The 57,306-nt window shown below is 61.3% G+C and carries 52 protein-coding genes and 3 tRNA genes (1 of these 55 only partly in view); 33 read left to right on the top strand and 22 right to left on the bottom strand.

Going from position 1 to position 57,306, the window contains the following annotated elements; translation table 11 throughout:
• Positions 1-721 carry the end of an ATP-dependent helicase HrpB gene (gene hrpB, locus BM364_RS00270; RefSeq protein WP_092419327.1) on the top strand. 1,724 nt of this gene lie to the left of the window's left edge, so the window shows 721 of its 2,445 coding nt (coding positions 1,725-2,445); its start codon lies beyond the left edge, outside the window; its stop codon occupies positions 719-721.
• A 204-nt stretch (positions 722-925) separates the two neighbouring features.
• Here the strand turns inward: hrpB and msrB are convergent, their stop codons facing one another.
• A complete protein-coding gene (gene msrB / locus BM364_RS00265) occupies positions 926-1,327 on the bottom strand; it encodes a peptide-methionine (R)-S-oxide reductase MsrB (RefSeq protein WP_092419324.1) in 402 nt (133 codons plus the stop codon).
• A gap of 114 nt (positions 1,328-1,441) precedes the next feature.
• On the opposite strand from msrB, the gene BM364_RS00260 reads away from it, so the two are divergent.
• The 3 genes from BM364_RS00260 (at position 1,442) to BM364_RS00250 (ending at position 4,724) form a co-directional block, all read left to right on the top strand.
• The gene (locus BM364_RS00260) at positions 1,442-2,062 is read left to right on the top strand and encodes a pyridoxamine 5'-phosphate oxidase family protein (protein ID WP_092419321.1); all 621 of its coding nucleotides are present in this window, start codon (positions 1,442-1,444) and stop codon (positions 2,060-2,062) included.
• Between the two features lie 78 nt (positions 2,063-2,140).
• Entirely contained in the window at positions 2,141-4,246 is a 2,106-nt protein-coding gene (locus BM364_RS00255) for a mechanosensitive ion channel family protein (RefSeq protein WP_139232438.1), read from the top strand.
• 88 nt (positions 4,247-4,334) lie between these two features.
• On the top strand, positions 4,335-4,724 hold the full coding sequence (locus BM364_RS00250) for a DUF2147 domain-containing protein (RefSeq protein ID WP_175528400.1): 390 nt from the start codon (positions 4,335-4,337) through the stop codon (positions 4,722-4,724).
• 126 nt (positions 4,725-4,850) lie between these two features.
• Here BM364_RS00250 and BM364_RS00245 read toward each other — a convergent pair whose 3' ends face one another.
• On the bottom strand, positions 4,851-5,252 hold the full coding sequence (locus tag BM364_RS00245) for a GtrA family protein (protein WP_175528399.1): 402 nt from the start codon (positions 5,250-5,252) through the stop codon (positions 4,851-4,853).
• Between the two features lie 78 nt (positions 5,253-5,330).
• Here BM364_RS00245 and BM364_RS00240 point away from each other — a divergent pair, with 78 nt between their 5' ends.
• Positions 5,331-6,302, top strand: a complete 972-nt coding sequence (locus tag BM364_RS00240; protein WP_244542723.1) for a glycosyltransferase — start codon at positions 5,331-5,333, stop codon at positions 6,300-6,302.
• A complete protein-coding gene (locus tag BM364_RS00235; RefSeq protein ID WP_092419306.1) occupies positions 6,299-8,344 on the top strand; it encodes a hypothetical protein in 2,046 nt (681 codons plus the stop codon). Before BM364_RS00240 ends, BM364_RS00235 begins: the two co-directional genes overlap by 4 nt.
• Positions 8,345-8,611: 267 nt before the next feature.
• Here BM364_RS00235 and BM364_RS00230 read toward each other — a convergent pair whose 3' ends face one another.
• Positions 8,612-8,812, bottom strand: coding sequence for a hypothetical protein (locus BM364_RS00230; RefSeq protein WP_092419303.1), 201 nt, complete (start codon positions 8,810-8,812; stop codon positions 8,612-8,614).
• A 258-nt stretch (positions 8,813-9,070) separates the two neighbouring features.
• On the opposite strand from BM364_RS00230, the gene BM364_RS18280 reads away from it, so the two are divergent.
• On the top strand, positions 9,071-9,226 hold the full coding sequence (locus tag BM364_RS18280) for a hypothetical protein (protein ID WP_175528398.1): 156 nt from the start codon (positions 9,071-9,073) through the stop codon (positions 9,224-9,226).
• A 56-nt stretch (positions 9,227-9,282) separates the two neighbouring features.
• Here the strand turns inward: BM364_RS18280 and BM364_RS00225 are convergent.
• The 3 genes from BM364_RS00225 to cpdR all read right to left on the bottom strand — a co-directional run bounded on the left by BM364_RS00225 (position 9,283) and on the right by cpdR (position 9,921).
• A tRNA-Val gene (locus BM364_RS00225) sits at positions 9,283-9,357 on the bottom strand.
• 25 nt (positions 9,358-9,382) lie between these two features.
• A tRNA-Val gene (locus BM364_RS00220) sits at positions 9,383-9,457 on the bottom strand.
• A 104-nt stretch (positions 9,458-9,561) separates the two neighbouring features.
• The gene (cpdR, locus tag BM364_RS00215; RefSeq protein ID WP_035086991.1) at positions 9,562-9,921 is read right to left on the bottom strand and encodes a cell cycle two-component system response regulator CpdR; all 360 of its coding nucleotides are present in this window, start codon (positions 9,919-9,921) and stop codon (positions 9,562-9,564) included.
• 196 nt (positions 9,922-10,117) lie between these two features.
• Between cpdR and BM364_RS00210 the strand changes: the two genes are divergently transcribed.
• Entirely contained in the window at positions 10,118-11,014 is an 897-nt protein-coding gene (locus BM364_RS00210; RefSeq protein WP_244542722.1) for an N-formylglutamate amidohydrolase, read from the top strand.
• Positions 11,015-11,279: 265 nt separating this feature from the next.
• The gene (gene hisN / locus BM364_RS00205; protein ID WP_092419297.1) at positions 11,280-12,077 is read left to right on the top strand and encodes a histidinol-phosphatase; all 798 of its coding nucleotides are present in this window, start codon (positions 11,280-11,282) and stop codon (positions 12,075-12,077) included.
• On the opposite strand, the gene BM364_RS00200 is transcribed toward hisN, so the two are convergent.
• The 4 genes from BM364_RS00200 to BM364_RS00185 all read right to left on the bottom strand — a co-directional run bounded on the left by BM364_RS00200 (position 12,078) and on the right by BM364_RS00185 (position 15,555).
• Positions 12,078-12,575 carry a TadE/TadG family type IV pilus assembly protein gene (locus tag BM364_RS00200; RefSeq protein WP_175528397.1) on the bottom strand — a complete coding sequence of 166 codons (498 nt, stop codon included), beginning with the start codon at positions 12,573-12,575 and terminating at the stop codon, positions 12,078-12,080.
• Between the two features lie 23 nt (positions 12,576-12,598).
• Positions 12,599-13,132 carry a TadE/TadG family type IV pilus assembly protein gene (locus BM364_RS00195; protein ID WP_092419291.1) on the bottom strand — a complete coding sequence of 178 codons (534 nt, stop codon included), beginning with the start codon at positions 13,130-13,132 and terminating at the stop codon, positions 12,599-12,601.
• The gene (locus BM364_RS00190; protein ID WP_139232437.1) at positions 13,129-14,484 is read right to left on the bottom strand and encodes a TadE/TadG family type IV pilus assembly protein; all 1,356 of its coding nucleotides are present in this window, start codon (positions 14,482-14,484) and stop codon (positions 13,129-13,131) included. Before BM364_RS00190 ends, BM364_RS00195 begins: the two co-directional genes overlap by 4 nt.
• Positions 14,485-14,580: 96 nt before the next feature.
• Positions 14,581-15,555, bottom strand: a complete 975-nt coding sequence (locus BM364_RS00185) for an alpha/beta fold hydrolase (RefSeq protein WP_092419285.1) — start codon at positions 15,553-15,555, stop codon at positions 14,581-14,583.
• 417 nt (positions 15,556-15,972) lie between these two features.
• On the opposite strand from BM364_RS00185, the gene BM364_RS00180 reads away from it, so the two are divergent.
• The 8 genes from BM364_RS00180 to BM364_RS00145 all read left to right on the top strand — a co-directional run bounded on the left by BM364_RS00180 (position 15,973) and on the right by BM364_RS00145 (position 27,767).
• A complete protein-coding gene (locus BM364_RS00180) occupies positions 15,973-16,431 on the top strand; it encodes an Hsp20 family protein (RefSeq protein ID WP_092419282.1) in 459 nt (152 codons plus the stop codon).
• A 171-nt stretch (positions 16,432-16,602) separates the two neighbouring features.
• A complete protein-coding gene (gene dps / locus BM364_RS00175; protein WP_092419279.1) occupies positions 16,603-17,076 on the top strand; it encodes a DNA starvation/stationary phase protection protein Dps in 474 nt (157 codons plus the stop codon).
• 503 nt (positions 17,077-17,579) lie between these two features.
• Positions 17,580-22,319: a glutamate synthase large subunit gene (gltB, locus tag BM364_RS00170; RefSeq protein WP_092419276.1), complete on the top strand. Its 4,740-nt coding sequence runs from the start codon at positions 17,580-17,582 to the stop codon at positions 22,317-22,319.
• A 12-nt stretch (positions 22,320-22,331) separates the two neighbouring features.
• A complete protein-coding gene (locus BM364_RS00165) occupies positions 22,332-23,759 on the top strand; it encodes a glutamate synthase subunit beta (RefSeq protein ID WP_092419273.1) in 1,428 nt (475 codons plus the stop codon).
• A 243-nt stretch (positions 23,760-24,002) separates the two neighbouring features.
• Positions 24,003-24,548 (top strand): hypoxanthine phosphoribosyltransferase, encoded by a 546-nt coding sequence (hpt, locus tag BM364_RS00160; protein ID WP_092419270.1) that lies wholly within the window; start codon positions 24,003-24,005, stop codon positions 24,546-24,548.
• Between the two features lie 235 nt (positions 24,549-24,783).
• Positions 24,784-25,803: an SPFH domain-containing protein gene (locus tag BM364_RS00155; RefSeq protein WP_092419267.1), complete on the top strand. Its 1,020-nt coding sequence runs from the start codon at positions 24,784-24,786 to the stop codon at positions 25,801-25,803.
• Between the two features lie 58 nt (positions 25,804-25,861).
• Entirely contained in the window at positions 25,862-26,311 is a 450-nt protein-coding gene (locus tag BM364_RS00150) for an NfeD family protein (protein WP_092419264.1), read from the top strand.
• 88 nt (positions 26,312-26,399) lie between these two features.
• Positions 26,400-27,767, top strand: coding sequence for an outer membrane beta-barrel protein (locus BM364_RS00145; protein WP_139232436.1), 1,368 nt, complete (start codon positions 26,400-26,402; stop codon positions 27,765-27,767).
• A gap of 2 nt (positions 27,768-27,769) precedes the next feature.
• Here BM364_RS00145 and galU read toward each other — a convergent pair whose 3' ends face one another.
• Positions 27,770-28,654 (bottom strand): UTP--glucose-1-phosphate uridylyltransferase GalU, encoded by an 885-nt coding sequence (gene galU / locus BM364_RS00140; RefSeq protein ID WP_425284859.1) that lies wholly within the window; start codon positions 28,652-28,654, stop codon positions 27,770-27,772.
• A 104-nt stretch (positions 28,655-28,758) separates the two neighbouring features.
• Here galU and galE point away from each other — a divergent pair, with 104 nt between their 5' ends.
• The 3 genes from galE to BM364_RS00125 all read left to right on the top strand — a co-directional run bounded on the left by galE (position 28,759) and on the right by BM364_RS00125 (position 32,196).
• Positions 28,759-29,745: a UDP-glucose 4-epimerase GalE gene (gene galE, locus BM364_RS00135; RefSeq protein WP_092419258.1), complete on the top strand. Its 987-nt coding sequence runs from the start codon at positions 28,759-28,761 to the stop codon at positions 29,743-29,745.
• Between the two features lie 12 nt (positions 29,746-29,757).
• Positions 29,758-30,942 (top strand): lytic murein transglycosylase, encoded by a 1,185-nt coding sequence (locus tag BM364_RS00130; protein WP_092419255.1) that lies wholly within the window; start codon positions 29,758-29,760, stop codon positions 30,940-30,942.
• A gap of 69 nt (positions 30,943-31,011) precedes the next feature.
• Complete coding sequence (locus BM364_RS00125; RefSeq protein WP_175528396.1) at positions 31,012-32,196, top strand: SGNH/GDSL hydrolase family protein; 1,185 nt, start codon at positions 31,012-31,014, stop codon at positions 32,194-32,196.
• Positions 32,197-32,357: 161 nt separating this feature from the next.
• Here the strand turns inward: BM364_RS00125 and BM364_RS00120 are convergent, their stop codons facing one another.
• Positions 32,358-33,908 carry a UxaA family hydrolase gene (locus BM364_RS00120; RefSeq protein ID WP_425284858.1) on the bottom strand — a complete coding sequence of 517 codons (1,551 nt, stop codon included), beginning with the start codon at positions 33,906-33,908 and terminating at the stop codon, positions 32,358-32,360.
• Positions 33,909-34,014: 106 nt separating this feature from the next.
• On the opposite strand from BM364_RS00120, the gene BM364_RS00115 reads away from it, so the two are divergent.
• Genes BM364_RS00115 through BM364_RS00105 form a run of 3 tightly spaced genes read left to right on the top strand, consistent with a single transcriptional unit; the run spans position 34,015 to position 36,124 of the window.
• Positions 34,015-34,764, top strand: coding sequence for a GntR family transcriptional regulator (locus BM364_RS00115; protein WP_092419249.1), 750 nt, complete (start codon positions 34,015-34,017; stop codon positions 34,762-34,764).
• Between the two features lie 16 nt (positions 34,765-34,780).
• Complete coding sequence (locus BM364_RS00110) at positions 34,781-35,215, top strand: RbsD/FucU family protein (RefSeq protein ID WP_092419247.1); 435 nt, start codon at positions 34,781-34,783, stop codon at positions 35,213-35,215.
• Between the two features lie 57 nt (positions 35,216-35,272).
• Entirely contained in the window at positions 35,273-36,124 is an 852-nt protein-coding gene (locus tag BM364_RS00105) for a fumarylacetoacetate hydrolase family protein (protein ID WP_092419244.1), read from the top strand.
• A gap of 191 nt (positions 36,125-36,315) precedes the next feature.
• Here BM364_RS00105 and BM364_RS00100 read toward each other — a convergent pair whose 3' ends face one another.
• Positions 36,316-37,191: a c-type cytochrome gene (locus BM364_RS00100; RefSeq protein ID WP_092419241.1), complete on the bottom strand. Its 876-nt coding sequence runs from the start codon at positions 37,189-37,191 to the stop codon at positions 36,316-36,318.
• Between the two features lie 66 nt (positions 37,192-37,257).
• Entirely contained in the window at positions 37,258-38,205 is a 948-nt protein-coding gene (locus tag BM364_RS00095; RefSeq protein WP_092419238.1) for a carbohydrate kinase family protein, read from the bottom strand.
• Between the two features lie 146 nt (positions 38,206-38,351).
• On the opposite strand from BM364_RS00095, the gene BM364_RS00090 reads away from it, so the two are divergent.
• Both BM364_RS00090 and BM364_RS00085 read left to right on the top strand, forming a co-directional pair.
• Complete coding sequence (locus BM364_RS00090) at positions 38,352-38,960, top strand: TRAP transporter small permease subunit (protein ID WP_244542721.1); 609 nt, start codon at positions 38,352-38,354, stop codon at positions 38,958-38,960.
• Complete coding sequence (locus tag BM364_RS00085; protein ID WP_092419235.1) at positions 38,960-40,348, top strand: TRAP transporter large permease; 1,389 nt, start codon at positions 38,960-38,962, stop codon at positions 40,346-40,348. The genes BM364_RS00090 and BM364_RS00085 overlap by 1 nt, the downstream gene beginning before the upstream one ends.
• 167 nt (positions 40,349-40,515) lie before the next feature.
• Here the strand turns inward: BM364_RS00085 and BM364_RS00080 are convergent, their stop codons facing one another.
• The 4 genes from BM364_RS00080 to BM364_RS00065 form a co-directional block, all read right to left on the bottom strand.
• The gene (locus BM364_RS00080) at positions 40,516-41,616 is read right to left on the bottom strand and encodes a TRAP transporter substrate-binding protein (protein ID WP_092419232.1); all 1,101 of its coding nucleotides are present in this window, start codon (positions 41,614-41,616) and stop codon (positions 40,516-40,518) included.
• 158 nt (positions 41,617-41,774) lie between these two features.
• The gene (locus BM364_RS00075; protein ID WP_092419230.1) at positions 41,775-43,064 is read right to left on the bottom strand and encodes a sugar transferase; all 1,290 of its coding nucleotides are present in this window, start codon (positions 43,062-43,064) and stop codon (positions 41,775-41,777) included.
• A 39-nt stretch (positions 43,065-43,103) separates the two neighbouring features.
• A complete protein-coding gene (locus BM364_RS00070; protein WP_210186365.1) occupies positions 43,104-44,285 on the bottom strand; it encodes an O-antigen ligase family protein in 1,182 nt (393 codons plus the stop codon).
• A gap of 305 nt (positions 44,286-44,590) precedes the next feature.
• Positions 44,591-44,667, bottom strand: a tRNA-Met gene (locus BM364_RS00065).
• Positions 44,668-44,909: 242 nt separating this feature from the next.
• Here BM364_RS00065 and BM364_RS00060 point away from each other — a divergent pair.
• From BM364_RS00060 to BM364_RS00040, 5 genes are all read left to right on the top strand, one after another.
• Positions 44,910-45,947, top strand: coding sequence for an aldo/keto reductase (locus BM364_RS00060; protein ID WP_092419224.1), 1,038 nt, complete (start codon positions 44,910-44,912; stop codon positions 45,945-45,947).
• A gap of 63 nt (positions 45,948-46,010) precedes the next feature.
• Complete coding sequence (locus tag BM364_RS00055; RefSeq protein ID WP_092419221.1) at positions 46,011-46,742, top strand: DUF599 domain-containing protein; 732 nt, start codon at positions 46,011-46,013, stop codon at positions 46,740-46,742.
• Positions 46,743-46,886: 144 nt separating this feature from the next.
• Complete coding sequence (locus BM364_RS00050; protein WP_175528395.1) at positions 46,887-49,112, top strand: mechanosensitive ion channel domain-containing protein; 2,226 nt, start codon at positions 46,887-46,889, stop codon at positions 49,110-49,112.
• Between the two features lie 171 nt (positions 49,113-49,283).
• Complete coding sequence (locus BM364_RS00045) at positions 49,284-50,492, top strand: lytic murein transglycosylase (RefSeq protein ID WP_244542720.1); 1,209 nt, start codon at positions 49,284-49,286, stop codon at positions 50,490-50,492.
• 156 nt (positions 50,493-50,648) lie between these two features.
• Positions 50,649-51,647: an alpha/beta hydrolase gene (locus BM364_RS00040; protein WP_244542719.1), complete on the top strand. Its 999-nt coding sequence runs from the start codon at positions 50,649-50,651 to the stop codon at positions 51,645-51,647.
• A 96-nt stretch (positions 51,648-51,743) separates the two neighbouring features.
• Here BM364_RS00040 and BM364_RS00035 read toward each other — a convergent pair whose 3' ends face one another.
• From BM364_RS00035 to BM364_RS00025, 3 genes are all read right to left on the bottom strand, one after another.
• Complete coding sequence (locus BM364_RS00035) at positions 51,744-52,157, bottom strand: VOC family protein (RefSeq protein ID WP_092419215.1); 414 nt, start codon at positions 52,155-52,157, stop codon at positions 51,744-51,746.
• A gap of 214 nt (positions 52,158-52,371) precedes the next feature.
• Positions 52,372-52,857 carry a bacterioferritin gene (bfr, locus tag BM364_RS00030; protein WP_092419211.1) on the bottom strand — a complete coding sequence of 162 codons (486 nt, stop codon included), beginning with the start codon at positions 52,855-52,857 and terminating at the stop codon, positions 52,372-52,374.
• Positions 52,823-53,113, bottom strand: coding sequence for a (2Fe-2S)-binding protein (locus tag BM364_RS00025; RefSeq protein ID WP_244542718.1), 291 nt, complete (start codon positions 53,111-53,113; stop codon positions 52,823-52,825). The genes bfr and BM364_RS00025 overlap by 35 nt, the downstream gene beginning before the upstream one ends.
• A gap of 243 nt (positions 53,114-53,356) precedes the next feature.
• Here BM364_RS00025 and BM364_RS00020 point away from each other — a divergent pair, with 243 nt between their 5' ends.
• Entirely contained in the window at positions 53,357-54,100 is a 744-nt protein-coding gene (locus BM364_RS00020; RefSeq protein WP_092419205.1) for an SDR family NAD(P)-dependent oxidoreductase, read from the top strand.
• Here BM364_RS00020 and BM364_RS00015 read toward each other — a convergent pair.
• Positions 54,051-54,674: a pseudouridine synthase gene (locus BM364_RS00015; RefSeq protein WP_092419202.1), complete on the bottom strand. Its 624-nt coding sequence runs from the start codon at positions 54,672-54,674 to the stop codon at positions 54,051-54,053. The two genes, BM364_RS00020 and BM364_RS00015, sit on opposite strands and share 50 nt — an antisense overlap.
• 76 nt (positions 54,675-54,750) lie before the next feature.
• Between BM364_RS00015 and BM364_RS00010 the strand changes: the two genes are divergently transcribed.
• The gene (locus BM364_RS00010) at positions 54,751-55,560 is read left to right on the top strand and encodes an alpha/beta hydrolase (RefSeq protein WP_092419199.1); all 810 of its coding nucleotides are present in this window, start codon (positions 54,751-54,753) and stop codon (positions 55,558-55,560) included.
• An 89-nt stretch (positions 55,561-55,649) separates the two neighbouring features.
• Positions 55,650-56,906, top strand: coding sequence for an SEL1-like repeat protein (locus BM364_RS00005; RefSeq protein WP_092419196.1), 1,257 nt, complete (start codon positions 55,650-55,652; stop codon positions 56,904-56,906).
• Positions 56,907-57,306: the final 400 nt, after the last annotated feature.

The raw sequence follows: 57,306 nt of genomic DNA, 5'->3' as shown, positions 1-57,306 counted from the left end.
GAGCGAAACGGTGATGAGCTTCGACGCTGCGTCCGGAGCCGTCCGCGCCCGCCGCCGGCGCAGGCTCGATGCATTGCGGCTTGCGGACGAGCCATCGCCTGTCACAGATTTCGAAGAGGCCGCCGCACTCCTTGCCGAGGCTGCTCTGAAGCGACCTGAAACGTTGCAGTGGAGCAAGGATCAAAAGGCGCTGCGCGCCCGTTCGAGCTTTTTGCACCAGAGCCTAGGCGCGGATTGGCCGGACCTCTCCGATGCGGCGCTGGCAAAGGACCCGGACTGGCTTGTGCCCCACATCTTGGGCGAAACCCGGCTTTCCGCCATCAGTGCCGATCATCTGGGCCAAGCGCTCGATGCACTTCTGCCCTGGGCCAAGCGGCAGGAAATCGAGAAACTGCTGCCCAGCCACTTTTCCGCGCCTTCGGGCAGCCACCTGCCCATCGACTATGGCGCGGAAAACGGCCCGGCCTTGGAAATCCGCGTTCAGGAACTCTTCGGCCTCGACCGGCATCCGAGTATCGCCAATGGCCGCGTGCCGCTTCTTCTGGTGCTGCTCTCCCCCGCCCGCCGTCCCATTCAGACGACGCGCGACCTGCCCGGCTTCTGGCGCGGCTCGTGGAAAGATGTCGTCAAGGACCTCAAGGGCCGATATCCACGCCACCCCTGGCCTGATGATCCCATCGTCGCCGCGGCGACGAACAGGGCCAAGCCGCGGGGGACCTAGGAGCCTGGCGCAAGAAGGCCCCCTCACCCGCCGCTCCGCGTCGACCTCTCCCCTAGAGGGAGAGGTGGGCGTCTGCCAATGTCGCGGAGCGACACCTCGCCCTCTGGGGGAGAGGTCGGCCCAATGGGCCGGGTGAGGGGGCCTTGCCGACGGGATTCTGGACTCTGAAAAGAAAACCCGCAGCTCACACCGCGGGTCCCATAATCACTTCGGCTGAAAATCCAGCGCCACGCCGTTGATGCAATAGCGCAGGCCCGTCGGCGGAGGACCATCGGGGAAGACGTGGCCGAGATGGCTGCCGCAGGTGGCGCAATGGACTTCCTCGCGCACCATGCCATGGCTGCGGTCGATGGTGGTTTCAACCGAACCCGGCAGGGGATCGTTGAAGCTGGGCCAGCCGGTGCCGCTTTCGAATTTCAGAGTCGAGCCGAAAAGCGGAGTGTCGCAGCCGGCGCAGGCAAATGTGCCTTCGCGCGTTTCGTGCAGCAGCGCGCAGCTACCGGGCCGCTCGGTGCCATGCTGGCGCATGATGTAATATTGCTCAGGCGTCAGCCGTTCGCGCCACTCGGCATCGGTCCTTGTTACGGGATAGGCATGAGCATCCATGGCATCAATCCTTTGTCGCACTGTCATTGGCTCATGATATAGGTTTACTTACCCCGATGCGCCAGCGCCTGTCCGATCACGCTGCGCTGACCTTTCCCAGAGCCCGCGTCACCTATGTCCGAATTCGTCGTCTCGACCATCGAAGCGCTTGAAGCGCTCTACCTGCCCGCGCCCGCTGCAGCCTCGACCGTCAAGGTCGCTCACGCCATGACCCCGCACTATCGCCGGCTGATCGAAGCGAGCCCCTTTGCCGCCCTTGCAACGGTGGGCCCCGAAGGCATCGATTGCTCGCCGCGGGGCGACAAGCCGGGCTTTGTCCGCATCGCCGGCGACAAGACGCTGATGATGCCGGACCGGCGCGGCAATAACCGCATCGATTCGCTGCGCAATATCGTGCGCGACCCGCGCTGCGCCTTTCTGTTTCTGCTGCCCGGCTCCGGCACGACCATGCGCGTCAACGGCCGGGCGCACCTGTCCGTCGATCCCGCCCTTCTCGAAAGCTTCGCAGTAGAGGAAAAGGCGCCCCGCACGGTGATCGTGCTCGAGATCGACGAACTCTATTTCCAGTGTGCCCGCGCCATCGTGCGCTCACAACTCTGGAATCCCGAGCAGCATATCGATCCGGCAAGCCTGCCCTCGCCCGGCGAAATCCTTGCCGCAATGAGCGAAAACACTGTAGGTGGCGAACCCTATGACAAGGCCTGGCCCGAGCGCGCCAAGGCCACCATGTGGTAAGCTCAAGCATTGTCCGCTAACCTTTAGGCTGCGACACGGCTTGGCTGCGTTGCGATCGTTGTGGTCAGGTGGAACCTCTTGCCTCTTCTCAGACTTGTCGGCCTCTTGCTCCTTGCAGCCCTCGCGACACCTGGTGTCTTTGCCCAGGATGCGGCGCCCCCTGCCGCAAGCCGCAGCGAGGTGGTCGATAGTCTTATCACCGTGCTCGAAAGCGAGAGCCTGCGCCAGCAATTGCTCGAGCAATTGCGCGCCCTCCCACCCGCATCCGCTGCCGAACAATCGGCCCTTCCGGGCAGTGCAGAAGAAACGCCCCCCGATGTGCAGCCCACCGAGCCGGGGCTTGTGGATGCCTTGTCGCTCTGGTCGGACGAGGTGCTCACCAGCCTGCCGACCACGACATTCGGCATGCGCATCGACCAGAAAGCGCAGCAGGCGGGCGCCCAGATAGCCAACCGCATCGAAGCAGGGCTCGATAGTGGCCGCTTGCTGGGTTTTGCCGTCTGGGCCGGCCCGTTCCTTCTTTTGCTCGTTCTCGGCAGTGTCCTCGTGCGCCGCGTAGGCCGACAGCTCGTGGCCCCGGTTCGTCCCGTGCGCAAGCGTCGCCTTGCCTTCGGGCTCGTGCTTCGCATTCTCGCGCATATCGCCCTTTTCATCCTTGTGGTGGCCCTTGTCGGAACCATCGCACCCGACGAGGCCGCCGCATCGATTTTCATTACTCTTGCCGTGGGGCTGATCCTGGCGCTGCTGACCACCGACTTCGTGATCTCAGGCCTTTCCTCCCTCGCTGCCTGGCGCGGCCGGCGCATCGTCTGGTATTGCCAGATCCGCTTCTATCCCTGGCTGCTCAGCGTCTTGCTGGCGGCGGTTTTTGCAGCGCTCGGCCGCGACCCCAGCCTGCGTCGTACCATCGGCTGGTCCGCCGCCGATCTTGCCGGCTTCGTGCTGAACCTGACTGCAGCCATTCTGGTCCTCGTCTTTGTTTATCGCCATAAGCGGGCGATCGGCCGGCTGATTTTCGGCCCCCGAGCCCGGGCCGCCGCTTCGGCCAACCCGTTTCATATTGCCATGATCAGGCTGTCGCGGCACTGGCACCTGCTTGCCTACGGTTTTCTCGTTCTTAGCATCGTAAGCATCTTCGCCGGACAACGCGACAATGACATCTTGACGCTGATGCTGTGGTCCTTTGGTGTGGTCTTGATCGCGCTGGTGCTGATTTCCGTCCTCAACCGTTTCTTTGCGCCGCGTCAGCACAGCTTTCGCGACAGCCAGCTGGCCGTGCGTCAGGTCATCACCAACGGGGTCTTCCGGGTCTTGCGCATCCTCTGCGACACGGTGATCAGCATTGCCGCGCTTTGCGTCATCGCCTGGATCTGGGGCTTCAACATCTGGCATTGGGCCATTACGGAGGGGCGTCCCATCACCGGGCCGCTCATGGCCGCAGGCGCCTGCATCGCCCTCGCCTGGCTGATCTGGGTAGCCCTTGACGCCTGGATCGCGAGCGTACTAACGCCACGCGACGGGCTTGGCTGGTCGCGCCGGCGCTCGAGCCGCGTACAGACCCTGCTGCCGCTCTTGCGCAATGGCGTCATGATCGTGCTGATCGTACTCGCCGCCATCGCGGTCCTCGCCAATATCGGGGTCGATGTAACGCCCCTGATCGCGGGCGCAGGCGTTTTCGGGCTCGCGCTCAGCTTCGGCTCCCAGCAACTGGTGCAGGATGTGATCACCGGCATCTTTATTCTTGCCGAAGACACGATCGCCATCGGCGATACGGTCAGCACCGGCGATCGCAGCGGGGTGGTGGAAAGCATTTCCCTGCGCACCATTCGCCTGCGCGATGCCGACGGAGCGCTTCATTCCATCCCTTTCTCAACCGTCAAGGCGCTCAAGAACAGCTCGCGCAATTTCGGCGTGCTGCGCCCGCGCTACACGGTGCCTGCCGCGGTTGATCCCGACATCTTCATGACGGAGATGCGCGAAACAGCCGCTACCCTGCGCACAGATACCCGTTTTGCCGGGGCGATCCTGAGCGAACTCACAGATCTTGGCATAGACGAGATCAATACCGGCGCCGTGGTCGTCAGCGGCGCCCTGCGCACGAGCCCGCCCCGGCAAACCGAGATCGCCCGAGCCTTCAACGGCCTGCTGCTGCACAAGCTGGGCGAGAAGGGGATTTCCCTCTAACTGCTGTAGCCTAATAAGGAAGGAGTGTTCACCGCACGTTCAGCCGCCTTCGAACAAGTTGGCCTGACACGAGAGAATGGAGGCCGCCATGCGCTGCTGGACACGGATCGCCTTGGGATTGACGATAACGGCGGCAAGTCTTGCGCCTGCCCTCGCCTCTCCTGCCGGCGTGTGGGAACTCGACACCCGGGACACCCGCTTCACGCTCGAAATGTGCGGCGACGGCACCCAGCTATGCGGAATGCTGACCTGGCTTTCCGACGCCAACTACAACGCTCAATATGAGCCCTATCTCAATCGCCCTATGGCGGACCGCATGACCCAGGATGCCCCTAACCGCTGGAAAGGCGCCATGCGCCTCATGGGCCATCGCCTCAGCGGCACCATCACCCAAAATAGCCCAAACCACCTAACCCTCTCCGGCTGCGCCTTCCTCGTGGTCTGCAAGACCTATCAGATGTACCGGATGGAAAAGTAGGGTGGCATCGCTCCTGCGGGCTCGATCATTATTCTGCTAGGCCACGTTAGGCGGGGCCGGAAGCTGCCGGACGCGCAACGAATGCTCATGAGCAGGAACACACACGCAAGCCTCCGAGCGATAACCTCAAGACGAGAATGCCACGTAACTTGCCATAACAAGATTGGTCAGCATGCCGGCCAAGCTGCCGACCGCAGTTGCGATGAGCAACTGCCAGTCTCCGGCCGGAACAAGCGCCAAGGCAAGTCCATAACCGATCCAGTTTGTGAACCCACCGGGTACCATGGCAACCATGTAGCGGAAAAACTCGACGTGCAAATCTTCTGATGCGGCTCTATCTGCGAAAGCCAGTCTGCGGTTGATCAACCAGGTAACCAGAACCGCGCAGCACCACGAGAGACCACGTCCGAAAATCGGGCCGAGCAAATCCACACTCATATAGAGAACTGACGCATCGACAATGAAACCGACAGCGCCCGCAAAAGCGAAAGGAAGAATGCGGCTAAGCGCCCGATAGTGCATCGACATCTGCCTCAGAGGGATTGCCGCCAGAGGACGCATCCTCTAATCCCGTTTCTGTTGTTTGTCATCAACAGGAAGTGTTTTGTGACGCACGTCTCTGTCGCCCATTCGCAATTGCCCGTCACTGAATACGCCTTTCGCGTAGCCGTGCTCTTGCCATGCTACAACGAAGCTGTAGCCATTGCCGATGTCATCAAAGATTTCAGGGACGTACTGCCTGCTGCCGACATCTATGTCTATGACAACAACTCGACAGACCAGACTGCCGAAATCGCGCGGAACTCCGGGGCGATCGTGCGCAGCGAGCGGAATCAGGGCAAAGGCAACGTGCTTAGGCGCATGTTTGCAGATATCGATGCTGACATCTACGTCTTGGCCGACGGCGATGGCACCTATGATGCTGCCTCAGCTCCGCGCCTCATTCATCGTCTAATCGAAGACCAGCTGGATTTTGTTAACGGAAGCCGGGTGAGCCAAGCTGAACTCGCCTATCGTCCCGGCCATCGGTTTGGCAATGTTCTTCTGACCGGACTAGTCCAACTGTTCTTTGGCCGGCAATTCCAAGATATCTTGTCTGGCTACAAGATCCTCACGCGGCGTTTTGCCAAGTCCTTTCCTGCTGTGTCGCGCGGTTTCGAAACCGAGACCGAACTGGCCGTACATGCTCTAGAGTTGCGCATGCCATGTGCCGAAGTCGAAACGGTTTACCGTGAACGCCCTCCCAACTCTGTAAGCAAGCTGCGCACATTCCGCGACGGCTTCCGAATTTTGACCATGATCGCTCTGCTGGTCAAAATGGAAAGGCCGCTGCAGTTCTTTGGGCTGCTTGGATTGGCACTGGTCCTCATCGGCACCGGTCTCGGCCTGCCGGTTGTCCTTGAATATCTCGAGACAGGGCTCGTGCCGCGCCTGCCAACAACCTTGCTGAGCATCGGCCTCATGCTGACGGGGGTCATATCCTTCTTCAGCGGCCTCATCCTGGACATGCTTACGCAAACGCGTCGCGAGATCAAAAGGCTGATCTACCTTGGCATCCCTGCCCTGAGCGCCCGATGAATCGCGAACCTATCTCTGCGCAACAGCCTCCTGGCATCCGGAGAGCCGATCTCCTTATTGCTTGCGTGTTCTGGCTCCTGGCAGCTGCAGGGCTAACTCTTTTCACCTGGCTGCGCGGTCAGGACATCAACTATGATCTGATGAACTATCATTGGTTCACAGTAGGCGCAGCGCTCGAGGCCGATCCCTTTCGCCACATCGCAGGCCTGCAGCAGTTCCTCAATCCCTACCTTTATCTGCCGCATCACCTTCTCCACTCCTGGCTTTCCCCCCTTCGGGCAGCCGCGGTCATCACGTGGATCCAGGCGCTTAATCTGCCTCTTATTTACCTGATCGGCTGCGTCGTGCTTCGTGAGGTGGCAATCGCCCCGTGGGTCAAGCGCCTGCTATCGTTGCTCGCCGGGCTAGTCGCTGCTGCCGGCCCGATGTTTCTGACGGAAACCGGAACATCTTTTGCCGACAGCCTGGCCTCTATACCAACCCTTGGTGGAGTGCTGCTCCTGCTTCTGGCAATCGGTGGCAAGCGAAGCTCTCCCGTTTTCGCTTTGATTGGTACGGCGGGATTTCTCTTCGGTATCTCGGTTGGCCTTAAGCTAACCAGCGCCTGTTTCGCCCTTGGAGCCGTGGCATCGCTCTTCGCCTTGCCCTCATGGAAATTCCGGCTCCGATCTTGGCTCGTGCTTGCATTCGGGGGGCTGGCCGGCGGTTTGCTGACAAACGGCTATTGGACCTTTCGCCTTTGGTCCGAATTCCGCAGCCCCATTTTCCCCTTCTACAATCGCATCTTCCAATCGCCCTACTTTCCCACCGAAAATGAGGTCGACCGCCGTTTCCTTCCGGAAAATCTTTTCGATGCCCTGACCTACCCTTTCCAATGGACAGTAGGGCTGCATCCATCGTCAGAGTTGCCGTTTCGCGACATCCGGTTCGCTATCCTAAGTGTCCTGTTGATCTTAACGATCATAGCTATTGTGGGCCAGTGGCGGTCGCACCGTTCTAGGGGAGGCGAGAACAAGGACTCCAAGGCTGTTCACCTCGGCCTCTTGCTCTTCTGCCTTTCAGGCTATGCGCTTTGGCTCTCGTTATTCGGCATCCAGCGCTATCTGACTCCCATCGAGCTTCTGGCTGGCCCCGCCATGCTGTCCATGCTCTCTCTCATGTCGTTGAAAACTCGTGCAATGACAGTAACAGCGGGCATCTTGATGCTCGCCACCATAGCGTCCACAAGGCCAAGTGATTTCGGTCACTCCAATTGGATGCCTGAAGTCGCGGAAACCCAGCTACCTGCTGATATCCTCGAGAGTAATGGGATATTTCTGCTCCTGGGCGATCCTATGACCTATATCATTCCCGATTTCGGGCCTGAAACGCAGTTCATCAACATCGGCATGGTTCCCGATCCGAGCAATGCCATGGGCGATAGAGTGCGGAAAATCCTGGCCCAGAGCGCAGCCCCAGTCTACTCCATCCAGGGCGACGCGATGTCCAGTCGCACTCTGGACTTCCTAAATGGCTTCGGCTTGCGTCAGGATGGTATTGACTGCCACCACTTTCAAACGCTCATTGGAGCTCGGGCCGTCGGCCTCGGTTTATGCGATGTCAGCATGAACCCCCGGGCAGAAAATACCACCGCCCCCACCTACCCCCTCGGTCGGGACATTCGTTTTGGTGGCGCTGAACGCAACGCCGTCTTCTTCGAAACCTCCGGATGGGGGGAAGAGACTCCGGACGGACGCGCATGGGACCCAAACGCTGATACTTTGCGGCTGCAATTTGAAATAGCAGAAGAGATTCCGCCGAACATGGAGGCGATCTTGACCTTCAGCGACGCAACAGACCTTTGTTCCATATCGGTGAAACTGAATGGCGCACCCATCCGCGCCATCGGAGATCCAACTCAATGCACAGGAGCACAGTTACGCCTCGATATAGCTGGGTCTCACATCCCCGCAAACGGCAGTTTCGACCTTCAGTTGCAGAACACGGCACAGGATCAACCTCAGCGCATCGTGGAGAGTTTTAGGCTCTCACCGCAGGGTTGACCGTATTTCGTCGAGTGCTCTGCGCGCGAATTGAGAGTTCCTCGCCTATCGCAAACTTAAGCGAATAAGAGCCGGACGGACGAGCTTCAAACAACAGAGGCTTCAACAACCACAGAAAACGGCGTACGCCCAGCATCGTAGGGTGTTAGCGCGCGTCCCCATCTCCGCTACATCCGAAAGCTGCTCGCCTTAACAAAAGGTCCGCCGAGGCGGACCCTTCATTGTTCCGAGGTGGGTACTCGGATTATTTGGGCTGAGCCAGGCCGATTACTGCACGAGTGCAGCGCCTGTGGCGGCGCCGCCGACGCCACCTACGATCGCGCCGGGCGTGCCAGCTACCGCACCACCGACAACAGCGCCGGCGCCGGCGCCGACGGCTGCGCCCGTCACGGTGCGCTGGGTGGTTGTGCAGGCAGTCAGGGACAGTGCGCTGATGACGACAAGAGCAACAGGAGCAAACTTTTTCATGGGTTCATCCTCCGGGACATGAATGCTGGATGAACAAGCTGCGGCTCAAGCCAGTTCCAAACAAATATGGGATCTTGCTCTGGCTTGTCCGTTTGGGGCCACTGGCAGGCAACTCGCCTGCGCCCATCCCGCCCTTTTTGAGGCCCTTCTCAAGGCACCGGAAAGGTGAAACTAACCAAACTTGCGTCGAGTCTCCACTTCTCCATGAAACCTGCATGCGCCAGCTTCGTTGACAAGACAGCAGGATAGGAGGCTTGGATGCTGACGCGAGCACAACGTAAAAAGCGGGCGACGATGTTCAAGGCAGGCGCTTTTGCAGCGCTGGCAGCGGTCGTGTTTCTGCCCAAGATGGACAGTTTCGAGCTGCCCTCGCTCGGCTTCCCCCTGATTTCGACGGTGAACGCTGCCGAATGATGCCGAGCCGCAAGGCGAGGCAATCGCCTCAGAACCAGATGCGTGCATTAAGGGGATGGTGGGAGTAACAAGGATTGAACTTGTGACCCTTCGCGTGTGAAGCGAATGCTCTCCCGCTGAGCTATACTCCCATCGCCAGAAGCGAAAGTGAAGAGATGGTGGGCGTGACAAGGATCGAACTTGTGACCCCTACGATGTCAACGTAGTGCTCTCCCGCTGAGCTACACGCCCATCTCTCCGGGCCGGTTCAGCGTTTGCTGTTCCGGTGGCGCGGATAGACCACAAAAGGACCGGGGTGGTCAAGGGGTCAATCTGCAACCTGTGGATAGTTCTTGTCAGGCGGCCAGAAGACGCTCCACTTCGGACACGAGGTCCTTGAGGTGAAAGGGTTTGGAGAGCACCGATGCATCCTTGGGCGCGTCGCTATCGGGATTGAGCGCAACAGCGGCAAAGCCGGTGATGAACATCACCTTGAGGTCTGGATCGAGCTCGGTGGCGCGGCGCGCCAGTTCGATTCCATCCATCTCGGGCATGACGATATCGCTCAGAAGCAGCGAAAACGGCTCTTCACGCAGGCGCTCATAGGCTGAAAGGCCATTGTCGAACGACACCACTTCATAGCCGGCATTCTTGAGTGCCCGCGTCAGAAACTGGCGCATGTCGTTATCGTCTTCGGCGAGCAGGATTCGCTTCATCAAAAACCTCTTTTCGGCCAGGCCCGGGGTGAGTCGCTCTTGAGGCGATGTTTAGTCCAGTTTTCACTACAAGCAACCGGTCAGGCTCCAGCGCCACGTGTTTTTGCTCCGGTCTGGACAAGTTCGTTTCGCCGCGCGACACTTGAGTGACAGCAAATCACTCTATCCGCGCGTCAAGCGCGGCCCGGGAGGCAACGTGCGATCCGACTATTGGGATCAACCGGCATTCGAGACGATCCGGCCCCGCCGCATCGTTGCGCCCATCGTGTTCAATTCGCCCCATTCAGGCCGGAACTACCCCGTCCGCTTCCTGGCCATGACCCGGCTCGATCATCTCTCGATCCGCCAGTCAGAAGATGCTTTTGTGGATGAGTTGTTCGGACGCGCGCCGCACCTGGGGGCGCCACTTCTGCGGGCGCATTTCCCCAGGGCCTATCTCGATGTCAATCGCGAGCCCTGGGAACTCGATCCCACCATGTTTATCGAGCCACTCTCGGACCGTTTCAACACCACTTCGCCGCGCGTTGCTGCAGGTCTTGGCACGCTGGCGCGCGTGGTTGCGGAAAACAAGCCGATCTATCGCGATCGCCTGACACTGGACGACGCGCGCATGCGGATCGAGGGCATCTATCACCCCTACCACGCCGCTCTGCAGAACCTTCTTACGGAAGCGGCGTCCAGTTTCGGTGTCGCCATTCTGGTTGATTGCCATTCCATGCCCCGGCTCGGACGCAATGGCGAGCGCGCCACGCCAGATATCGTGCTCGGTGATCGCTATGGCACGACCTGTGCACCGGTTCTGATCGACCTCGTTGAAACGGCCTTTACCGCAGCCGGGCTCAAGGTGGCACGCAATCGTCCCTATGCCGGCGGATTTTGCACCCGCGCCTATGGGCGGCCTCAGCATGGTACGCATGCTATCCAGATCGAGATCAGCCGCCATCTTTACATGAGCGAGACAACGCTTGAGAAAAACGCGGGTTTCGAGCCGCTGCGGCGTATGGTGGAAGGGCTGATCCAGTCCTTGCTCGGCCTCGACCTCGTGCAGCTTGCCGCCCCGGGCTTCGTGCCGCAACAGGCGGCTGCCGAATAGCCCGGACAAACAAGGGCCGTCCCGAAGGACGGCCCAGTCAAGGGAGGAACGATGCGCTTCCGGCCGAGGCGGAGTGGCTGCCTTCAGGCACGGACGCACACCATGCCCTAGTGGCATGCGCTCTTTCCTTTCCACCTGCAAGCCAGGCCGCGTGCTTCGACGCACTTGGGGCGGCCTTGTTGCAAAAATGGATCATTTCTGACATCTGCACGCCAAACGGGCACGCACCGTCCGGCTTCGCAATTGCACCTCCAAAGGACGCCTCATGCCCGATCTTCTCGACACGCTTGATTTCGCCCGCATCGAAGCCACGCTTCTGGCAGCGGCCGATGCCGCTGCGGCAATGACCCTGCCGCTGTTTCGCACCGCGTTGAGCATCGACAACAAGCTTGAAGCCGGCTTCGATCCTGTGACCGAGGCGGACCGCGGCGCTGAAAACGCCATTCGCGAGATCATCGCCAGCGCCTTTCCCGATCACGCCATCATCGGCGAGGAATGGGGCACGGCAGGCGAGAGCCGTCTGTCCTGGATCATCGATCCGGTGGACGGCACAAGGGCCTTTATTTCGGGCGCGCCGGTCTGGGGCACGCTGATCGGCTTTGCAGTGGATGGCGTAGCCATAGCCGGGATCATGAGCCAACCGTTTATCGGCGAAAACTTCATCGCTCTTCCCGGTCATTCGAGCTATCGGCGTGCGGGCGTGGAAAAGCCCAACCGGGCAAGCGGCCATGCCAGCCTCGACGGCGCGCGGGTTTTCACCACCACGCCAAAACTCTTCGACACGCCCGATCTTGCAGCCAAATGGCGAGAGATCGAAGCCGCGACGCGCCTGCAGCGCTTCGGCATGGATTGTTATGGCTATGCTCTGCTTGCCGCAGGCCATGCCGATCTCGTCATCGAGCCCTATCTCAACACCTATGACATCGCTGCGCTTGTGCCGATCATCCGCGAAGCGGGTGGCGCCATTGCCTGCTGGGATGGGTCCGAACCCACCGGCGGTGGCAATGTGGTCGCCGCGGCCAGCCACGAATTGCTGGAAGAGGCACTCGCTCTGATCGCCTGATCAGCGTTGAAAGGGAATGAACGGGAGAAAGCGGGGGCGGTGCGCAGCTTCCGCGTTGAACGTCATGTCCGAAATGCCAAAGCCGGCGACCATCGCCGGATGCGGCACGAAGCTTTCGATCAAGAGCACGGAATCCCCGTCGGCAATCTGGGGAAGGCGTTCGGACACGGGCGGCACGTTGGGCACGTTGTTCCCTACGCGTTCCCACCAAGCCCGCTGCAGCGTGCCATTGAGCATGCGGAAACTGCTGATGCGCAGTCCGCCATCATGCGCGGTAGGTACGGTATTGCGCATCAGAACCAGCATGTCATTGAGCCGCCCGGGAGTGAGCGGCTCGCGCTCGCGCGCCAGCATGTCGCCGATGGTAAATGTCGCCTTCTCGACGCTTTGGGCAGTGCGGAACATGTCGAAAGCGGTGATCGAGCCCAAAAGCACGATCAGCAGCACCGGCAGGAGCATGGCGAACTCGACCGCCGCCGCCCCGGATTGATCACGCAACCATTTCCGACCGGCGGACCCCATCATGCCGGCTCGTTGGCAAAGGCGGATTTGGAGACGAGCCGCACCGCTCCGCTCTCATCCTTCGTCAGCGCCATGGCAAGCCCGAGCCCCGGCGTGATCGGCGACACCACGAAGCAGGCCCGAACGAACATGATGTCGGCTCGTGCCCCGGCACTGAAGCGCAGCACGGGCGCAATCGGGTTGCTGCGATTGACGCAGCGCACGGCATCGGTGGGATAGCTGGCAGCGTTCTGGATCGGAATGAGTTCAAGCGCCAGCGCCCGGTTGCAATCGGCAAGGATCATGGCCCGCTCGCACACACGCAGCCGCATCGCTTCTTGGGTGGGATTTTCGAAACTGCCGACCCGCAACTCGCGCACTGTCATGTCGAGCGCCCGATCGAGCATGATCGATTGCAGCATGATCCAACCGGCCTCGAGGGTGGAAAAAATCAGCGCCAGCAGAAGCGGGACGACCATGGCAAATTCCACCGCCGCCGCCCCGCGCGTATCACGCCGCAAAACCCGCGTAAGCCGGCGAAGGGACAGGGTCATTGGGTCAGCTTTAGGCTGTTGATATTGCTTGCGATAGCTCTGAAAGCCGAAGCGATATCTAGTCCGCGCACATCATAATAGTGAGCCGATGATGTTGCACAGTTGCGCAAGTCATTTTTCATGGCCAGTTGACTGGTGTTGCTGTCGCTGAGCTGGAAGCCGATCGTGAAGATGACGACACCACGCCGCTTGGCCTCTGCGCAGACGGTGTTCATCATCTGCTTAGTCTCTCCAGAACCGAGATTTCTTTTCCAAATCGGATCGTAGAAGTATTTCCAGTTGTTGTGGGTTCGGACGTCAGCGTTTGGGTTCTTGGCGGTATATTGCTCAGTAATGGCACCGTCGGTCATGAGAACCATCACCTTCAGAGTGCCGTCTGTCAGAAAATCGGCCGGACGATCGTAGAACTCTGAGTTGATGTAGCCTTTAGCAATGGCATCGCGCACTCTTGGTCTCATGGCAGGATCAAGAAAGCGCAGCCCCCAAACCATGGCAATGGCTGTGCCTGTCCCATCATGCATCCGCATACCTGCGATTTTAGAGGTCAGAGCATTTGCATTATTCGACATCAAAGTGATGGATGTCTCTTCTGAAGGGCACCATCCGGGGTTCATGTTGGCAGGAAGCACTGGCTTGTCAGTGGAGCTGTTCCATCGCGTAAAATGTGGCGCTTGTTGCCGGTCGGCCAAGCGGAAGTTCGCCAGGTAGAAGTCAGTTTGTATCAACTCTACGCAGGAAGAGTTTTGGTGGAGCCGTATTCCGCCCCAATCATTGAAGTAAGCTCTCCCCAATGACACTTGCCCAGCATAGGGCACCATGTTTACCGTGGTGAAGTCTCGAGTCTCAGGCGTAACCATGGTTCTGATGAAGTCCGTAGCCGCCGTCTTAAGCGCCGGAAACTTGCCGTTGTCATTCATGGATCCGGAGATGTCGAGCATCAGCGACAGCTCGATATTGCTTTGTTGCTCCAAAGCCGTCGCCGTCGCCACGATGGGCAGCGTCTCGATACCGATTAAAGGCAAGAAGCTTGTCGGCATGTTGTAGCGTCCGGTGATCGTCACCTTGCGCTGATTGAGCGAGATCGCGGTGTCGAAATCGAGATCAACTCCGCCAATGAAATCGACGGTTTTGAGGTACTGCTCGGCGGTTTCTCTGACATCTTCCCGCTGCGTCAGCGAGGCCGAGGCCAGAACGGCGCGGTCGACGCCATCCTGAAGCTGCGCGCGGAACATTTCGTAGCGGGCGATATCGGTTGCACCACCCGCCAGCACCAACATGGGCAGGATGAGAAAGGCCACGATAATCGCGACATTGCCTTGCTGATCCTGCAGCAATCGCTTGAAAGTGTGCACGATGTCCCCCGGGATCCTTCTGGATCTAGGAGAACCCCTAAGGGAAAGGCCTTACGAAAAGCTTAGGCCCTTGCCCGCATGCTTAAAAGTGATCGCTCAGCGCGTCTGATCAGTGATGAAAGCGTCGAAAGCAGCAAAGGCCTGTCCGCGTACCGCGTCGGATTCCATGAAGATCTCATGCTTGGCCCCCGCGATCACCACATGCCGCCCATTGCGCAGGCGCAGGCCCAGTTGCTCGATGGCTGGGGTGGACACGATGGTGTCGCGCGCCGCCGCCAGCACCAGAAGCGGAATCTGCAGGCGGGCTGAAAACTCCTCCTTGCCCGCCTCGCCCATGGCGCGCGTGGCGGCAGCCAGCCAGCGGAAGCTGGGCGAGCCGATATAAAGCCCATCGTCGGCGCGGATCGTTTCAACCATGCGCGTATAGCGCAGGAGGTCCGATGTCAGTGGATTATCAAGGAAACCGCCCTCGTGCGGGCGCCGATCGCCGCGCCGTTTGAACGGCACCGGACCAAGCCCGATAAAGCTCAGCGCTTCGGCGAGCCCGCCCATGAGGGGAAGACTGTCTTCCATCCCATGAAGGCTCACCATGGGCGCAGACAGGAACATGCGATCAAACATCATCCTGTCACGCGTCGCTGCAACGAGGCTGGCCAACCCACCCATGGAGTGACCCACGAGATAGAATGGTGGCGGACAATCGGGCAGCAGGATCTCGGCATGGAAACACCGCAGATCCGTCCAATAATCCTCGAAGCGGTCGACATAGCCCGTCGTGCCGTTGCCCACCAACCTGTCCGAACCGCCTTGCCCCCGCCAGTCGAAGGTGGCAACGGCAAAGCCGCGCGCCCGGAAGTCGCTGATCGTCTCGAAATATTTCTCGATATATTCGGTTCGCCCCTGCACGAGGCACACCGTGCCCCGATGTGGCCCGGCGGACTTGGGCCAGATGGCATAGCGCAGGCGCACCCGGTCGGAGGTGGTGAAGTAGCCGAGCCGCACCCCTTCGGGCACCGGATTGGACGGGATCACGGCCAGCTTGGGACCATTGGGTTCGACCTGTGCGGTCACGGCGCGCCTCCATCAGCATTTGGGCGCAAGGTAAGCGCAGCAGGTAAACAAAGAAAAGCCAGCATTCCGGGCTGAGGAATGCTGGCTTCTTTTCAACGCAGCTCCGTGCGGGGGGCGGATGACGGAGCCGCAGTGCGAGACCTTCCGGTCTCACCTTCCCTTTCTAGTCCCATGCGCCTGAACACCGGTGCACCATGCCATTCATTTTCGGTTCACATGCCTGGCCGAGCCGCCTTCCGGCGCCACGCTCCAAACTGTAAAAAAGCCTCTTGAACCCCCAAAATCTCTTCCTAGATATTACTCGTCCGCCGGTTATCCGGGGACGCCGGCCCTGCCGGTAGGTTGCTCGCCACATTTGGGAGCGCCACGGAAGGCACCGGTCGATCCAACCACGTTGCTCAATCGGAGAATGTGCAAATGCAGACCTATGATTTTTCCCCCTTCTATCGCTCCACTGTCGGTTTTGACCGCCTGTTCAACCGCCTCGATGCCCTGGGCACGCAGGAAACCAAGTCCTACCCTCCTTATAACATCGAGCGCACCGGCGACGATGCCTACCGCATCTCCATCGCCGTAGCCGGTTTCACCAATGGCGACATTGCCATCGAAACCAAGGAGAACAGCCTCGTGGTCAAGGGCGCCAAGCCCGCGGAAACGGGCGAAACCAAGCGCGAATTCCTCCATCGCGGCATTGCTGAACGCGCTTTCGAGCTGCGCTTCCAGCTGGCCGATTATGTCGAGGTCCAGGGCGCCACGCTCGAGAACGGTCTTCTCCATCTCGAACTCAAGCGCGAGCTGCCCGAAAGCAAGAAGCCGCGCACCATTGCCATCAATGGCGGCACCACGGCCACCATCGAGGATCAATCGGTCAACTAAGGCTCTGTCCGCAAGGACGTTTGGGCGCGGTCCGCAAGGGCCGCGCTTTTTGTTTGCTGGCTGTCGGCATCGCGGCACGCTCACGGGCTGAAGAGGGAACGAGTCGCACCGTCTCTGGATTAACTCGAGACGAAGCACCTCGCCTTGATCCACTTCCCTCAGGACGCCACGATGAACACGCCCTCGATCACCCTCAAGTCCAACGCCAAAGCTGCCGTTATCGATGTGCTCAATGCGCGCCTTGCCGATGCCATCGACCTTGCCCTGATCACCAAGCAGGCGCACTGGAACCTCAAGGGCCCCAATTTCATCGCCGTCCATGAGATGCTCGACCCCATGCGGGCGCAGTTGGACGACCATGTCGATATCATTGCCGAACGCGTTGCCCAGCTCGACGGCATTGCCTTGGGCACCAGCCAGGTCCTGGCCAAGGCCAGCACGCTTGCAGCCTATCCCACCGACATTCGCAAAGTAAGCGATCACCTCGCAGCCCTTGCCGACCGTTATGCTGCCCTGGCCAATCAGGTGCGCGAGGATATCGATACGACCGACGAAGCCGGCGATGCCGATACTGCCGACATCCTGACCGCCTTTTCACGCGATCTCGACAAGAACCTGTGGTTCATCAAATCGCACCTAGAATAGGATTTACCTCTGCTTAACCTCGAAAAAGCGCACCCTACGGTGCGCTTTTCTGGTTTTGGAGACAACTCTCCTACACTCTCCTATCCCAAAATCCGCAAAGTCCTATTTTTTGTGGCACGATTTCGGTGAAATAGCTTGTGCCTAGTTTGGAATTATGCAAATGTGAAGTCGTTAGGGCAGTGCCTCTGTCCTATCTGACGCGTCGCCCCGCTCTCCGCGGCCAGCACGCACGCTGGTTCGGCTGGCCCGCTATGCGATAGCGGAAACGAACAGGCGGAGCTAAGATAGCTCGAATTCTGAGCGGCCATTTGGATGCAGCGCCGCTCCCCACGCATGGACCGCGTTTGCTCATTCGAGCCGTACCGAGTACGACCCGCCTGAACAGCGCGCCCGCCAGAGGACCAAGACTGCATCCAGCGGGCCGGCACCGGCACCATCAGGATGCACACGACATAACGAACCAAGCCCGGAAACGGGTGCGATTGAGAAGCGAGGATATCGACATGGCACACCAGAAGAGCGGAACGCAGTCTCCGGTCACCGCGAAAGCCACACCTCGCAAAACCACTCTGATCGAAAATGGTCGCATTGTGGCAGGCCGTCCCGAGGCGCAGGGGCTTTATGATCCGGCCCACGAGCATGATGCCTGCGGCATTGGCATGATTGCCAACATCAAGAACAAGCCCAGCCACGAAGTGGTCGAGAAGGGTCTCGAAATCCTCGAGAACCTCGAACACCGGGGCGCCGTGGGCGCTGATCCTCTGATGGGCGATGGCGCCGGCATTCTGGTGCAGACCCCGCACGCCTTTTTCGAAAAGGTGCTGCCTTTCGCCCTGCCGGAACAGCATCACTATGCGGTGGCGATGCTTTTCTACCCCAATATTCAGGCGCTGCGCGACCGCTGCGCCGCCGCCGTGCGCGCCTGCCTGGAAGCTGAAGGTTTCGACCTTCTCGGCGAACGCGTAGTGCCGACCGATAATTCCAAGCTCTCCGAGGGCGTGATCGCCACCCAGCCGATTATCGAGCAGATGGTGATCGCACGTCCATCCGGACTGTCTCTCGACGAGTTCGAGCGCAAGCTCCTCATCGTGCGCAAGGTAATCTCAAATTCGGTCTATGCCGCCATACCGGAAAGCAATAGTGACAATGGCTTCTACGTTGTGTCGATGTCGGCCCGTACGCTGGTCTATAAGGGCATGTTCCTGGCCGACCAGCTTGGTGCCTTCTACACCGATCTGCACGACGATGCTTTTGAAAGCGCCATCGCCCTCGTGCATCAGCGCTTTTCGACCAATACCTTCCCCTCCTGGAAGCTGGCACATCCCTATCGCATGACCACCCACAATGGTGAGATCAACACCATTCGGGGCAACGTCAACTGGATGGCAGCCCGCCAGGCCTCGGTCTCCTCGCCCCTTTTTGGCGATGACATCACCAAGATCTGGCCGATTTCCTATGAAGGCCAGTCCGATACGGCCTGCTTCGACAACGCGCTCGAATTCCTCGTCCGCGGCGGCTATTCCCTGCCCCATGCGGCCATGATGCTGATCCCGGAAGCCTGGGCCGGCAATCCGCTGATGGACGAGACGCGCCGCGCCTTCTATCAATATCACGCGGCCCTGATGGAGCCGTGGGATGGTCCGGCAGCCATGTCGCTCTCGGACGGCCGCTATGTCGTCGCGACGCTTGATCGCAACGGTCTCCGCCCCGCGCGTTACCTCGTGACCAAGGAAGGGCACGTCGTCCTTGCCTCGGAATCCGGCGTGCTCGATATTCCGGACGAAGACATTGTCGAGCGCTGGCGCCTGCAGCCGGGCAAGATGCTGCTGATCGACCTCGAAGAAGGCCGCATCATCTCGGATGACGAGATCAAGCAGACCCTTGCCACCAAAAACCCCTATGCCGAGTGGCTGGCGCGTTCCCAGATCGTGCTCGAAGACCTGCCGGCCACCGAACCCAAGGCGCCGACGACCTCGGAATCCCTGCTCGATCGCATGCAGGCCTTCGGCTACACGCAAGAAGACATCAAGCTCCTGATGGCGCCCATGGCGACCACCGGCCAGGAAGCCGTTGGCTCGATGGGCACGGACACGCCCATTTCAGCGCTTTCGAACAAGTCCAAGCTCCTCTACACCTATTTCAAGCAGAACTTCGCGCAGGTGACGAACCCGCCCATCGACCCGATCCGTGAGGAATCGGTGATGAGCCTCGTCTCCTTTATCGGCCCGCGCCCCAACATCTTCGATCTCGAAGGCGTTTCCCGCGAAAAGCGTCTCGAAGTGCGTCAGCCCATTCTCACCAACGAGGATCTCGAAAAGATCCGCGCCATCGGTGACATGGCGGACAACCAGTTCAAGACCATCACCATCGACATCACCTATCCCGCCGAAAGCGGTGCGGAAGGCATGGAAGCGGCCATCGCCTCGATCAGACAGCAGGCCGAAGCGGCTATTGCCGGTGAATACAATATCATCATCCTCTCCGATCGCCTGGTCGCGGCCGACCGCATCGCCATCCCGGCGCTGCTTGCGACGGCGGCCGTTCATCATCACCTGATCCGCAAGGGCCTTCGCACCTCTTCCGGCCTCGTGCTCGAAACTGGCGAAGCTCGCGAAATGCACCATTTCGCCATGCTGGCCGGTTATGGCGCAGAAGCCATCAATCCCTATCTCGCCTTCGAAGCGCTCGCCGCGCTTCATGCCGAAGGCGAATATCCGCCCGAAGTATCGGCCGACGAAGTCGTCTACCGCTACATCAAGTCGGTGGGTAAGGGCCTTCTCAAGGTCATGTCCAAGATGGGCATTTCGACCTATCAGAGCTATTGCGGCGCCCAGATTTTCGACGCGGTCGGCCTCAACTCCGAATTCGTCAAGCAGTTCTTCTTTGGCACCGCCACCTCGATCGAGGGTGCGGGCCTCAAGGAAATCGCTGCCGAAACCGTCAGCCGCCATGCCGACGCCTTTGGTGACGACGTCGTTCTCAAGAAGGCGCTCGATGTCGGCGGCGAATATGCCTACCGCATTCGCGGCGAGAAGCACGCCTGGAGCCCCGATGTCGTGGCCGATCTCCAGCATGCAGTGCGCACCTTCGAGGAAAGCCCGGAAACAGCGCAGGATCACTACAACAGCTACGCTGCCCGCGTGAACTCGGGGGAGAACGGCTATCTCGCCATTCGCCACCTGTTCGACATCAAGCCGCTCGGCACCGAAGTGCCGCTCGAAGAAGTCGAAAGCGCCGCTGATATCGTCAAGCGCTTCGTCACGGGTGCGATGTCTTTCGGCTCGATCAGCCGCGAGGCTCACACGACTCTCGCCATAGCCATGAACCGGATCGGCGGCAAGTCGAACACCGGCGAGGGCGGGGAAGAGCCCGATCGCTATAGGCCCCTGCCCGATGGCTCGCAGAACCCGCTGCGTTCGGCCATCAAGCAGGTCGCGTCCGGCCGCTTCGGCGTCACGACGGAATATCTAGTCAATTCCGACCAGATCCAGATCAAGGTCGCCCAGGGTGCAAAGCCTGGCGAAGGCGGCCAGCTGCCCGGCCACAAGGTCGACTGGGTCGTCGCCAAGACGCGCCACTCGACGCCTGGCGTGGGCCTTATTTCGCCCCCGCCGCACCACGACATCTATTCGATCGAAGATCTCGCCCAGCTTATTTACGATCTCAAGAACGTCAACGAGCAGGCCGATATTTCGGTCAAGCTGGTCTCGGAAATGGGCGTCGGCACGGTTGCGGCCGGCGTTGCCAAGGCGCGCGCCGATCACATCACCATCTCGGGCTACGATGGCGGCACAGGCGCTTCCCCCCTGACCTCGCTCAAGCATGCCGGCGGCCCGTGGGAAATTGGCCTTGCCGAAACACATCAGACCCTCGTTCTCAACCGCCTCCGTTCTCGTGTGAAGCTGCAGGTCGATGGCGGTCTCAAGACTGGCCGTGACGTCCTTATCGGTGCACTCCTTGGCGCCGACGAATTCGGCTTCTCGACCGCGCCGCTGATCGCGGCCGGCTGCATCATGATGCGCAAGTGCCACCTCAACACCTGCCCGGTTGGCGTCGCAACGCAAGATCCGGTGCTGCGCAAGCGCTTCAAGGGCACGCCCGAACACGTCATAAACTATTTCTTCTTTATCGCTGAAGAGCTGCGTGGTCTTATGGCAGCGATGGGTGCACGCACACTCAACGAGTTGATCGGCCGGTCCGATCTTCTCGATCAGCACCGCGCCCATGACCACTGGAAGAGCGAAGGCATCGACCTCTCCAAAGTCTTCTTCAAGCCCGAGCCGATCGGGGGCGACACGCTTTATCACTCCGAGCTGCAGAACCATCACCTTGAGGCCGTGCTCGACCGCAAGCTGGTCGAACAAGCCAGGCCTGCTCTCGATAATGGTACTCCGGTGCAGTTCGAGCTGCCCATCCGCAGCCGCGATCGCTCGGCCGGCGCTATGCTTTCGGGTGCGCTCGCCAAGAAGTACGGCCATGATGGTCTCAACGAGGACTCGATCTCGATCACCCTCAGGGGCACGGCGGGCCAGGCGTTCGGCGCTTTCCTTGCCAAGGGCATCTCGATCGACATGATCGGCGACGCCAACGACTATGTCGGCAAGGGCCTTTCGGGCGGCCGCATCGTCGTGCGGCCTTCGGACAAGGTGTCTTTTGATCCGGGCAAGTCGATCATCGTCGGCAATACGGTGCTCTATGGCGCGATTTCGGGCGAAGCCTATTTCCGCGGCATTGCCGGCGAGCGTTTCGCCGTCCGCAATTCCGGCGCCATCGCTGTGGTCGAAGGCACGGGTGATCATGGCTGCGAATATATGACCGGCGGTGTCGTCGTCGTCATTGGCCCCACCGGCCGCAACTTTGCAGCCGGCATGTCTGGTGGCGTCGCCTATGTGCTCGACGAAGACGAGACGTTCCGGTCCCGCTGCAACCTTGCCATGGTCGATCTCGAACCGGTGCAGGAAGAAGAAGATCTCATGCGAAAACTCCATCACCATGGTGGAGACCTCGAATGGCATGGCCGCGTCGATATTTCGGGCGACATGACCAAGCATGACGACGAGCGCCTGCATCAGCTAATCTCGAACCACCTGCACTATACCGGTTCGAGCAAGGCCAAGATGATCCTCGACAACTGGGTCGAGATGCGCCCCAAATTCGTCAAGGTCATGCCGGTCGAATACCGCCGCGCCATTCTCGAAATGGAAAAGAAGCGCGGGTCGGCCCCTCACGCGGCTGCAGAATAAGGAGAGAGAGCAATGGGTAAGGTAACAGGCTTTCTCGAAATCGAACGCGAAGAGCCCCGCTATGAGCCGGCCTCGGATCGCATCCGCCATTTCGGCGAATTCACCATTCCCCTGAGCGAAAGCCGCGTTGTCGATCAGGCCGCGCGCTGCATGGATTGCGGCATCCCCTTCTGCCATGGCGATACCGGCTGCCCGGTTCACAACCAGATCCCGGACTGGAACGACCTCGTCTACAATGGCGATTGGGAAGAGGCCGCGCGCAATCTCCATTCGACCAACAATTTCCCCGAATTCACCGGCCGTATCTGCCCCGCTCCCTGCGAGGAAGCCTGCACGCTGAACCTCGAGGACACCCCGGTCGCCATCAAGACCGTCGAACAGGCAATCGCCGACAAGGCGATCCGTTCCGGCTGGGTCAAGCCGCAGGTTTCGTCGGAAAAGACTGGCAAGAAGGTCGCCGTCGTTGGCTCAGGACCTGCAGGTATGGCCGCGGCCCAGCAGCTTGCCCGCGCCGGCCACGAGGTTCACCTTTTCGAGCGCGAACCCAAGGCTGGCGGTCTCCTTCGCTATGGCATTCCCGACTTCAAGATGGAAAAGGACCATATCGACTTCCGCGTTACCCAGATGGAAGCCGAAGGCGTCACCTTCCATTATGGCGCCAATATCGGCGTCAACCTGCCCCTCTCGGATTTGCAGCGCGACCATGACGCCGTGCTGCTCTGCGGCGGCTCGGAAAAGCCACGTGCCGTCGATGTCGACGGCCAGCAGTTCAGCGGCGTTCACTACGCCATGCCCTTCCTTGTCCAGCAAAACCGCCGCGTCGGTGGCGAGGACGTGAGCCACGAAGTCCAACTCTCCGCTGCCGGCAAGCATGTCGTTGTCGTCGGTGGTGGCGATACCGCCTCGGACTGCGTTGGCACCTCGTTCCGCCAGGGCGCCATCGCGGTGACACAGCTCGACGTGCGCCCAATGCCGCCCGAGCTCGAAAACAAGCTGACCAACTGGCCCAACTGGGCGGTCAAGATGCGCACCTCCTCCTCACAGGCCGAAGGCGCCATTCGCGAGTTCTCCGCCGGCACGATGAAAATCATCGGCAATGCCAAGGGTCAGGTCACCGGCGTCGAATGCGCCCGCGTCGACCGCAAGCGCCAGCCGATCCCCGGTTCGGAATTCATCATCAAGGCAGACCTCGTCCTGCTCGCCATCGGCTTTGCCGGTCCCGTGCAGGAAGGCATGCTGACCGAGCTTGGTGCCGATTACGACAAGCGCGGCAATCTCTTTGCCGACACCATGAGCTACCGGACCAGCAAGCCCAAGGTATACGCCGCCGGCGACATGCGCCGCGGCCAGTCGCTCGTCGTCTGGGCCATCCGCGAAGGCCGCCAGGCTGCCCGTGCCATCGATTTCGACCTGATGGGCAAGACGGATCTGCCGCGGTAACCCCCTCCTAACCTCCCCCTCCAGAAGGGGGAGGAACCCATCGAGTTTGTCTCGACGTCAGTGAGCCACCGGCGTATCCCTCCCCCTTCTGGAGGGGGAGGCTAGGTGGGGGCTTTTACTCCACGAAGCTCAGGCCCTGATCACCTCGTCAGTGGAAGTGAACCTGGACGTTCCTGTCTCCACGCACCAGTGGATCAAGTGAGCGTGTCGCGCTAGAAGGGACCGAACTCTCCGGATCCCGCCATGACCCAGAAGCCCTATATCGTCGACGAACTGATCTCCGCCAAGTCCATCGCCGCGCGCGTGGAGGCGCTTGCCAAGGACATCTCCACCCACTTTGCCGACACCGACAAGCTCGTGGTCGTAGGGCTCTTGCGCGGCTCCTTCATCTTCATTGCCGATCTCGTGCGCGAACTCGATTTGCCGGTGGAGGTCGATTTCATCGAAGCCTCCTCCTATGGCAATGCCATGGAGTCGAGCCGGGAAGTCCGCATCCTGAAGGACCTGCGGGGCGAGATCGGCGGACGCGACGTGCTGGTCGTCGAAGACATCATCGACACCGGCCACACGCTCAAGCATGTGCTTGAAATCCTCGAAACGCGCCACCCTCGCCGCATGGAAGTGTGCGCGCTCCTCTCCAAACCGAGCCGGCGCGAAACCGAAATCAATGCCAAATGGCTCGGCTTCGAAATTCCGGACCGTTTCGTCGTCGGCTACGGCATCGACTACGCCCAACGCAACCGCAACCTGCCCCATATCGGCGCCGTGCGGTTCACCGACGAAGCTTGATCGAGACCTTGGGACTAGCATCCAAGAAAATCGCCAAGATCGGGATCAAACCAACCGTCCGCAGTGCTTACCTTCACGCAGGCCGCATCAAGCGTCCGCCCGTTGAAAGCGCGCGATATATAAGCAGAAGAACCAGCTGGCGGCGTCTGGTACCAAACCGCGGCACATCAACCCGCCAGTTGCTTCGCCTCTGTGAGGCTCATAAAGTCGCGCGCGTGCGACAGGGAGTCTCCACATGGAATTCGAGGGCTTTGCTTTGGATGGTTTGAGCATCACGCTGATCGGCATTGGTATTTTGCTGATCCTGATCCTGTTCGCCGGCGCAAAGACAGTGCCCCAAGGCTACAGCTTCACCATCGAGCGCTTCGGAAAATATACGCGTACGCTCAAGCCCGGCCTCAATCTCATCGTTCCCTTCATTGATACGATCGGCAAGAAGATCAATGTCATGGAACAGGTTCTCGACGTTCCCCACCAGGAAGTCATCACCCGCGACAATGCCTCGATCACGGCCAATGGCGTCACCTTCTACCAGGTGCTTGATGCCGCAGCTGCCGCCTATGAGGTCGCCAATCTCGAAAACGCGGTTCTCAATCTTACCATGACCAATATCCGCACGGTCATGGGCTCCATGGATCTCGACGAGCTTCTCAGCCACCGCGACGAGATCAACGAGCGGCTTCTGCGTGTCGTGGATACTGCCGTTTCGCCCTGGGGCATCAAGATCACCCGCATCGAGATCAAGGATATCGATCCGCCCAAGGATCTCGTCGACTCCATGGGCCGTCAGATGAAGGCGGAGCGCGAAAAGCGCGCCACCGTGCTGGAAGCTGAAGGCCGCCGTCAGGCTGCCATTCTCAAGGCTGAAGGCGAGAAGCAGGCGCAGGTTCTCGAAGCCGAAGGCCGCCGTGAAGCTGCCTTCCGCGATGCCGAAGCTCGCGAACGGGCTGCCGAGGCCGAAGCCAAGGCGACCCAGTTGGTTTCCGACGCCATCGCCGCAGGCAATGTGCAGGCGATCAACTATTTCGTCGCCAACAATTATATCAAGGCGCTGGAGTCCATCGCCTCGTCGCCCAATCAGAAGCTCCTTATGCTTCCGGTCGAAGCCTCCAGCGTCATCGGCGCCATCGGCGGCATCGCCGAGATTGCGCGCGAGACCTTTGGTGGCGAAAAGCCGGCCGCCCCGTCCCGTCCTGCCGCCCGTCCCCCTGCTGCCGGGCAGCCAGTGCCGCCACGCACGCCGGATCAGACTTAGTCCAGATCGGCCCCCTTCCAGCTGGAGGGGAAGAAAGAAGAGCAGAAGGAGACCGTTCATGGCCTTGATTGCGTTTCTCGCCGCCAACGCGCCCTGGGCCTGGATCATCGCAGGGCTCATCCTTCTTGCGCTCGAACTCGTCCTGCCCGGCGGCTTTCTCCTTTGGCTCGGCATCGCCGGTGTCGTCACGGGGATCGTGGTGTTCTTTGAGCCGATCGCCTGGCCCTTTCAGTGGCTGATCTTCGCCACGATGGCGCTGGTCGCCATCGTCTTGTGGCTGCGCTGGACGCGCTCGCGCGCCGATCAGTCCGATCGCCCCTTCCTCAATCAGCGGGCAGATCGCTTCCTGGGCCAGGAAGGCGTGCTCGAAGAACCCATCGTTGGCGGATTCGGCCGGCTTGCCCTCGGCGACACCGTCTGGCGCATCTCCGGTCCCGATCTGCCGGCAGGCCAGCGCGTGCGCATCACCGGCAGCGATGGCCCCTTGCTGAAGGTCGATGCAATCTGAAAGACCGATCAAGCATTCATTAACCATAAGCTGAAAGGATCGCGCGCGGGTGCCTGGCCGTTCCAGGCTTCTTCTAGCGGAGCGCGGCGTGATCCCCTCGCAGAAACATCGGCCGATGGCCTTGAGCCTCCTCGTTGCCCTTGCGGCAACGGGCTCCGCCATGGCTCAGCCGCTGGTTGCGCCCCCAGACACCGCCATCACCGATCCCGCTCCCGTTCCAACGCCGGGGCAGACCATTAAGCCCGAAGCCAAGGGTTCAACAAAGGACTTCGGCTTTACCACCGCCAACCCGGCCGATCGCCTGCGCCCGGGCATCTATCCTGCCCAGCCGGTGCCCCCAGCCTTTGCCGTCGGTGGCGTGGAGGCTGGTGAAGCCCCGCTCGACTGGTCGGTTGGCCTCCGCGGCACCTATAGCCACACGGGCGATACCGGCAATTACGTGCTGCGTCTGTCTCCACAATTTACCTATGGCCTTGCCGGCACGCGAACCGACACGGTGCTGGCTGGTGGGGTCGAGATCGCCCGGCAAAGCAATAGCGACGAGCTTACCCTCACCGCTGCCAGCATCGGCGCCACGGGCACGCTGGCGATCGATTCGGTGACACAGGCGACCGGCTCCATCGGGCTCGGCTATTCGCGCGACCTTCCCGGCTCGCCTGGCCTTGCCAGCGGCGTCATCGTTCCGCCCGAGATCGCGACTGGATCGCTGGGCCTTGGTGTCACGCGCCAGTTCGGCAAGTTCAACCTTGGGCTTGATGGCGGCCTCGACCGCACGGTTTATGGCGCCACGACCCGCAGCGATACGGGGGTGACCGACAATTCCGACCAGAACCGCTGGTCCGGCAATACCGGTCTCCGGCTCGGCTATCAGATCACCCCGATCATCGAAGTCTATGGCCGGGCCGAACTCGAACGCGATGTCTTCGATCAGCCCGCCGCCGCAACCGGCATCTATGCCAATGCCACCAACCACATCCTGCGCGCCGGCGTCGAAGCGCGCTGGAACAGCATCTGGTCGGCCAATGCTTCGATCGGTGTCGGCCAGCGTGTCTTCGATGCCGAAAGCCTGGGGGAAATCACCGCCCAGCTCTATAGCGCAAATCTCACCTATAGTCCCAATGCGACCCTGCGGCTGAACCTCGGGCTCGACAGCACCCTGGCCCCGCCCGGCGCCGACAATCCCGGTTCAGCCCGTATAGAACACGCGCTCCTGGCCGATGCCCAGTACATCGCCAACTCCTGGTTGAGGCTGCGCGCCTCTGCCGGTGTTTCGACTTCCGAGCTCGTGGGTGCGGCCACGACAGAAAATCGCACCAGCCTTGGGGCAGGTGCAGATTATCTCTTCAACAGCCACGCCAGCCTTAACGCAGATTATGGTTTCACCAAGCGCGACAATTCTGCGAACGGTCAAACCGATACCCACCAGGTCAGTGTCGGCATCACCATATCGCGCTGAGCCTAGAGCTCGCTCTCGAGATCGAGCTTGCGCAGTTCATCGATAAAGCCCGGGCGGATGTCGGCGCGATCGAGCGCAAACACCACATTGGCGGTCAGGAAGCCGAGCTTGGAGCCGCAATCATAAACCTTGCCTTCATATTTGACGCCGGTGAAGCGCTGCTGGCTCATCAGCGTCTGCATGGCATCGGTGAGCTGGATTTCATTGCCCGCACCGCGCGTCTGTTCGGCCAGAAGCGCGAAGATTTCCGGCTGCAGGATATAGCGTCCTGAAATGAAGAGGTTGGAGGGCGCCTCGTCCCGCTTGGGCTTTTCGACCATGCCGTTGATGGCAAAGCTCTTGTCCGGCCCATCCCCGCGCACCACTACGCCATAGGAGGAAACATCCTCCCAGGCACATTCCTCAACGCCGATCACATTGCCCTGGCTTTCTTCGTAGGCATCCATCATTTGCTTGAGAACGCCCGGTTTGGCGCGGAAAACCATGTCCGGCAGCAAGAGGGCAAAGGGCTGGTCGCCCACGATATCGCGAGCGCACCAGACCGCATGGCCGAGCCCCAGCGGTTCCTGCTGGCGGGTGAAGCTGGTGCGCCCGGCCGATGGCAGGTCCTTTTGCAGCTCTTCGAGTGCGGCGACCTTGCCGCGCGACTCCAGCGTCGCTTCGAGTTCGAACTGGCGATCGAAATGGTCTTCGATCACGCCCTTGTTGCGCCCGGTGACGAACACGAAATGCTCGATCCCGGCTTCGCGCGCTTCGTCCACCGCATATTGGATCAGCGGCCGGTCGACCACTGTCAGCATTTCCTTCGGCATCGCCTTGGTGGCGGGCAGGAAGCGGGTTCCAAGCCCGGCGACGGGAAAGACGGCAGTGCGGACGCGTTTGGACACGAGCAGTTCCTTGGCTTTTTGTTGACGAGTTAGACCTAGACCTAAATCAACAACGGTTACATATCGTTTCACAACAAGTAGGCATTTGAGGCTGGAGTGCGGCAATGGCAGTGTTGGTCACAGGCGGTGCAGGCTATATAGGCAGCCACATGGTCCTCGCCCTCACCGATGCGGGCGAACAAGTCGTGGTGCTCGACAATCTCGTCACCGGCTTTGACTGGGCCATAGACGGAAGGGCCACGTTCGAAAGCGGCGATGCCGGCGATATGGGCTTCGTCCACGAGTTGATCGAAAGGCACGGGATCACGGAGATCATCCATTTCGCCGGCTCGATCGTCGTGCCCGAATCCGTTTCCAACCCGCTCAAATACTACGCCAACAACACCGCCACCTCCCGCAATTTGATCGAAGCGGCCGTGCGCGGCGGGGTCAGGCATTTCATCTTCTCTTCCACCGCCGCCGTTTATGGCATGACCGGGCTCGATCCGGTGGTGGAGGAAACCCCGCTCCAGCCCATGTCGCCCTATGGCCGGTCCAAGCTCATGACCGAATGGATGCTGGCCGATGTGGCGGCCGCCCATGATCTGACCTATGGCGTCCTGCGCTATTTCAACGTTGCCGGCGCGGATCCGCAAAAGCGCTCGGGTCAATCGACGCCCATGGCGACGCACCTGATCAAGGTGGCCTGCCAGACAGCACTCGGCCAGCGCGAGAAGATGGATATCTTCGGCACCGATTACCCGACGCCCGATGGCACCTGCGTGCGCGATTATATCCATGTGACCGATCTGATTGCCGCCCATGCGCTTTTGCTCAAGCATCTGCGCGCGGGGGGTGAAAGCACCACGCTCAACTGCGCCTATGGCCGGGGCTATTCTGTGCGCGAAGTCGTTGAAAGCGTGCGCGAGATTTCCGGAGTGCCCCTTCGCGCGGACGAGAGCCCGCGCCGCCCTGGCGACCCGGCCTCGATCACCGCGACCGGTCAAAAGGTGCGCGCTATGCTCGGCTGGGTCCCGCAGCACGATAGTCTCGCCGAAATCGTCGAGACCGCTTATGCCTGGGAACGTCACCTGATGACCCGCAACCGCTAAGGGATCACAGCCATGCGACTTGTTGCCCTGCTCCTGATGCTGATGACGGGCCCGGCCTGGGCGCAGTCGGATTTTTCCGGTTTCATCGCGAGCCTGCGCAACGAGGCCGTGGCCAGCGGCGTGTCAGGCACAAGCTATGATGCACTCACCGCCGGCCTCACGCCGGACCCAAGGGTACCCAGCCTTGTTGAAACCCAACCCGAATTCACCATCCCTGTGTGGGACTATATCGACACCCGCGTCAATGCGGGCCGGATCGAACGGGGCCGCGCTGCGCTGGAACGCAATGCTGCAGTTTTCAATCTGATCGGTCAGCAATCCGGTGTTGATCCCTATCTCCTTGGCGCCATCTGGGGCATCGAGACCGACTATGGCGCCGTGCTGGCCAATGAAAGCCTGATCCGGCCGATTGTGCGCTCCCTGGCCACCGTCACCTTTGCCCGGCGCAGCCGCTTTGCCGAAGACAAGGCCGATTTCTTTGCCGCACTACGCCTCACCGAGGCCAATGGCGGGGTTGCGCCCGTCGGCTCCTGGGCCGGTGCTATCGGCCATCTTCAGGTCAATCCGTCCAATGTCCTCAAGCATGGAACAGATGGCGACGGCGATGGGCGCGTGGATCTGCATGGCTCGCTCGCCGATGCTCTGGCCACTAGCGCAAAATTCCTGCGCGATATGGGCTATGCGCCCGGCCTCGACTGGGGCTTCGAAGTCACCGTGCCCCACGGCTTCGATTATCTCCTTGCCACGCGCGAGCAGTTGCGTCCGGTCAGCTTCTTTACCGAACGCGGCATCACTCGAGTTTCGGGCCGCCTCTTCAGCGATCCCTCGACACCCGTTTTCCTCTATGTCCCGGCAGGGCAGAGCGGCCCCAAATTCCTGATGACCGGCAATTACCTGGTGCTCAAGGGCTATAACTTTTCTGACAGCTACGCCATGGCCGTCGCTCATCTGACCGATCGGCTCAAGGGAGCAGGCCCCTATGCCACCCCTTGGCCGCGTAACACCCAGTTCCCCAATCTCGACCAGCGCCGGGCGATCCAGGCTGCGCTGCAAACGCTCGGGCTTTATGGGGGCGAGGTCGACGGGCGCCTCGGTCCCGTCACGCAGGCGGCCTATGCCCGCTTCCAGGCAAGCCGCGGCGAGATCGCGGACGGCTTCATCACCCGCGCCGCCTATGAGGCATTGACCGGCCGATAACGCCATGGCGAGCGCCATGGTTTGGCCCTTCATTCTTTGCTAAAGCGGATGGGAATAGCGGAAAACCAGATGCAGCGCACACTCGCTTTCTTGATAATCGTTCTCCTTGTCGGGCTCGACCTGACGCCTGCCTTCGCGCAGGCGGAGCAGCGTATCGAACTGGCTCAGGAAACACGCCGCCGCACCCTGTTCGATGTGCTCTTCGGCGATGAGCCACAACGCGCGCAACCCCCGGTTCAGCAGCCGCGCCAGCAGCAACCGAGGCCCCGCCAGACCGCACCGGCTGCAGCGCCCGTCGCCCTGCCCCCGCCCAAGCCGCAGATCACCAAGGCAGAGGATGCGACCCGGCTGGCGGTTTTCGGCGATTCCCTTGCGGTCGATGTCGCCAAGGCGCTTGATCGCTTTTATGCCGAAGATCCCAACCTGGTGGTGATCGACCAGGGCGTGGGCTCGTCAGGCTTTGTACGGGACGATTATTTCGACTGGAACGCGGCGGTCGCCGAACAGATCGCGGCCGACAGCTTCGATCTCGCCGTTGTCGTCATCGGCATCAATGATCGCCAGGAGATCTCCGCCCCAAGCGGAAAATACGACTCGCTCACCCCCGGCTGGACGGCTGAATATCAGAACCGCCTCAACGAATTTCTCGGCCAGCTTCGCGCGGCGCGCAAGCCCGTGATCTGGGTGGGCCTGCCTCCCATGTCCCGCTCGGAATATTCCACCGCCATGAGCCAGATCAGCGCTCTTCACAAAATGGCGGCATTTTCCGGCGGCGCCGAATTTCTCGATATCTACGATCGTTACCTTGGCGAAGACGGCAAATACACCGCGCAAGGCCCCGATGTGAACGGCCAGAACGCGCGCATGCGCAAGGATGACGGCATTCATTTCTCGGCCGCAGGCGCCGACAAGCTCGCTTTCTTCATCAACCAGTCCCTCCGCACCTTCTACCGGGGCGGCAGCGTCACCATCGCGGTAGTCGACCCGCTACAAGGCACCGATGCCGCCGGCATGCTGCGCCCACCCTATCAGGGTCAGGGGCAGACGCGCCTTCTCGAAGTGGCAGGCGCCGTCGTTCCGATCAGCCGTGCGCCCCAGCGCGCCACGGACCTTCTGATCTCGGCGCCACAAACCGGCAGCCCATCGGGCGGCTTCTCGCTCGAACAATTGATGGCTGCCCCCATCGGGCGCGTCGATGCCTTCGGCGTCGGCATCGACCCCAATGCCGACACCGCCAATCAGGGTGAGAGATAAGAACTTCTGGCTAGTCTACTCTCTTCCTGCGAGCGAGGAGACCGGCCAATGCCCTCGCATCGGTCCCCACGCTCGCTCTGATCCCCTCGCCTCTTTGGCGAGAGGGTGAGGGTGCCTTCCTCACATCTCAGGTCAGGAGGCTTCCTGCAGGTCCAAAAACCTCACATCACCGCCCCGACCTGCCACGGCACGAATTCATTATCGCCATAGCCGAGCTTTTCGGACTTGGTTTCTTCGCCCGAAGCCACGCGCAGCAGAAGATCGAAGATCTCCTGGCCCTTGTCCTCGATCGAGACTCCATCGACGATATCGCCGCAATTAACGTCCATGTCGTCGGTCATTCGCCCATAAAGCTCGGAATTGGTCGCTAGCTTGATCGAAGGCACCGGCTTGCAGCCATAGGCGGAGCCGCGGCCGGTGGTAAAGGCGAGGATATTGGCCCCACCCGCAACCTGCCCCGTGGCCGAAACCGGATCAAAGCCCGGCGTATCCATGAACACGAAGCCCTTTTCGGTGACCGGTTCGGCATATTCATAAACGGCCGTCAGCGGCGAGGTGCCGCCCTTGGCCGCCGCTCCCAGCGACTTCTCGAGAATGGTGGTCAGGCCGCCGGCCTTGTTGCCTGGGGAGGGATTGTTGTTCATCTCACCGCCATTGCGATGGGTATAGTCTTCCCACCACTTGATGCGCTCGAGCAGTTTCTCGCCCACCTCGCGGTTGACGGCGCGCCGGGTCAGCAGATGCTCGGCGCCATAGATCTCCGGCGTTTCCGACAGAATGGCCGTGCCGCCATGGCGCACGAGCGTATCGACCGCAACACCCAGGGCCGGGTTGGCGGTGATCCCGGAATAGCCGTCCGAGCCACCGCATTGCAGCGCCAGCGTCAGTTCCGAGGCCGGGATCGTCTCGCGCCGGGCGCGCGCCGCGATCGGCAGCATCTCCTTGATCTTCTCTACGCCCCATTCGATCATCTTGGCAGTGCCGCCGATCTCCTGGATGGTCATGGTACGGAACGTATCGGTTTCAACCATGCCATAGGACTGCTTCATGCGCTCGATCTGGAACACCTCGCAGCCAAGGCCCACCAGCAAAGCAGCGCCAAGATTGGGATTGGCTGTGTAACCCCACTGCGTGCGACGCAGGATCTGGTAGCCCTCGCCCTGATTGTCCATGGCGCAACCGGTGCCATGGACAAAGGGAATGATCCCGTCGATCTCGGGATAGTCGTCGAGCACACCGGAATTGTTGATGGCCTGCGCCATGAACTTGGCCACCGTGGCCGAGCAGTTCACCGAGGTGAGAATGCCGATATAGTTGCGCGTGCCCACCTTGCCATTGGCGCGGCGATAGCCTTGAAACGTCGCCTGCCTGTCCGCGGTCAGGAACTCGACCGGCACGACACCCTGGGCGAAGGCATAATCATGCTCGAGCGAGCCATCGGGCCCGCCCATACCGCAATTGTGCTCGTGCACCCAATCACCGGCAGGGATACCTTCCTTGGCAAAGCCGATGATCTGGCCGAACTTGACAATGGCCTCGCCCGCAGCGATCGGCCGGGTGGAAAACTTATGGCCCCGCGGCACGCGGCGCACAATGGCAACGCCTTGCGCTGTTTGCGTGCCCACATCGAGATTGGCCAGCGCCACAGCGATATTGTCGGCGCTATTGAGCGTCAGGGTCTTGCCTTGCGGGCGGGTCATGGTCTCGGACATGGGATAGGTTCCGCGGGTATGAATCTCAACTCGTGCTTTACGCCTTCTCCCCTGCCAGTCAGATTTGACCATTGCGGGACGGCGGCACACTAACTAACATGTTAGCATGAACAACGGTAACAGTTCCTATTCTTTTTTGACGCGGCCACCGGGCCTCGCGCGCGGCAATGTGACCGCCGAGGTGACCCAGGCTTTGCGTCAGGCGATCGTGACCTTGGCGCTCGAGCCCGGCGCCACGCTCGACAAGTCGGCGATCTGCGCCCAGTTCGAGGTCTCCCGCTTTCCCGTGAGCGAAGCCTTCGCGCGCCTTGCCGAAGAGGGACTGGTCGATATCGCGCCCCAGCGTGGCTCCACCGTGTCGCTGGTGCGCATTGCCGATGTTCGCGAATATATGCTCATCCGCAAGGGTCTTGAGAGCGAGGCGCTACGCGTCTTGATCGGCAAGCATGACAGCGAGGTGATCGACGCGCTTCACGCCAATATGGCCGAACAGCGTGAGGCTGCCGCGCGCGACGATGCGGAAACCTTTCACCAGATCGATGTTGCCTTTCACGACATCATCTTCCGCACCATGCGCATGACCAAGGTCAAGGCCATCATCGACAAGGCGCGAGCCAATCTCGACCGCGCCCGCCGCATGATCATCACACCCCGGCGCCTGGCGCTGACCATTGCCGAGCATCAGGCCATTCTCGATGGCATCGTGGACAGCAACGCGCCCCAGGCGATCGCTGCCATCCGCGCCCATATCGATGCGGTCATGGTCGAACTCTTCGCCTTTGCCCAAGACAATCCAGGCATTTTCGCAGACGGCGCCGAGACGGTGCTCGATGACGACTATTTCCCTTTCGGCTGATTTTTTCGGAGACACAATGCTCAAACTGATCCCGCCCCTGCTCGGCCCCGAACTCCTCGCAACCCTTCGGGCCATGGGTCATGGCGATGAAATCGTCATTGCCGACGCCAATTTTCCCGCCGAGTTTCTGGGCCCCAATGTGCACCGCGCCGATGGTATTGCGGCCACCGACATGCTCGACGCCGTGCTGACGCTGATGCCGCTCGACGACTTCGTCGATGAGGCCGCCATCGCCATGCAGGTCGTCGGCGATGCTGCAGCCCGCCCGCCGATCTTCGACACGTTCGAAGAAATCATCCGCCGTCACGAACCAGACATGGGTCTGTCGGCAATCGAGCGCTTCGCTTTCTATGATCGCGCCAGCAAGGCGGCAGCAGTCATCCAGAGCGGCGAGGCGCGCCTTTACGGCAATGTCATTCTGAAAAAGGGCGTCATCCGCCCCAAGGCCTGAGCCCCGCCGACATCACCCAGCCCCCCAAGGCTGCCGCACACAAGAGGAATTCGTTTCATGAAACTGCTCCGCGTTGGCCCCAAGGGCTCGGAAAAACCCGCCATCCTGGCCAAGGATGGCACCATTCGCGATCTCTCGGGCGTCGTCCCCGATATCGGGGGCACAACGCTCCTGCCCGAAGGGCTTGCCCGCATCGCCTCGACCGACATCGATCTTCTGCCCAAGCTCGAAGCCTCCGAGCGGATCGGCCCGTGTGTGGCCGATGTCGGCAAATTCATCTGCATCGGCCTCAACTATGCCGATCATGCCGCCGAAACCGGTGCGCCAATCCCCGAAGAGCCGATCATCTTCATGAAGGCCACGAGCGCCATCATCGGCCCCAATGACGACGTGATCATCCCCAAGAACGCGCTCAAGCCCGATTGGGAAGTCGAACTCGCCATCGTCATCGGCAAGGAAGCCCGCTATGTCGAGGAAGCCGAAGCCCTCGATCACGTGGCCGGCTACTGCGTCTGCAACGATGTGTCCGAACGCCATTTCCAGACCGAGCGCGGCGGCACCTGGGACAAGGGCAAGGGCGCTGACACCTTCGGCCCTATCGGTCCCTGGCTCGTCACCAAGGATGAAGTTCCCGATCCGCAGAACCTCTCCATGTGGCTGGAAGTCGACGGCAAGCGCTACCAGGATGGCTCCACCAAGACGATGATCTTCGGCGTCGAAAAGGTTGTTTCCTATGTCAGCCAGTTCATGAGCCTGCAGCCGGGCGATATCATCACCACCGGCACGCCTCCTGGTGTCGGCATGGGCATCAAGCCCGAGCCGGTCTGGCTCAAGCCCGGCAATGTCATGCATCTGGGTATCGAAGGACTCGGCGAACAGCGGCAAAACGTTCGCGCCTATAGCGCCTGAGCAGCGATCGTCTGCGGGAAGGCGGGCCACAGAGCCCGCCTTTCTTGTTCCCCCACCTGCCTTGCTACCACCAGTCTCCGATTTTATCATCAAGGCATCAAGAGCGGCATCATCTCTGACGATGCGATTGAAGTTGCCCGCGTGGCTCCACGCGGCGCGGGACATAACGCCCGATCTGCTTTCCGGCTGATCTATTCAGCCAGAAGATATGCCGAGACCGCGGTGAGATCCTCGTCCGTCCAATGCGCGGTCGAATCCGCGATCACCTCGCCCATCGGCCCACCCAGGACATCGAAGCCCGGCGTGAAACCGTCTTTCAGCGTCTGCGCCAGCGTTTCCACATCATAGCCCTCCGCCACCAACGCCTCCCGCGTCAGCGCTGGCGCACGTCCGCCGGTGCCGCCGGGCGAACCGGTGAATGCCTTGTCCCATTCGAGCGCGCCAAGGGCGTTGCGCGGTGTGTGGCAGGCGACGCAGTGCGCCGGGCCCATGGCGAGGTATTTGCCCCGATTGTAGACCTCGTCCCTTCCCTCCTCGGGCACGAAACGGCCCGGCGAGAAGAAGAGATTTTTCCACCCCGCCATCAGCAGGCGCATATTGAACGGGAACGGAATTTCGCTTTGGGCGGACGGCGTGGACACTGGCTCGCTCGCCATCAGCGCGGCGTAAAGATCGACCACATCCTTGTCGCTCATCAGCGTGTAATTTTCGTAAGGAAAGGCCGGGTATAGGTGCCCTTGAGGCCCCATGCCGTCGCTCATCGCCGCCGAAAACTGCTCAACGGTCCATGCGCCGATGCCCGCCTCCGGGTCGGCGGTGATATTGGGCGGCACGAACGTGCCGAACTGGGTTTCGAGCCCCACGCCCCCTGCCAGTTCCGCCCCGCCGGCAGCCGCATTGGTATGGCAGGCCACGCATCCGCCGAGCCTGAGAACATAGTTGCCGCGCTCGGCATCGCCAACAAGCGTCAGGTCACGCGCTGGTCCGGAAACAGGCTTGAGCATATAGGCAGCAACGCCCACCCCGAGTACGGCGACCACACCTGCAGCAAGCCAACGCTTTTTCATGTTGTCCCCCCAGTGACGCGCCGCGATCTGACCAGAGCCGGCGGGCCGGCGCAACTCATAGTCCGCTCAACTGCTTGCGAGCACGGCGTCCACTTCGGTGCGCGTTGGCGGATTGCAGCCCTTGTGCGCGCAGTTGAGCCCGGCCACCACCGCGCCGAAGCGAAGGGTTCGCTCGAGCCCCGCCTGGTCGAGCTGACCGAGTTGCCCTGCCTTGAGCGCACCGGTCTCGCCCAAAGCCGTCAGGATACCCGCCATCAAACTGTCGCCGGCGCCCACCGTGTCCCCGAAGACGGGCGGCATATAGATGCCGGCATTGGCGGTCGCGGCGGGGGTAAAGGCGCGCGATCCCTTCTCGCCCAGCGTCACCACCACAAGCTCGCAATTGGGCCGATCAAGCAGCCAGCCGGCGTGCTCCTCGATGCTGACGCCAGGCTCGAGCCATTCGTGATCTTCTTCGGAAAGCTTGATGATATGGGCTAGATCGAGAAAATCGGACAGGCGGCTGCGATAGCCTTCCTCGTCGTCCACCAGCTTGTCGCGCACATTGATGTCGAACGAGATCGTGGCGCCTCGCCCGATAGCCGCCTTGACCACGGGCAGCCACTTTTCTGCGTCCTTGGCAAGAATGGGCGCAAAGCCCCCGATCTGGTAGAGCGTTACCGCGGGCGGGAGCGCCTCCAGCAGACCCTCGCGCGTGAACGCCCGGTCGGCGCCCCGCTCGAACACATAGCTTGCCTGCATCTTGTCGTTGAAGCTGACGATCGCCTTGGTGGTCGGAGCGGCAACGCGCTCCTTGAGCAACACCTCCACCCCGGCGGCCGCGAGCGGCGCCAGCAAGAGATTGCCGTGCTCATCCTGGCTGATCGGACACAAAAACCCTGTCGAATTTCCAAGCTTTGCCAGCGCAATCGCGCAATTGAAGGGCGAGCCGCCCGGTAAGGCCTGGCGCTCGGCCCCGGCAGCTGCCGAAAGTGGCACCAGATCAATCAGGCTCTCGCCACCAACCACGAACATCGTTCACTCCCCGGCTCGTCTGGGGTGGCTCCTTAGCATCAAAGCGGCAAAAGACACCAGATTCCGTGGCGTTTTTCACCTGAGCCCCAAGCAATCGAGTTGACCTTATACCCGTATGATGTTCAATCGCTGGCAATTGCGCCCGCATGTCAAAGGGACGCAAGCATCTGGGATCAAGGGGAGGAATCGCGGTGCAAGGGCTCGCCGTGCTCATCCGGGGCATAAGTGCCATCAATTGGCTTATCGGACAGGTTTTGAGCTGGTTGGCTCTGGCTTGCGTTCTCGTCTGCTTCACTGTCGTGGTGCAGCGTTATTTCTTCAACACCTCGACCCTCTGGGTTCAGGACCTTTACGTCTGGGTCGCTGGCGCCATGTTTACCGGTGTCGCCGGTTTCGCTCTTCTGCGCGATGACCACGTCCGCGTCGATATCTTCTATCGCCCGGCCTCGATCCGCCGCAAAGCCATGGCCGACCTCTTCGGCGTCGTCGTGTTCCTGCTCCCCTTCATGTATGTCGTGCTGCACTATTGCTACCCGGCCGTCGCACGGTCCTGGGGCTATTATGAAGGCTCCTCCAATATTGGCGGCATGCCGGGCCTCTTTGTGCTCAAGAGCTTTATCATCGTCTTCGCCGTGGTGGTTGGCCTTCAGGGCATTGCCATGGCGTTGCGCGCCATTCTCGTGTTGGGCGGCCAGCAAGACCTCCTGCCCCCTGACCTGCGCTACAGACAAGACGACGAAAGGGAAGTGCACTGATGGATCCCGTCCTTATTGGCGAGATCCTCGCCGGCCTCATGTTCGTGGGCGTCATCGGCGTCCTCATGCTGGGCTTTCCCGTAGCCTTCTCGCTTGCCGGCACCGCCATTCTCTTTGGCCTGGTCGGCTGGTGGCTGGGTGTCTATGACGCGTCCAACTATGGTTCGCTCGCCGGCCGCTATATTGGCCTCATGACCAATGAAGTGCTGGTCGCCGTACCACTCTTTGTGTTCATGGGCGTGATGCTCGAGCGCTCCGGCATTGCCGAGCAATTGCTGCTTACCATGGGCAAGCTCTTCGGCAATCTGCGCGGCGGGCTTGCGCTTTCGGTGATCGTCGTCGGCGCCCTGCTTGCCGCTTCGACCGGCGTTGTCGGCGCCACGGTCGTCACCATGGGCCTGATCTCCCTGCCCGCCATGCTGCGCGCCGGCTACGACCCAAAATTGGCCACCGGCGTCATCTGCGCCTCCGGCACTCTGGGACAGATCATCCCGCCCTCGACCGTGCTGATCTTCATGGGCGACATGCTCTCGGGCATCAATGCTCAGGTGCAGATGGAAAAGGGCAATTTCGCGCCCGAGCCTGTTTCGGTGGGCGCGCTGTTCGCCGGCGCCATCATTCCCGGCCTGCTCCTTGTCGGCATCTACGCTGCCTATGTGATCTTCAAGGCCTTCACCGATCCGCAATCGGCCCCGGCCACCCCCGTGCCGGAAAGCGAAAAGCGCAATCTGTGGCGCGAAGTGGTCGTCGCGCTGATCCCGCCGCTGCTGCTGATCGTTGCCGTTCTGGGCTCTATTCTCGCCGGTGTCGCGACGCCCACCGAGGCCGCTTCGGTGGGTTCGGTCGGCGCATTGCTGCTGTCGCTGCTGCGCGGCAAGCTCACCTTCGGCATCCTGCGCCAGGCGGTGATCTCCACCGCCACCATCACCTCCATGGTGTTCATCATCCTCTTCGGCGCCGCGGTCTTCTCGATCGTCTTCCGCATGATGGGTGGCGATAATCTGGTGCACGAATTCCTCTCCTCCATGCCGGGCGGGGCGGTCGGTGCGATCATCATCGTGATGTTCGTGATGTTCCTCCTGGGCTTCATCCTCGATACCTTCGAGATCATCTTCATCGTCATCCCCATCACCGCACCCGTGCTGCTGGCGCTCGATGTCGATCCGATCTGGCTCGGCGTCATGGTGGGCGTCAATCTGCAGACGAGCTTCCTCACCCCGCCTTTCGGCTTTGCGCTTTTCTATCTGCGCGGTGTGGCGCCCGCCCGCATTTCGACCGGCATGATCTACAAGGGAGTCATCCCCTTCGTGATCCTGCAGATCATCGCAGTGATCACGCTGTTCTTCTTCCCCCAGCTTATCACCTGGCTGCCGGGCCTTTTGTACTAGAGGCGTCGCCGACCCTACCCCACCGTCACCACCCGGCTTGTCCGGGTGGTCCATGCTAAGGTGAGATGGATTACCTGGACGAGCCGGGCGATGACGGCACTGGGAGAAGCACGAAAAGCAAAAAGCCCGGGCAATGCCCGGGCTTTCCTTTTGGATCGAAGATCCGCTCAGTCGAAGGTGATATACTTCTCGCGAGCTGCCAGATAGGCCATGTCGGTATCGCGCGTTCTGGCGCGCAGAAGGTTGAAGGCGGAAACGAAGCTTTCTGCTGTTTCCTTGGTCAAGGCATCCCCGCCTTCGCGGATTTCGGCGATCAGTTCCATCGAAGCCTTGGCGCCGGCTTCCACGATTTCCTCCGGGAACTGGCGCACCTGCACGCCATGCTCCTCGACCAGCGCATTGAGCGCCCGCGGATCGTTGGCATACATGTCCGAGGACACCTGGTCATAGGCCGATTGGGCAGCGATGCGGACGATTTCCTGCAGGTCTTCTGGCAGTTCCTGGAACTTTGCCTTGTCCACCACCAGTTCGGTCGCAAGACCCGGCTCCACGAAGCTAGGGAAATAGTAGTTCTTGGCAATCTGATAGAAGCCGAGGGCGAGGTCGTTATAGGGACCGACGAATTCTGCGGCATCGAGCGTGCCCGACTGCAGGGCGGCAAAGATTTCGCCGGCGGCAAGGTTGGTCACCGAAGCACCCAGCTTTGCCCAGACCTGACCACCCAGACCCGGCGTGCGGAAGCGCAGGCCCTGGATGTCGGAAACGCCGGTCAGTTCGTTGCGGAACCAGCCGCCAGCCTGCGTGCCGGTATCGCCCGACAGGAAACCCTGGACGCCGAACTGGTCATAGACCTTGTCCCAGATTTCCTGCCCGCCGAGATAGCGCACCCATGCGGTCAGCTCGCGATTGGTCATGCCGAAGGGCACGCCGGTGAAGAACGACAGCGCCTGGCTCTTGTTCTGCCAATAGTATGGCGTGCCATGGCTCATTTCGGCCGAACCGTCGATCACGGCGTCGAGCGCCTGCAGGCCAGGCACCATTTCGCCGGCAGCGAAAACCTGCACGGTCAGACGGCCACCCGAGGCCTTGGTGATGCGATCGGCAAGCGTCTGCGCGCCGACGCCGAGGCCCGGGAAATTTTTGGGCCAGGTGGTGACCATGCGCCAGGTGATATTGCCCTGCGCAATGGCGGGTGCAGCCAGCGTCGTTGCGGCAGCGGCGCCAATCGTGGCAACCGAAGCCTGCTTGAAAAATTCACGTCTCTTCATAGATGTCCTCCCAAAAGGCGCCTCTGTATGCGCCTCGGCGATGCGTTCCCCCCAAACGGGGCATCACGTGCAGCTAACAAAGCAAGGGGCAGATATTCTGTCCAGCATGTTGTTGCAGAACCTGCCGAAAACTCCTCCCCGCAAGCGCGGCTCTGGCTTTAGCGGGCACCGCTACGAAAGAGCAAGGTTTTTATCGTCCGCACCGCGATGATCACGTCGAGATCGAGCGAGACGTGCTTGAGATAAAAAAGGTCGTAGGAGAGTTTGGCGATCTCTTCGTCCTCGGTTTCGGCATAGCCATGCGAGACCTGGGCCCAGCCGGTCAGCCCCGGCAGGAGGATCGAGCGGTTCGGATATTGGGCGATCCGCGCCTCAAGGCTTTCCGCGATCGCAACCGAAACCGGGCGCGGCCCGATGAAGCTCATTTCGCCCTTGAGGATATTGACCAGTTGCGGCAATTCGTCGAGCCGCAATTGCCGCACGATGTTGCATCCGGGCAGAATGCGCGCGTCATTGCTGGCCGTCGATGCCGTGCTCGCGTTCTTGACCATGGTGCGGAACTTGTAAAGCCGGAACGTGCCGCCGCCATAGCCGCGCCGATCCTGAATAAACAGCACCGGCCCGCCATCGATGGCGCGGATATAGAGCCAGAGCAGCCCTCCGACGAGGAGTGCCGGAACGGCGAGTACGACGACCCCGGCAATGTCGATCGCCCGCTTGGCGCGATAGTAAAGAATCTGGCTGGGCGAATAGGAGACATCGGCCAGATCGAAACTGTCGATGTCCACCCGGCCGGTAAACCCCTCGACATAGCTCGGCCAACTCTCGATATCGAGCCCGCGCAGATAGAGCCGTGTCAGCACCGGGCCCCATTCCGGGCCATGGTGATAGTGCGGGTCAATCAGCACCCGCCTGATATCGGGCCCGATCGTGTCGGCGGTCACAAGCGGCACGCGCCCCTTGAGCTTGTCCAGCACCGCTACCGCGCCATCGAACTCGAGCAGCCCCACCCGCCGCGTCAACGACCGCGCCATGGCGATATTGGCGATCGTCACGCCCAGAAGGGTCAGCGGCATGGTCAGCGCTATGCCCTGATAGCTCAAGGGAATGCGCGTTGCCGCAAGGAGCGATACGATCAGCGACGTGGCAAAGACCGTCACCATAACAGCCAACGTAAACGGATGGCTGCGCCGCTCGGCAACAATCAGGAGGCTCACCGCCACGATTGGAACGGCGGCCATGGCGATGGCGACCGGCACGATATTGTGCCAATCCCCGCGCCCCGCGCCCATCATCACGAGGCAATAGATGGCAAATGCGAGACCTGCCGCACTCAACGTGCCCGGCACGGCGGCGCGGATCAGGGAGATATAGTGGTGGGTGCGCCGCCGCGCCCCCTGCCCGATCACGGCTTCGAGGCCACTCGCACCCGCGCGATTTTGCAGCATCGGTTCAGGTCCTCGTCGCTTGCACGGATTGGGCCGGCGTCAAGCCCGTTTCGGCTCATCGCGATCAGCCAGAAGAAACAGCCAACCCATCAATGCTGCATAAAGCACAGTCTGGGGCAGGAGGCCAAACATGGAATTGGTGAGCCCCAAAACCAGATAACCCAGCGAGGCCGTGCCACCCACCACGAAAGCGAGCCGGCGATTGGCTCCCTTGACCGCCAGCATGGCCAGAATGGGCGCAAGGAGCAGCGCCCCATAGGCGGCAAGCCCCAGAACCCCGCCTAAGACGGCGAAATTGGCAAGATCGGCATGAAGATGATCGAAACCACGAAAAATGCTGTCGGCCGGGTAAAAAGCTTCCGCCGCCGGCATCATCCCGGCCCAGCCATATCCCCAAAGGGGAGACTGGCCGAACGCCTGCACCGCGCCCCCAAGCATTTGCGATCGGCCCTCATCGAGCGCGGTCAGATTGCCTGCGCCGAAACCGGCGGCCAGTTCGGCCAGCACCCCTGCTGCGCGCGGCCCGAGCGGCGAGATCGTCAGCACGGCCCCAAGCCCCACCAGCAAGACGGCAAGACTGCTCCAGAGCCAGCGATCGCGGCGATGCCAGTAAAGAATGGCCGGCGCAAAAAGAACCGCGAGCGCCAGAGCTGCAAGGAAAGGCCCGCGCGATCCCGACAGCAAGACCCCCCCGACCCCCAGAACGGGTCCGGCCAGAAACACATGCCGCCAGCGCCCCGCGACCGTTTCGAACCCCACAAGGCAGATAAAGCCAAGGATCACCATGAGCCCGCTGAAATGGATGGGATTGTTGAAAACCCCGGCCCGATCCGCCTGGCTGACGAGAATATCGTAAACGCCCACCGCCAAACCAAGCGCCGTACCAAAAAGCGCCATTCCCGCGATGGCCTGCGGCGCGGCAAGGCGCGGCGCATGGCGCGCAAGCTCGGGAAAACCGAGCGCGAGAAGCGGCACAAGCAAGACTGCCGGTCCCAGCCAATTGCGCGGCTCGAGCGGCCCCGCCAACACAGCGGCAAGGCTCACGCACAAAAGGGCCAGAAGCAACTCCCGTCCTCCCGGCCGGAGAGCATGCCGCCAGCCACCGCCCGGCACGAGAAGAATGGCAAGCCCCACCAGGGCCACATAGCAGGCGATGTAGCTTGCAACCGCAGACAGAGCGAAGGCTGCAACAAGCGTTGCTATCGAGACGAACCTGAGCACACGATCCCTTTCGCTCTTTGGGTGCAAGCATGCATCCGCTTCGTGCCGGCAAAAGGCAAGGGGGTTCGCTCCGTCGCACCCTCACGGCAGCCGAATTGGCAGCTCCCGAGGTGTTTTCTCCACTGATTGATGCATCAAACCCGCGGACACCGGAAAGGGCAGGAACCGTCTGAACCACAGTGGCGCCGAAGGCAATCGAAGGGCAGCATCAGCCAAGATTGGGCACCTGCCCCAATTTCAAGACGATTGAGAGCCCTCGGATCAAAGACACAAAAAAAGCGCCCTTGCGGACGCTTTCTTTGATTTGGTTGCGGGAGCAGGATTTGAACCTGCGACCTTCAGGTTATGAGCCTGACGAGCTACCGGGCTGCTCCATCCCGCGTCAAACACGGCGCCTTGGCGCGGTGTGAGGGCTATATAGGGGGAAGCTCGGTGCAGCTCAACCCCCAAATCGGATCAAGTGACGGTTTTTTGACAGATCCCCGGTTTCCGGGTGCGTCCGGCGCCCCATGGCATGTGGAAAACTCGGCGCAGCGAACCGCCTCATCCTGCACGGGCCTTTCCCGAGCCCCCGCCTCCACCTAGTTTCGCCCCAGCAGACGATCACTAATCGGGAGTAGCTCCATGGACATCAAGCCGCTGGGCAGACTGGGCATCGAAGTCACCGATCTTTGCCTTGGCACCATGACCTGGGGCAGCCAGAATACCGAGGCCGAAGGCCATGCCCAGATCGCCATGGCGCGCGATGCCGGCATCAATTTCATGGACACGGCCGAACTCTATGCCGTGCCGGGCAGTCCCGAAACCAGCGGCCGCACCGAAGAGATCATCGGCAACTGGTTCGCCGCCAACAAGGATCGCGACAAGTGGGTGCTTGCCAGCAAGATCGGCGGCGGCGGCAGTGCTTTCCTTCGCAATGGCAGGCGCGCCGATGGTCCCTCGATCCGCGAAGCGCTGGAGTTGAGCCTGCGGCGCCTGCAGACCGACTATATCGATCTCTATCAGATCCATTGGGCCAGCCGCGGCCACTACCATTTCAGCAATTACTGGGACTATGCTCCCGCCCAGCAGGATACCGCCGATGTCCTCGACAACATTGCCGAAATGCTCGAGGTTCTGGGCGAGCTCGTCCAGGCCGGCAAGATCCGCGCCATCGGCGTTTCCAACGAGACCACTTGGGGCATCGCCCAATGGTTGCGCATTGCCGATGCCCGCGGCCTGCCGCGCCTTGCCACGGTGCAAAACGAATATAGTCTCCTCCGCCGGCTCTTCGATCATGACCTGGCCGAACTCAGCCATCACGAAGATGTCGGGCTCCTTGCCTATTCGCCTCTGGCCGCAGGCCTCTTGACCGGCAAATACCAGAACGGGGCAACCCCTCGGGGTAGCCGCAAGGACTACCAGAAGGGCTTTTGGCGCCTCACCCCCTTTGCCGAAGCAGCGACAGCCGAATATCTGGCGCTTGCCGCACGTCATGGCCTTGATCCCGCGCAGATGGCCATCGCCTTTTGCCGCTCGCGTCCCTTCATGACCGCAACCATCATCGGCGCGACCAGCACCGAGCAATTGGCGATCGACATCGCCGCCAAGGATCTGGTGCTTGCCCCCGAAGTTCTGGGGGAGATCGAGGCAATCCACCGCCGCCATCCCCGCCCGATCTGAGCCCATCAGCACCCGGCCTCAAATCCGCTATGCTCGCTCCACCGCAACGCCAAGAACACTGACGTGACGACAACGCTCTTCACCTCGCTTTTTCCGCTCCTGGCCTATTATGCCTATAACTTCATCGTGCCCTGGGTGGAGCGGCGGCGTCCCTCCCTATCGAGCATCATGAACATGCAGCGGCGGCGCTGGGTCACCAATGCCACGCTGCGCGAAAGCCCCTTCGATGCCATCCTGTCGGGCAACATCATGGGTTCGGTGAGCTTTCTGGCCTCGACTTCCGTGCTGCTGGTGCTGGCGGTCTTTGCTGTCTTCGGCCAATTGCCAACGCTGATGGACACGCTCAAGACGCTTGCGCCGGAGAGCGCCTTCACCATTGCCGATGTGCAGATCCACCTCATGATCATGCTGATCATGTTCGTTCTGGCATTCTTTGCCTTCACCCTGTCGCTGCGCCAGTTCAACCACTACTGCATCATGCTCGGCGCGCTTGAGCATGACCGGGTAACAACCGAAGAAGAGATCGAGGCGATCACGCGCATGAACGCGCTGGGCGCCCAGAACTTCAACAGCGGCATCCGCGCCTACTATTTCTCCGTCGCAACCGTTGCCTGGTTCGTATCCGAGTGGCTGGCGGTCGCGGCATGCGTTGCAACTATCCTTATTCTCGCCCATCGCGAATTCTTCTCCACCGCCCACCGCACCGCTGCCTCCGCCGCCGTACTCGCAGCCCGCCACCGGCAGAAACTGCAAGCGGAAAAGGCCGCTTCCAGCAAGGAAAAGGGCGGGCTCTAGCGCCGTGCCACGGGCCGGTGCAGCGTCCTTTTCCAGGGGTGCGACAAGAGCCGCTGAATAGCTGCCATGTGCTATCGAAGGAAACTTCAGGCCGCTCCGAGACTTGACCTCGGCGTTTCAACCGCCATGCTGAGGCCAATTTCTTTGACCATTCCGGTTCCTATGCAGCTCCTCCTCCGCCTCGCCCTGTTTCTCCTTTTCGCCGCAACCCCGGTTTTCGCTCAGGTCCCCGGTCTGACGCTGGACAGCGGAACAGAAGCGGAGGCGGCGGAGCCCGCTTCAGGCCAGGCTATCGATGATCTCGTGCGCATCCTGCAGGACGATGCTGCCCGCGCCGCACTGATCGAGCGCCTGCAACAGGCAGCACCCGCCGAAGCTGCACCCGAAGCCCCGCCCGATCTCAGCATTGCCCGGCAATTGGCCGAGTATACCCGCAGCATCGCCGAAGGCGCCTCCTCGACCGCTCAGGCCCTGGGCGGGGCGATCGTCAATATCCGCGATGCGTTCTCCGGCACGCTCAATGCCGACTACGATATCCTGCAGTCGGTGCTGGTGGGCCTCGCCATCGTCGCCGTGGGACTTTTCGGCAGCTTCTTTATTCTCAGGCTCATCACCATTCCCCTGATCGCGCGGATCGAAAGCCGGCTTGGGGGGCGAAGCCTTGTCGCCCGCTTCAGCGGCTTGTGCCTGGCAGCGCTTGTCGATGCGGCAAGCGTGCTTGTCGCCTGGGCGCTGGGCTATGTGCTGGCGCTCAACACCGGCACCACCGCTGGCGGGCACATGGGCATCAACCAGTCCCTGCTGCTCAATGCCTTTCTGGTCGTCGAGATGACCAAGCTGGTGTTCCGCGTCGTGCTCATGCCGCGCTTTGCCAGCCTGCGCCTTCTGCCGGTCACCGATGAAAACGCGGCATATTGGTCCTTCTGGGCTGCCCGCATCATTTCGCTGCTCGGCTATACCTTCATGTTCGTCGCCCCGGTTCTGACGAGTTCCGTCGGCCGCGCCGCTGCCTCGGCCGTGCAGGTCCTGGTCATGGCCACCGCCATCATCATCGGCATCATCATTGTGCTGCAAAACCGCGACGACGTGCGCAAATGGCTCACTGATCTTGCCGGACGCCGCAAGTTCGATGGGTTCGGGCGCGTGCTCGTGGCGATCGGCCAGTCCTGGCATATCCTGGCCATCGCCTATCTCCTCGCCATCCTGATCGCCTGGTTCACCAATCCCAATGGCGCCCTGCCGTTCATGCTCGGCGCAACGGTCCAGTCGGTCATCGCCGTGGTGATCGGGGGGCTGATCGTCACCTTTATCGGCCGCTTCGTCAGCGTCGGCCTTCGCCTGCCCCACGACGTCAAGGAACGCCTGCCCCTGCTTGAGACCCGGCTACGCGCCTTTGTGCCGCGCGTCATGCTGATCGTGCGCTGGATTGTCATCATCGGCGTCGTCATCGCCATCGGTCAGGCCTGGCGCCTGTTCGACTTCCTTGGCTGGATCGGCTCGGACGAAGGGCTCGCCGCTGCAGGTTCAGTCTTTTCGGCCGCCCTTATCGTTCTTGGCGCCATCATCCTTCATGTGGTGGTCGCGTCCTGGGTGGAATACCGCCTCAACACGATAAGCGGCAAAGTGCCCACCGCGCGGGAAAAGACGCTCCTCAACCTCTTCAAGAACGCCTTCACCATCGCCCTCGTGGTTTTTGGCCTGATGCTGGCGCTCGCCCAGATCGGGGTCAATATCGCTCCGCTTCTTGCCGGTGCCGGTGTGCTTGGCCTTGCCATCGGTTTTGGCGCGCAAAAGCTCGTGCAGGACATCATCACCGGCATTTTCATCCAGTTCGAGAACGTGATGAACGAGGGTGACGTGGTCGAAGCAGCCGGCCGCTCGGGCGTCGTCGAAAAACTCACCATCCGCTCCGTCACCATTCGCGACCTCTCGGGCACCGTGCATCTGATCCCCTTTTCGTCGGTCGATCAGGTGTCCAACATGATGCGCGGCTTCTCCTTCCACGTTGCCGAAATCGGCGTTGCCTATGACAGCGATATCGAAGGAGTGAAGCAGGCCATGCACGACGCGTTCGCTCGGCTCATGGAAACGGATCACAAGAGCGAAATCCTCGACGACCTCGACATGCAGGGGGTCATCGCCTTCGAGGCCTCCTCGATTACGGTACGCGCCCGTATCAAGACCTTGCCGGGCAAGCACTGGGCCATCGGGCGCAAATATAACGAGCTGCTCAAGGTCATCTTCGCCGAGCGTGGCATCGAAATCCCCTTCCCCCACATCACCTATGTGCAAGGGGGCGAGGCGCGCGCCTCGGGTCGCGTCCTCCACCCCGATGGGGACGCCTTGCCCAAGCCCGCCAACGCGGACTGACGGGAACGTGATGGAGGGTCGGCAATGCCGGCCCTTCTGCCTTAAGGGCATCTTAATTTGATGGGTTAAAATTGTGATACGCGCCTGGCTGGGGGGCTCAGGGCGCAGAGTGGCGTCGGCAGCATTGCGCCGGCCCGCTCGGTGCGAAGTGCTGAAGCAAAGAGGCCCGAAGTGACCAAGGCATTTGATCTCAAACTCTCCCTGCGCCTGGCCATTGCCACGCTCGGCGTCGTGGCGGCCATGGTGCCGGCCGCGGCCCAGGCCAACAACGCCGACTTCATTCGCGGCCTCTGGCCCGATGCCCAGGCCAATGGCGTCAGCCGGGCTGCGTTCGATGCATCCTTTGCCAATTACGCGCCCATCTCGCAGGTGATGGAGCTGACGCGCAAGCAGCCCGAATTCACCCAGACGGTGCAGCAATATATCGACCGCCGCGTAACCGCGGCCCAGGCGAGCAAGGGCCAGTCCATGCGCGCCCAATGGGCTCAGACCCTGGCGGCCACCCAGCAGCGTTTCGGCGTCCAGCCTGAAATCACCCTCGCCATCTGGGGCATGGAAACCAATTTCGGCGGCTATATGGGCGGCAACAACACCATCCATGCCCTTGCCACCCTCACGCAGAACAACTATCGCGCCAGCTTCTTCCGCAAGGAATTGCTGACCGCGCTGCGCATCATCACCGATGGTCACATCACGCCCGATCAGATGACCGGCTCCTGGGCTGGCGCCATGGGCCACACCCAGTTCATGCCCACAAGCTTCATGAGCTATGCCGTCGATTTCACCGGCGATGGCAAGAAGGACATCTGGAATTCGGTGCCCGACGCCTTGGGCTCGACCGCCAATTACCTCAAGTCTTTCGGCTGGCGGCCCGGCGAGACCTGGGGCTATGAAATCAAGCTGCCCGCCAATTTCGATTTCACGCGCGCCCGCCAGATGGAAAAGGCCAGCCTCGGCCAGTGGCAGCAGATGGGCATCACCCGCGTTTCAGGCCGGGCCTTTCCGCGCCCCAGCGATACCGCGCGCCTCTATATGCCCGCAGGTGCCTCAGGGCCCGCATTTCTTCTTCTGCCCAATTTCGATGTGATCAAGCGCTACAACAATTCCGACAGCTATGCCCTCGCGGTAGGCCATCTGGCCGATCGCATCATCGGAGGCGGCAGCTTCGTCACGCCCTGGCCTTCGGGGGATTATGCCCTGACCGTTGCCCAGCGCACCGAGGTGCAAACCCTGCTTTCCCGCCGCGGCTATGATCTTGGCACACCCGATGGCGTCATCGGTCCCAAAACGCGCGCCGCCGTCATGGCCTATCAGGTCCAAGCCGGCCTGCCCGCCGATGGGCACGTTTCGGGCCAGCTGCTCGACCGGCTCAAGCGGTAACCTTTCATTAACCCTGAGCGCGCAGACTCAGATGGCTTAAGCAGGGGGCAGGCAAGCGCTGGACAACAGTGCGCCTGCCCTCGCCCATTTCCCGGCCATAAAATATCCCGCTTTATCCGCCAGTTTCGGCGCGCCCCTTAACCAGCACCCCGCCCCATGACCCGCTTCCGCCCGCTTCTTGCTGCCCTTATTATAGCGCTCGGCCTGCAGCCGCTTGGCGCCCAGGCCATTTCGGTGATGGACCCGTTTAATCTGCCCGCCGCCATGGATGCCGGCACGAGCAAGATCGGCGACGGCATACCCTATGCCACCGGCCCGCGCCATAAGCTCGACGTCTATGGTCCCGAGCAGCGCGGCGCGCCTGCTCCGGTGGTGTTCTTTATCTATGGTGGCGGCTGGAGCCGGGGTGAACGCTCCGATTATCAGTTTGTCGGCCGGGCCCTCGCCTCGCGCGGCTTCATCACCGTCATTGCCGATTATCGCCTCGTGCCCGAAGTGCGCTTCCCCGATTTCCTTTACGACAGTGCGGCCGCGCTGCGCTGGGTTCAGGACAATATTGCCAATTATGGCGGCGATCCCAACCGGCTCTTTCTCGCGGGGCACTCGGCCGGTGCCTATAACGCGGTCATGCTCTCGCTCGACCCGTCCTATCTGCGCCAGTTCGGCGTCACCATGCCTATACTGGCGGTCGGCGCGCTATCGGGTCCCTACGATTTCTACCCCTTCGAATATAGCGAGGTGAAGGAAGCCTTCGGCTATGCTCCGAGCCCGGAAGGGACGCAACCGATCAATCTCATCACCTCCGATGCCCCACCCATGTATCTGGCGACCGGCACCACCGATCCCATCGTGCGCGTCCAGAACACCAATCATTTCGCCGAGCGCCTGCGCGCCCAGGGCGTCTGGGTCACCACCCAATATTACGAAGGTTTCGGCCACATGGAGCCGGTGATCGCCATGGGCGCACTCTGGCGCTGGCGCATGCCCGTGCTCGATGACATGGTCGGTTTCTTTCAGCGCTTCGGCGCCTTCCCCAGCGGCATCCCCTATGTCGCGGTCGCCCCCTCCGCCCCTGAAGACCTACCCGATTCCATTGCCCCCATGGACCAGATCGTTTCTCAGCTCAACGCCATGTTCCAGCCCATCGAGGAATAGAGGCCAGCAAGGCTCCTCACCCACCGGCGGCGCCACCCACCTCTCCCTCTGCGGAGAGGTCCGCCCAATGGGCCAGGTGAGGGGGCCTTGAAACGTCTACCGCAGGGGCTCGATCGCCACCGATGCTGCCGAGCGCTTGTTCGGCCCGTGGAACACGGCTTCGATATTGTTGCCGTCCGGGTCGAGCACGAAGGCTCCATAATATCCCGGATGATAGTCGCGCTCGCCGGGCGCCCCATTGTCCCGTCCGCCGGCAGCAAGCGCCGCTTGGTAGAACGCGTCGACCATGGCTTGATCCCGCGCCTGAAAGGCAAGGTGGACATGGCTGGGCAGCACATCGCCGGATGTCTGGTCCACAAACAGCTCATCTGCCTGAAACCAGTCCTTACCCGATGCGGTGATGGCGACGCCCAACACCTCCAGCACCGCCTTGTAGAAGCGTAGCGTCTTGTCGAAATCGTGCGCCCTCAGGTGCACATGATCGATCAGCCGTCCGGTGTGGTAGGTCATAGCAGCACCCTGTGAATGATGAACGTCGTTCCGAGTAGCTTGTGGTGAGGTGCCAAGCGCAGCCTCGAACCATGGCGCGTGGCAGATAGATATTGGGGCCTCGCCACCCCCTTTGTCGCTCCGCCCCGCAACGCGCCTAACGACGAGGGACGCAAAAATCTGCGTTGTGCTCCGGACAGCAAAACGCCCGGTCGAGCCGGGCGTTCCAAAGCGCTTATTCAGCCTCGTCGGCCGAAGCGGAATTGAGCTGGCCGTATTTTTCCGGCCCGATCCGCTCAAGCAGCTCGAGCTGGGTTTCCAGGAAATCGATATGCCCTTCTTCGTCGGCAAGCAGATCTTCGAAGAGGTTCTTGGAGACATAATCGCCCAGCTGTTCGCACAGCTCGCGGCTCGCTTTATAGGCCGCGCGGGCGTCATATTCGCCGGCAAGGTCGGCTTCCAGAACTTCCTTGATCGTCTGGCCGATTCGCAGCGGCGCAACGCGCTGCAGATTCGGGTGACCTTCAAGGAAGATGATCCGCTCGATCAGGCGATCGGCATGATGCATCTCTTCGATGGATTCGGCACGTTCCTTGGAAGCGAGCTTTTTGTAGCCCCAATCGTCCAGCAGGCGATAATGCACCCAATACTGGTTGACGGCGCCGAGTTCGAGAAAGAGGGCCTCGTTAAGCCGCTCGATGACTTGTGCTTCGCCTTTCACGACGTACTCCACTGCGTTGCTTCTTGAGCTTTTCCAGCCCAGTCTGGAACGTCAGAACGTCTCCAGGAGGATGGGCATGCTGGGCGTGATAATTCTCTGTGACCTGGACGATAATGTCCACCACATTCGGCACGCAGCCCGCGCATTTCGCACGTCTGTTGAGTTCGCTGTAAACCTTCGCCGGCACGACAAGCTGCCATGGATCCGCCTTGAGCAGGTCCAGCACGATATCCTCGATCTCTTTCGAGGTGATCATATTGCACTGGCAAACAAGCATGGGCGACAGGTTCGTTCGGTCTTCTCAACGAGCCGCAATAAACGCTCCTCATAGTTGAATGTCAACATCATAAAATAGCGCGCTCAGGACACATCTTGTGCACTGCACCAGTTCTCCTCCCACGGAATGGCCGGGCGGAGAACATCACCCACAATGCCCAATGCCCCTCGCCAACCCCATACCCGCCGGTTAAGCTGGTATGGAAGGTGCAAGGAGGACGCGTTGAACCAGATCGATCTTGCCGGCCAGGTCGCCGTTGTCACCGGCGGCGCTCAGGGGATTGGCCTTGCCATTGCCAGGCGCCTTGCCGTTTCGGGCGCCCTTGTCTGCCTGTGGGACCAGCGGACCGACCTCCTCGACAGCGCCCGAGCGGATGCAAAGGCGGCCGCCGCCACATCAGTCGACATCACCGATTACCTCGCGGTCGAAGCCGCCACGGCGGAAATGGAAAAATCCTTCGGCCGCATCGATATCCTCGTCAACTCCGCCGGCATCGCCGGCAAGAACGCCCCGCTCGACGAATACGACCTCGACGAATGGCGCCGCGTCATCGATATCGATCTTACCGGCACCTTTCATGTGAACCGCGCCGTTCTCCCTGGCATGAAGGCGCGTAATTACGGGCGCATTGTCAACATCGCCTCGATTGCAGCCAAGGAAGGCAATCCCAATGCCGCCGCCTATGCCGCTGCCAAGGCAGGCGTCATCGGCATGACCAAGGCCGTCGGCAAGGAAGTTGCCAAATATGACATCGCCATCAATGCCATCACCCCAGCCACGGCTAAGACGCGCATCCTCGACGAGCTCAAGCCCGAATTCATCGACTATATGCTCAGCCGGATCCCGCGAGGGCGTTTCCTAGAGGTCGAGGAAGCCGCCAACATGGTGGCCTGGCTCGTCAGCCGCGAAAACAGTTTTACGACCGCTTCGGTCTTCGACCTGTCGGGCGGCCGGGCGACCTATTAGCCCCAGCATGCCCTTGTTGTGCCCGTTTGGGCGAGCTGACCTCAACCTCGCGCCACTCTCCCGGCGCCAGTCCCTCTAGGCTCCACTCCCCGATCTGCCAGCGCACGAGCCGCAGCGTCGGCAATCCCACTTCGGCCGTCATGCGCCGCACCTGGCGATTGCGCCCCTCGGTGATCACCAGCGAGAGCCAATGGTCGGGCACGCTCTTGCGAAAGCGCACCGGCGGATCGCGCGGCCAAAGCTGCGGCGGCTTGACCTGGCGTACCTTGGCGGGCCGCGTCACCCCGTCCTTGAGCAACACGCCGGCCCTTAGACGCGCCAACGCCTCTTCGCTCGGCTCCCCCTCCACCTGCACCAGATAGGTCTTGGGCAACTTGAAGCGCGGCGAAGCAATTTTAGCCTGAAAGGCCCCGTCATCGGTCAAAAGCAGCAGGCCCTCGCTATCTTTATCGAGTCGCCCTGCGGGGTAAACCTCGGGCACCGGAACATAGAACCGCAAGGTGGCCTCCGGCTCGCCCCCTGAAAACTGGCTGAGCACATTGAACGGCTTGTTGAAAAGGATAAGGCGGGTCATGCCGATCTGATATTGCCTCTTTCAGCTATCTTCAACGCATTGCGACAATCGGCCGGTTCGCGGCAAGGAGCAGACCATGCCGGTAAGTCTGATCGGACTGATCAATCGCCTCACGCCCAAGCACAAGGGCTCGCACAAGATCGCGTCCGGCCTTCGCTATGGCCCAACCGCGCGCCATCGGCTCGATATCTATGCGCCCCGCCAGCAGGATAGTCCCCTGCCGATCATCGTTTATTTCCATGGCGGCAGCTGGTCCGAAGGGGACCCTGAAAGCTATGGTTTCATCGGCCGCTCGCTGGCTGCCCTTGGCTATGTCGTCGTTCTGCCGGCCTACCGGCTCGTCCCGGACATCGAATATCCCGCATTTCTCGAGGATTGCGCCGCCGCCACCCGCTTCGTCACCGAAAACGCAGAAGCATGGCGCGGCGACCGGCACAAAGTCGCGCTCGCCGGCCATTCCGCCGGAGCCTATAACGCTGCAATGCTCGCCCTTGTGCCGGATCTGCGCCTGGCGGCCGGGCTCGCCCAGAACCTGTGCGGCGTTGCCGTCCTGTCCGGCCCTTTCGACTTCTTTCCTTTCGACGGACCGATCAGCCTTCGCGTCTTCGGCGCCGTGCCGAACCCAAGGAAAACCCAACCCGTCGTCCATGTCCAAGCCAGCGCGCCGCCCTTTTTCCTTGCAACCGGCGACCGCGACCGGCTCGTTTATCCGCGCAACACGGCCGCCCTCGCCGCCCGGCTCAAAGCGGCCGGTGTGACAGTGGAGGAGCACCACTATCCACGCCTCGAACACGCCTTTCCCATGCTGGCTCTGGGCCGGTTGGGACGTTTTCTCGCACCGGTCCGAACACAGCTCCGCGACTTTTTTGCGAAGGTTTTCGCCTGAACCCGGCATTTGTTGGCTCCATCGCGCTTGCGACACCCCCATCCATGGCTAACATGTGCCTAAATCACCCAAGCCTTTGGTAGCTCGCGATGAAATCGACACTCTTCGGCACCGCACGCCGCGCTGTGCTGGTCTTGACCACGGCCCTGTGCACCGTTCCCGCCTATGCCACGCCCGCTTTCGATGCCTGCGCCGCAGAAGCGGCAAGCCAGTGGGAAACCGGTTACCTGCAAACCGGCAAGGACACCTGGGATCTCGACGCCGCCGCTGCGATCAAGGCCTGCACCGCAGCTCTCAGGCAAAGCCCGGACTCCCCCGAGCTCAAGGGCTGGCTTGCACGGGCCCATTTCGCCAATGACGATTACGACAGCGCCATACCGCTGTTCGAAGAGGCAGCCGAAGGCGGTCACGTCCTCGCCCTCGCCATCTTTGGCGACATGCTGATTACGGGCGATGGCGTACCGACCGATATGGAGCGGGGCGCCGAACTCCTGCGCCGCGGCGCCGATGCCGGTTTCGCGCTGGCCCAGAACAGCCTTGGCCTCTCCTACGATTTTGGCGAAGGGGTGCCGCAGGACTATGACGAAGCGGCACGTTGGTATCGCGCCGCCGCAGAACAGGGCATGGCCATGGCCCAATCCAATCTGGGATTGATGTATGAAGAAGGGCTTGGGGTGCCACGCGACTATGTGGCGGCCGCTGCCTGGTTCGAGCGCGGCGTCGCTCAGGACGACGTTTCCGCCCTCGTCAACCTCGGCAAGCTGCTTCAGGACGGACTCGGTCAGCCGCCCGACCTCGCCCGCGCCGCCGAACTCTATGGCCGCGCAGCCGATCAGGGCGACATGTACGGCCAGAACAATCTCGGCTTCCTGATGGAAAATGGCGAAGGGCTCGAGGCAGACCCTGCCGGGGCCGCCGAACTCTACGAGTTAGCCGCTGCCCAGGGTATGGCGCTCGCCAAGCATAACCTGGCGCTGCTCTACGAAGACGGCCGGGGCGTCGAGCGCGATCTCGACCGCGCCCGCGAACTTTATCGCGAAGCGGCCGAAGGCGGGGAAATGCGTGCCGCCGTCAATCTTGGTCTTCTCTACATGGACGGCACCGGAGTTTCGGTCGACTATGCCGAAGCGCTCCATTGGACCGAACTCGCTGCCGCCGAGAACCAGCCGATCGGGCTCAACAATATGGGCCACATCTACGAGAACGGCCTGGGCGTCGAGGTGAACCTCGCAACGGCCCGCCGCTACTACGAACAAGCCGCCTCTTTGGGCTACGATCTTGCCCAAGACAACCTCACCCGTCTCGACCGCCCTGCGACATCAGGCGGAAAGACAAAAACCAAATAAACGGTCGATGAGCGCGTGGAGCGGCATCGAGGGACACTTTCCAGGTCCCTGCTCTGATGCCACCAGAGATGCACCTGACGCTTGTGGGCGTGCTGATTTGGATGCGAAGATTGGCCTGGCCTCAAGTTCAGCCATCCGGCTCCGAACCAGCGCACGCTTCGTTCTTGGCTGGCGTCTTGAAGCATGCTGCCGTGTTTCGGCGCAGCTCGCCCAGTCCTCGTCTGCCTTCTGCGTCTGCCGAACACAAGAAGCCCCCGGTCATTTCTGACTGGGGGCTTTTTTTTGTGTTGGTTATCGTTAGGAGACTTTTGTGTTTTTAGCAGACCTTGCGGTGCCCTACTCTCCCAAGTCTTGAGACTTAGTACCATTGGCGCAGCGGGATTTGACGGTCGAGTTCGGG

Origin of the sequence: Devosia crocina (genome assembly GCF_900116545.1) — a bacterium.
GTDB classification, from domain to species: Bacteria; Pseudomonadota; Alphaproteobacteria; order Rhizobiales; family Devosiaceae; genus Devosia; species Devosia crocina.
Note: the sequence above shows the minus strand (reverse complement) of the source record. Positions and strands in the feature narration are given on the sequence as shown.

Bases quoted from the DNA above. Each gene is read 5' to 3' on its own strand.
- msrB (WP_092419324.1), bottom strand. From the start codon at position 1,327: ATGGATGCTCATGCCTATCCCGTAACAAGGACCGATGCCGAGTGGCGC.
- BM364_RS00260 (WP_092419321.1), top strand. From the start codon at position 1,442: ATGTCCGAATTCGTCGTCTCGACCATCGAAGCGCTTGAAGCGCTCTAC.
- BM364_RS00250 (WP_175528400.1), top strand. From the start codon at position 4,335: ATGCGCTGCTGGACACGGATCGCCTTGGGATTGACGATAACGGCGGCA.
- BM364_RS00245 (WP_175528399.1), bottom strand. From the start codon at position 5,252: ATGTCGATGCACTATCGGGCGCTTAGCCGCATTCTTCCTTTCGCTTTT.
- BM364_RS00235 (WP_092419306.1), top strand. From the start codon at position 6,299: ATGAATCGCGAACCTATCTCTGCGCAACAGCCTCCTGGCATCCGGAGA.
- BM364_RS00230 (WP_092419303.1), bottom strand. From the start codon at position 8,812: ATGAAAAAGTTTGCTCCTGTTGCTCTTGTCGTCATCAGCGCACTGTCC.
- BM364_RS18280 (WP_175528398.1), top strand. From the start codon at position 9,071: ATGCTGACGCGAGCACAACGTAAAAAGCGGGCGACGATGTTCAAGGCA.
- cpdR (WP_035086991.1), bottom strand. From the start codon at position 9,921: ATGAAGCGAATCCTGCTCGCCGAAGACGATAACGACATGCGCCAGTTT.
- hisN (WP_092419297.1), top strand. From the start codon at position 11,280: ATGCCCGATCTTCTCGACACGCTTGATTTCGCCCGCATCGAAGCCACG.
- BM364_RS00195 (WP_092419291.1), bottom strand. From the start codon at position 13,132: ATGACCCTGTCCCTTCGCCGGCTTACGCGGGTTTTGCGGCGTGATACG.
- BM364_RS00180 (WP_092419282.1), top strand. From the start codon at position 15,973: ATGCAGACCTATGATTTTTCCCCCTTCTATCGCTCCACTGTCGGTTTT.
- dps (WP_092419279.1), top strand. From the start codon at position 16,603: ATGAACACGCCCTCGATCACCCTCAAGTCCAACGCCAAAGCTGCCGTT.
- gltB (WP_092419276.1), top strand. From the start codon at position 17,580: ATGGCACACCAGAAGAGCGGAACGCAGTCTCCGGTCACCGCGAAAGCC.
- BM364_RS00165 (WP_092419273.1), top strand. From the start codon at position 22,332: ATGGGTAAGGTAACAGGCTTTCTCGAAATCGAACGCGAAGAGCCCCGC.
- hpt (WP_092419270.1), top strand. From the start codon at position 24,003: ATGACCCAGAAGCCCTATATCGTCGACGAACTGATCTCCGCCAAGTCC.
- BM364_RS00155 (WP_092419267.1), top strand. From the start codon at position 24,784: ATGGAATTCGAGGGCTTTGCTTTGGATGGTTTGAGCATCACGCTGATC.
- BM364_RS00150 (WP_092419264.1), top strand. From the start codon at position 25,862: ATGGCCTTGATTGCGTTTCTCGCCGCCAACGCGCCCTGGGCCTGGATC.
- galE (WP_092419258.1), top strand. From the start codon at position 28,759: ATGGCAGTGTTGGTCACAGGCGGTGCAGGCTATATAGGCAGCCACATG.
- BM364_RS00130 (WP_092419255.1), top strand. From the start codon at position 29,758: ATGCGACTTGTTGCCCTGCTCCTGATGCTGATGACGGGCCCGGCCTGG.
- BM364_RS00125 (WP_175528396.1), top strand. From the start codon at position 31,012: ATGCAGCGCACACTCGCTTTCTTGATAATCGTTCTCCTTGTCGGGCTC.
- BM364_RS00120 (WP_425284858.1), bottom strand. From the start codon at position 33,908: ATGTCCGAGACCATGACCCGCCCGCAAGGCAAGACCCTGACGCTCAAT.
- BM364_RS00115 (WP_092419249.1), top strand. From the start codon at position 34,015: ATGAACAACGGTAACAGTTCCTATTCTTTTTTGACGCGGCCACCGGGC.
- BM364_RS00110 (WP_092419247.1), top strand. From the start codon at position 34,781: ATGCTCAAACTGATCCCGCCCCTGCTCGGCCCCGAACTCCTCGCAACC.
- BM364_RS00105 (WP_092419244.1), top strand. From the start codon at position 35,273: ATGAAACTGCTCCGCGTTGGCCCCAAGGGCTCGGAAAAACCCGCCATC.
- BM364_RS00100 (WP_092419241.1), bottom strand. From the start codon at position 37,191: ATGAAAAAGCGTTGGCTTGCTGCAGGTGTGGTCGCCGTACTCGGGGTG.
- BM364_RS00095 (WP_092419238.1), bottom strand. From the start codon at position 38,205: ATGTTCGTGGTTGGTGGCGAGAGCCTGATTGATCTGGTGCCACTTTCG.
- BM364_RS00090 (WP_244542721.1), top strand. From the start codon at position 38,352: ATGTCAAAGGGACGCAAGCATCTGGGATCAAGGGGAGGAATCGCGGTG.
- BM364_RS00085 (WP_092419235.1), top strand. From the start codon at position 38,960: ATGGATCCCGTCCTTATTGGCGAGATCCTCGCCGGCCTCATGTTCGTG.
- BM364_RS00080 (WP_092419232.1), bottom strand. From the start codon at position 41,616: ATGAAGAGACGTGAATTTTTCAAGCAGGCTTCGGTTGCCACGATTGGC.
- BM364_RS00075 (WP_092419230.1), bottom strand. From the start codon at position 43,064: ATGCTGCAAAATCGCGCGGGTGCGAGTGGCCTCGAAGCCGTGATCGGG.
- BM364_RS00060 (WP_092419224.1), top strand. From the start codon at position 44,910: ATGGACATCAAGCCGCTGGGCAGACTGGGCATCGAAGTCACCGATCTT.
- BM364_RS00040 (WP_244542719.1), top strand. From the start codon at position 50,649: ATGACCCGCTTCCGCCCGCTTCTTGCTGCCCTTATTATAGCGCTCGGC.
- BM364_RS00035 (WP_092419215.1), bottom strand. From the start codon at position 52,157: ATGACCTACCACACCGGACGGCTGATCGATCATGTGCACCTGAGGGCG.
- BM364_RS00025 (WP_244542718.1), bottom strand. From the start codon at position 53,113: ATGATCACCTCGAAAGAGATCGAGGATATCGTGCTGGACCTGCTCAAG.
- BM364_RS00015 (WP_092419202.1), bottom strand. From the start codon at position 54,674: ATGACCCGCCTTATCCTTTTCAACAAGCCGTTCAATGTGCTCAGCCAG.
- BM364_RS00010 (WP_092419199.1), top strand. From the start codon at position 54,751: ATGCCGGTAAGTCTGATCGGACTGATCAATCGCCTCACGCCCAAGCAC.
- BM364_RS00005 (WP_092419196.1), top strand. From the start codon at position 55,650: ATGAAATCGACACTCTTCGGCACCGCACGCCGCGCTGTGCTGGTCTTG.